This is a genomic window from Candidatus Termitispirillum reticulitermitis, from assembly GCF_054655775.1.
Map to the genome: position 1 here is coordinate 1 of NZ_BAAIHG010000005.1, position 43537 is coordinate 43537.

The window sequence follows — 43537 nt, forward strand, 5'->3', positions numbered from 1 at the left end:
CCAATAATAGGTACGCGCTTACCGCCCACCACTACTTCTACTTTCCCTGATAGCTTACGGCTCCAGCCGTCTGCATAACCTATAGACAGCGTGGCAATGCGTGTAGGTTTTGTCGTTACGTAGTTCGCCTCATAGCTGATTGAAGTGCCCTCAGGGACTTCTTTTAACATTGCTATTTGTGTCATAAGTTTCATAGCTGGTATTAAAGATGCCGTATTCCTACTATTAGGTGATGGGCTCAATCCATACATAGCAGCTCCAACCCGCACCATATCCAAGTGAGTTTGAGGCATATCAAGAGTAGCGGCACTGTTTGCAGTGTGAACTATTGGCACTTTTATGCCCGCATCTCTTATCGCTGTGAGAACATCTCCAAAAAGATGTATCTGATTCATCGTGTGTCTCTTATCAGTAGCATCAGCTAGTGCAAAGTGCGTATAAATACCTTCTATTTCAATATTTGGCAGTTTATTTATGGTTGTTACCAGCTCTGTGGCATCGCGGGGAAACATTCCGAGTCTGCCCATCCCCGTATCAACCTTTACATGTATCTTTGCTTTTTGCCGTAGCTCAGTTGCCGCATTTGATATTGAGAGTGCCTGCTCCATAGTAAAGATAGTAGGGGTTACATGGTTTGCTACCAGCACGTGAGATTGTATATATGGGGTATGCCCCAGCACCAGTATCGGTGCAATAAAACCAGCATCTCGCAGAGCTAGTGCCTCAGAGAGGACTGCTACGGCTAAATAGTCTGCTCCTGCATCAATTGCCTCTCTAGCTATTGGAACAGCACCATGTCCGTAGCCATCAGCCTTTATTACGGCGCAAAACCGTGCAGTAGGGGCAATTTTATTCTTAAATAAACGCACGTTGCTTCTGACAGCGGATAGATTTATTTCCGCTCTAGTAGGATGTCCGTATAGCATCAATTCTCCTCTATACCTTAAACTTAACGAGGCTTTTCCTGAGTGTCTCAGTCCGCGCTTGCATACGCTGGACGGTAACAACCACGTTGTCTAATATCTGAACGTTTTCTTCCACACCGACAGACATTGACTGCATGTTGTCGTTCACGCTCTTTATCATATCAAACTGATTATTGATGACATCGTTAATATCGGCAGTCGTGGCAGAAATATCATTAACAGATTCCACTACAGAAGAGAACTGAGTGCCAGCCAGCGCAACGCTTTCTATGCCCTTATCCACGCTAATATCGGCATCTTGCATCTCTTTTGACGCTATTTCAGCCTCTTTCTGTAAACTGTTGATTATGGCAGCTATCTCGTTTGTAGAACGCTGTGTGCGCTCTGCCAGTTTGCGGACTTCATCTGCTACTACGGCAAAACCTCTCCCAGCCTCACCAGCCCTAGCAGACTCTATAGCAGCATTTAGTGCCAGTAGATTGATTTGGTCGGCGATGTCGTTTATTACATTCAAAATTTCACCTATGTCGTCAGACGAATTTCTCAGGTTCTTTATTGTAGAGCCTAGTGCTGTCGTGTTGCTCCTAATACTGTCCATATTAGCAAGGATATACTTTAGCTGAGTGCTCCCCTGTTCCACATGGCTCTTTGCCGTGTCCATATCGTTTATATTTTTAGTCAAGCTGTTGGTCATGGCATGGGTGTGGTCGTTGATAGACTTCATCTTTGTAGCCACGTAGGATATATTTTCTGATTGCCCATTGAAAGCTAGGGCTATCTGCCCAATAGTTGTTGCAAGCTCGTCATTGCTACTTGCAACTTCGTCAGCAACTGATTTAACATCGCCTATAATATTGTGAACACTACTGGCAAAAACATTGAAGTGTCTTGCGAGTTTGCCTATTTCATCTGTTGAGTCAGCATTGAGTCTGCGCGTTAAATCGCTTGAATCAGCGTTATAGTTTGCCATCGTATTGACAAAGCCCACTATTTTTTTAATAACATTATCCTTTAGATAAAATATTATAATCACGCCAGCTACAACAAATACCAGCACTGCTACAACAATCACGTTACTGGCTCTATTGGCGAGCGTATATAAGTCGGTAGCTTTGAGAACTGTGTTGCTGCTAGTTAGCTCTTTAATGTCCTCAGTTAGAAGAACAATCCTATCTTCAAGCTTGCCACGCTCACTTCTTATAGCGGAGACGGTAGCCAGCTGCTCAAGTGAGCGGTCAAAAGTCTCCATGTATTTGTTATAATGGACGGTTATCTTGCTGACATAGTTACGCGTTTGTGAATTCTGCATATTATCAGCGAGTTGCTGTATACTGTTGCTGACAGCTTTAAGCTCATCATTGTAGAGCTTAGTTACATGGTCTATAGATATCGTATTTGTAGCGATTATTAGAGCGTCAGTGTTTTTTTGCAACACTACATCCATGTGGCGACAGATATTTAATGCCAATGATACCCGCCCTATAAGCGAGCGATAACCTGCAGTGCCGTCTTTGGTTAGAGTAAGTAGCGAGACCACCCATGCAGACGTGCTTTCAAGCTCTTTAGAGAAAGAGCCGTGTATTCGCACAAGCTCGTCAATATCTTTTTTGACAGAGGCGATGGCATTTTTCTCTTCGTCAATCAGTTTCTTATAGCTATCTAGTGTGTCACTTATAGTATTAACAGAAGTCGTAATGTTTGAGTCGCTGGCTGCGTCGCCGTGTAAATCATAGTTTGCCGTTATAGCCTTGACTGTGTTTGTGCTGTCTATGGTCATTGCGTAGTATTCTGATAGGAACTTGTAGTAAGAATCTTCGCTGTGAGTGAAGTATAGGGTAGTGTAGTAGCGCATACGGTTATATTTGTCGGTGAACTCATTCATAGCATCAGATAGGGGCATTGCTATTTCAGATATGTCGCTCATGCGATTTTTAGTAATAGAGAACACACCAAGCGATACCACAGCAAACACCAGCCCTACAATAAATAGTGCTACAATGCCTGTACGTATCTTAAATGATAGAGTTTTTGTCTTAAAAAATTTCATAACGCCCCATTTTATATCATTTCAAGATTAAAGCAATATCTTTACCACATGATTAGCTAACAAAGCAAATTTACCATTATTATTCTTTTTAATTTTATAACCCAATTATAAATTTAGTCTTGACAACCTGAAATAGTTAAGGTTATATTTTAATGCAAAGAGAATAAAATATAAGGAGGTGGCTATGGACTATCGTAAAGAAAGTGATTCTATTGGCGAGATTAATGTCCCTGTTGAGGCTTACTACGGAGCGCAGACAGCAAGAGCAGTTGAGAATTTCCCAATCACTGGACAAAAGCTACATCCTGCACTAGTTCGTGCAATAGTTATAGTTAAAAAGGCAGCAGCTTTGGCAAACAAGACCGCAGGGCAGCTCTCAGCAAATATAGCAGACGCTATTGTCAAGGTTTGCGATGAAATATTAAGTGGCAAGCTGACAGAGTGGTTTGTTGTTGACCCAATTCAAGGAGGGGCGGGCACATCTATAAATATGAATGCTAACGAGGTAATATCTAATCGTGCCACAGAATTGCTTGGCAAGAAACGTGGAGATTACAGCCTCATCAACCCAAACGACCACGTAAATATGGGGCAGAGCACAAATGATGCCTTCCCTACAGCTATACGCATTGCTGCGTTAGACCTATCAACAGCACTGATTGACGAGATGAATAAGCTGTCAAAAGCGTTCACTGACAAAGCAAAGGAGTTTGATGGTGTTCTAAAAATGGGACGCACGCATCTGCAAGATGCTGTGCCTATTCGATTAGGGCAGGAATTTGATGCATATCGCAGGTTAGTTGATAGAGACATTGCACGCATATCAACGGCATCAAAGAGCTTGTTGGCTGTTAATATAGGCGCAACAGCGGTAGGCACAGGCTTGAATGCTGATGTGAACTATATAAAGAATGTGGTTAAAGAGCTGGCAAAATTGACGAGCTATGACATATCTAATTCAGAAAGCCTTGTAGATGGAACGCAAAACGCCGATGCATATATAGAAATCAGCTCAGCATTAAAAGTGTGCATGGTGGGGATGTCAAAGGTTTGCAACGATATACGTCTAATGGCATCCGGTCCGCGATGCGGGTTGAACGAATTACTCTTGCCACCACGTCAGCCCGGTAGCTCTATAATGCCGGGCAAAGTCAACCCTGTAATGGCTGAAGTAGTGAACCAATCAGCATTTCAAGTAATAGGCAACGACTTGACAATCTCTATGGCATGCGAGGCGGGACAGTTTGAGTTGAACGTAATGGAGCCTGTCATCGTCTATAACCTGTTAAATTCAATGTCTATAATGACGAATTCTTTTAGAGTGTTTCGTCAATATCTGCTTGAAGGGATAGTAGCCAATAAACAGCGTATGAATGATTATGTAGATAGTTCGGTTGGTGTAGTTACCGCCCTAAACCCGCATATCGGCTACAAGGCAGCGGCGAAGATTGCTAAAGAAGCAATATCTACGGGTAAGCCTGTTCGTGAAATAATATTGCGCGATAAAATACTGACACAACAAGAGCTTGATATTATACTGGACCCGCAGGAAATGACTACCCCCGGTATATCTGGAGCTAGTTTGCTAAAGAATAATAAGTAATACAAGGCATTTGCAATCTATAAAAAATCTGCTATATTACTGATATAAATATGAAGCGGATATTAGTTACTGGCGGGACGGGGTTTCTCGGCTCAAATTTGTGTGTAAGGCTTATCAGCGAGGGGCACGCTGTTGTCTGCGTGGATAACAACTACACAGGCAGTCTTGATAATGTATCTGACATAATAAAATCACCTAATTTCAAGTTTATAGAGCACGATATCACTACACCACTCAAACTAGATGAACACATAGACCAGATTTATAACCTCGCCTGCCCCGCATCTCCCCCTGCATATCAGGGAAAAATGGCTATTCAGACCACTAAAACCTGCATTATAGGCGGGCTGAATATGCTGGAACTGGCAAAAAAGAATAGTGCGACTATTTTGCAGGCATCTACATCAGAGATTTATGGCGATGCGCTGGAACACCCGCAGAGTGAAAGCTATCGTGGCAATGTGAACCCGATAGGCATCCGCGCTTGCTATGACGAGGGCAAACGCTGTGCCGAAAGTCTATTTTTTGACTATTACAGGGAAGAAAAGATTGATATAAAGGTTGTCCGCATATTTAACACTTATGGACCTAGGATGAACCCCGATGATGGGCGTGTTGTCAGCAACTTTATCTGCCAAGCATTGCAGTCTAAAGACATCACTATCTACGGAGATGGCTCGCAGACGCGTTCATTTTGCTATGTTGATGACCTGATAGAGGTAATAGTGCGGATGATGAACAGTCCCAAGGAGTTCACAGGACCAGTCAATATCGGCAATCCATGCGAATTCACCGTGAACGAGTTGGCAGAAAAGGTAGTGGCTAAAATTGGCAGTTCGTCAAAAATAATATACAAACCCTTGCCTGCCGACGACCCGAAACAACGACGCCCCGATATAACCCTCGCAAAAGAAAAACTCTGCTGGGAGCCACAAGTAATGCTAGATGAAGGACTTGATAAAACTATTCAATATTTCAAGGCGGTTATAACCGCATTTTAATCTGCTCTAAGACTAAAGCTCACGTTGTTCGCTCTCACGCCTTGCAATTGTTTTACCTTGTGAATTCAATAGCTTCACTAAAATCGTTTGTGACCCTAGCACCTGATGCAGCCTGTAAAAAGCTCTTGCCATAACGTTGTTTCGTTATTCTATTATCAAGCACCACTAATAACCCCTTGTCGCTTTCGTGTCGTATCAACCTGCCTACTGCCTGCTTGAAGTATAGAACCGCCCTTGGTAGGTAATAATTATTAAAGCTAGAACCTGTCTCATCCTCTACTAGTTTCATCTTACGCTCGTAGTATAAATCCTTGAAATATTCAAATGGCAGTTTGTCCAATATAACCATGCGAAAGTTGCCTCGCGCTAAGTCTATCCCCTCACGCAACATTGCACAACCCACTAGCACTTTGTCATCTGCTGATGTAAAGTCCTCCCAGTCTCCATCCTCTTGGGATATTACGTGCTTTTTGTGCATCATATCTATTGAGAGTGCATCTACTAGATTATTCATCCGCTTTATGCTATTGCAGATAACCAGCGCAGAGCCATCTAAAGATTGCAATAATTTTGAAATCAGCTTATTTTTTGCTTCATCTTCCGTATGGGCTATGTCCGGTGCGTAGAGCAACGCCTGCTGATTCATCTGAAATGTGGGAGGCATCGTTTTAATGTTGTCTGCATCCACCATATTGACAAGCCCTGTTTCACGCAAAAAGTAGTCAAAACTGCCATTTGCAGCAATAGTCGCACTCACAAAGATAGATGATGTAGTTAATTCGTCTAACCCCCGTGCCAGCTCATCGCCAACGTGCAATGGCATAAAACGCAGGGTGACGTCCTTTCTGATTTTTTCCGCTACGCGCAAACCTTCGTCCTCGTGTTTGCTGTCCAGCTCGGTGAAAGCATCGTTCCACTGCGTCCATTCATCCTTTAGGTCGCTATCGTTTGCATCCCGCACCAGCTCTATACAGGTGTCTATGAATGGATAGATTAGTTCGCGCACACCGTCATACAGCACCTTGCCGTCAGCGAGCTTGATGATAAGCGTTTCATAGTGCTTTGCAAGTGCCGTAAATTTCTCAAAGTCCAGCTTGTCCTTATGCTCCTCTAGGCTATTGATTATACGCTTGAGCGATATATCTATCCCCGCAAAGACGGCAAATATGTCAGCTACGGAATGCGCCTCGTCAAAGACTACGTGCTCAACTGGATTAAACACCTGTCCCATAGAGTCTTTGCTCAGTTTCATGGCGATGTCGCTAAACACAAGGTGATGGTTCGTGATAATGACATTTGCCGCATTTGCTGCCTCACGCGCTAGGTAAAAAGGGCAGGTTTTATAATACTGGCATTTATTGTAGATACATTGCTTGCTGTCGGCACTCATCTTGTCGGTTATGCCTGCATCAAACATTCCGCGTGGCACTTCTATGATAGATTCCTGCTGCTGGCGTTCATACCATTCTATCACATCTGCGTAGAATATGGCGTTTGGATAAACCCAGCGCATAAACCTGTGTGGGCAGAGGTAATTTTTGCGCCCTTTCAGCACAGCCACGCTCCTGTCACCAAATAGGGCTTTTATAACGGGAATGTCTTTCTTGTATAGCTGTTGCATCAGCTGTTTTGTCTTGGTAGATATTATAACGCGTCTGCCCTGTGCAAAGAGTGGCACTAAGTAAGCCATTGTTTTACCACTGCCAGTTGGAGCTTCTAAAATAAGGTTTTTATAGTTACATAGGGCATCTCCTATGAGATTAGCCGCCTTCAGCTGGTTGGTGCGGGGGTAATAGTCTTCTATGAGAGCAGGTAGCTTATCCGCGTTTAAGAATATATCGTCAAGCATTGGTAATTATACCAATAAAAATAATATTTGACAACTGGACGTTTGGGTGTTAACATTAAAAATACTACCATATTAGGAGGAGAGAATCTTAATGAAAAAGTTGTTATTATTGGCTGGTATAGCTATTTTTGCTGTAGCTTGTGTTGGCAGTAGCCCGAAACCTGCAGGTGTAGCGGCTGCGGCGGCTCCCGGTTGTTTGACTGGTGCACCTGATTGGGTATTATCTGGCGGTGCTGAAGGTGAATACCTGAATGGCGTTGGTTCTGCAAAGATTGGACCTGCTGGGGTGCAATTTGCCCGCACGGCAGCTCAAGGTAGTGCGCGCGATGAAATGGCTAGGACGTTGGAAGTGAAAGTTGAAAATATGCTGAAAGACTTCACACAACAAACTGGCGTTGGCGATTCAGCTGTCGTTGACAGGGTAACTGCTAACGTGTCAAAGCAAGTATCAAGCCAAACGCTGACTGGCACTAAGCAGAAAGCAATGTGGGCTTCGCCTTGCAACGAACTGTATGTGTTAATGGCTGCTGATGCTAATACGCTTCAGAAGTCTGTAAAAGATTCTGTGAACTCTAGTCTCAAGAACGAAGCGGCTGCTTGGCAACAATTCCAAGCTAAGGGTGCTCAAGACGAGCTAGATGCTGCTGTTAACAAGTCGTTCCCGAAGCAATAGTGACCAAATAGAGAATCTCCCCCCGATAGGTGGGAGATTCTTTTCTTATAGGAGTGTTTGATGTTTGATGACTGGGCTGATTTAGACGTCGCTACATTCCGCTACAAGTTTTTCGTATCAGTCATCGCTGATGAGCGTTGGCAACTGTATCTTGCTGGACTTGGCAATACAATCATTCTTGCGCTTGTCGCTTGCCTTATGGGTTCTTTTGTAGGCACATTCGTTGCTTTTGTCCGCTATATAGACTATACCAACAAGCAGGCAAATACGCCTAGCATTATATTTACCATATTAGGCAAGCTGTGCAATGTATATACGACTAGTATACGTGGCACACCGCTGATGATACAGTTGTTAATCCTCTATACGGTTGCTTTCAAGGGTGGCTTTGAGGCATGCATATTCGGTTTCGGCATCAATTCGGGTGCGTATATATCGGAGATTATCCGTGCGGGGCTTATGTCTATCCCCAAGGGACAGTCAGAGGCGGGGTGCTCGCTAGGGATGACACGCTGGCAGACGTTGCGCATCATTATCCTGCCACAAGCAGTCAAGAATATTTTACCCGCACTATTCAATGAGTTTATCTCGCTGTTAAAGGAAACATCTATTGCGGGCTACATTGCAGTGCGTGATTTAACAAAGGCTGCGGATGGCATCAAAGGGCGGACGTTTCAAAGTATGCCACTGTTTATTACCGCATTCATTTACCTAGCACTGGTTATGGGTTTGACGCGCGTTCAAGAACGTATGGAACGCACGCTGGCTAAAGACGTGAGACACTAATTACACCTTAATATCAACTACCTTGCCCAGTGCTGTGCTATACTCGTCTAATACTGGGTTTATATGTTCCTCTATGAATTCCGCTACCTGTTCAGGTGCGCGCCCGGTGTAGTCTTGGGGGTTCAGTAGCTTACGGATGCGTTCTGCCGATAAAGGAATCTCTTTGTCGTTTGCTAATAGCTCTAACATATTATTCTTTAAGCCTAACTGTTTTACGTTATCCGCCGCCTTAATAGACGCAATCCGCACGCGTTCGTGCATAGCTTGCCTGTCAGCACCCGCTTTAACAGCTTCCATTATTATATTTTCAGTTGCCATAAAGGGCAGTTCTTCTGCCACCCTGCGAGCGATTATCTTGTCATAGACTACAAGCCCGCCTGTTATGTTTATTAGCAATTCTAGTATAGCATCAGCACTCAAAAATGCCTCTGATATGCTCATTCTGCGGTTGGCGGAGTCGTCAAGCGTTCGCTCAAACCACTGCGTAGCGTGCGTGTAGTATGGGTTAGCCGAAAGACTTATGACAAAGCGCGCCAGCGAGCAAATCCGTTCCGAGCGCATAGGGTTGCGTTTATACGCCATAGCACTAGAGCCAATCTGCCCCTTCTCAAAAGGCTCTTCAACCTCTTTTAGGTGCGCTAGCAGTCGCACATCCGTGCCGAACTTATGGGCTGATTCCGCCACACCCGCAAGTGCCGCAAGCACTTTGGAGTCTTGTTTTCTGCTATACGTCTGCCCCGTGACGGGCTGAATACGTTCAAAACCCATCTTTTCAGCTGTTAGTCTGTCAAGCCTTTTCACCTTGTCGTGGTTGCCGTCAAATAGGCTCATAAAAGATGCTTGTGTGCCAGTTGTTCCCTTTGCGCCACGAAACATTAGGCTAGATATGACAAAATTTATACTTTCTAGGTCTATCAGCAAATCTTCCATCCAGAGTGTAGCGCGTTTCCCCACTGTGGTGAGCTGTGCGGGCTGAAAGTGTGTGAAACCCAATGTTGGCAACGATTTATATTGCAAGGCAAACGTTTTTAGGTTAGATAGAACGTTGACGATTTTTGCGCGGATTAGTGTAAGTGCCTCACGCATTATTATCAGGTCGGCGTTGTCGCCTACGTAGCAACTAGTTGCCCCAAGGTGGATAATCGGCATTGCACTTGGGGCTGCCTTGCCGAATGTGTGGACATGCGCCATAACATCGTGGCGAAACTTGCGCTCCATCTCCCTAGCATAGTCGTAGTCTATGGGCAGAATGTTAGCCCGCATTTCGGCGATTTGCCCGTCCGCAATGGGTAGTCCAAGCTCTTTTTCCGCCTCAGCAAGGGCAATCCATAGTTTGCGCCAAGTGGAGAACTTCTTATCAGGCGAGAACAGAGCGAGCATCTCTTTGCTGGCATATCGCTCAGCAAGCGGCGTTTCATATCTATCGTGCGACATAGCTAAATAATAGCAACGAATGGAGGGGGGTGTCAAGAGTAAGTGTTTTATAGTCGCCTTGACGGACGTTCAGTTTAGTGCTATAAGGGGTTAATATTAACGTCTTTTGGGAGAGACAAGATGAAAAAATATGAGACTCATTATGGCAGTAATTCTCTTAAAACTTGGGTAAATATGATGTTGACGGGAGCTAACGCCCTAAAACTGCCTAAATATCAAAGAAGTTTTGTTTGGACGTTAGATAGGTCTAAAAAGTTGATTGAAAGTATCAATGAGGGGCTTTTTATTCCGCCTGTCACTTATGCTATGTTTACGGGGGCTCAAGACGTTGAAGCTGGCATATACATTATTGATGGGCAACAACGTCTAACGTCTATATTGCTATTTCATCTTGGCTTTTGGTGGGAAGATGGCAGAAATATCCTTGAAGAAGATGACGAGGACATTGTGGCTAACACGCGCGGAACAAAAGAGTGGACATTTGAAAGCATTCAGAAAATCTATAACACTCTAAAAAATCCGTCAGTGGATAATCTTAGGAAACAGCTTGAAAAGGAGGGGTATTTCAGAATTGAAAGTATGACATCTTTCAAGGATGGCAAGGTAGATAAGAAACTTATTGAGAGTGCAGCGTCTATCTCTAAACTGGTGGATGACGATTTTCTTGCTAACCACGAGCTAGGCTTCTCCTACATAGACACATTATCAGGTAATAGCGAAGACGGCAAGAAACTGTTCGCTAATATATTCCGCAATATAAACACGACAAGTGTGGGACTCTCTCACGAGGAGACACGTGCCGCATTCTACTGGATAAGACCGAAACTCGTTGAGTTTTTCAAACCTGACTTTTTGCGATATTGTATGGTTGCCAAAGAAAAACTTGATTTTGCACGATATTTAGCAATCGTATCGCCCATTTATGATGCTTATCTTAAAAAAGAAAGTATTAAGAATATTCCTTCAGCAAGCTATTCGGCAATAGCAAGGGGCTATGCAAATAAGCTCAATGTTTATGTTATGAACTACGTGTCTGATATTGTTGAGAGTGAAAAGGGCAAGCGTGGACTTGCGGCAAGCAGGTATATGGAAAATATGCCTAAGTTTGAATCTGCATTCAAGACACTTTTTGGGGAGAATTTAGGTCGGTACAGGTTTGATAATAGCGCAGTTGCCGAAACCTATCTGTGCGGGCTTATCTTTTGGGTGTTGTTTGCGGGCTGTCGCATTGACTTTACAAAGGCATTCACACTTAAAGGACAACTAGAGAAATTAACCGCACATCAAAAGTCTGACGACAAGTTAAGCGGAATAAGGGAGAGGCTGAAACAATCAATAGAACTGTTTGAGGGGTATGTGAGGGGGTAGGAGGATGAACCTGTGACAAATTCTTATTTGCTAATCATACTAAAATATGTTATTATGGAGTAGGGGTGAATTGTGGTAAAGAAAACAATATCAATCGCTGATGATGTTTATGCACAGGTCAAAGGACAGCATAACTTTAGCGGGTTAGTGTCAATGCTCTTGACTGACTACATTCAACGTGCTAATGTTGAAAAAGCTCTTGGAGTGTTCGGTGCAATTCCTAGCGACATTGATGGAGTGACTGCTGTCAATGCTATGCGTAGCGAGGGCGAACTTGCACGGAGAACCTAATCAACGTATTTTAGTTGACACTGATGTGTTGATAGAATATCTACGTGGGAATAGGGCGGTGTTCAATACCTTAAAGCCTTTGCTTGTTGACGGATATGCTTGTATAAGCCCGCTATCTGTGTATGAGCTGTTTTCGGGTGCACGTTTTCATGAAAGGGATGCTATCAACACCCTAATCAACGCAATGAATATACTGCCACTAAGTATGGCGGTTGCCACCCTCGCTGGTGATAGACGTGGCACCTATCGTGCTAAAGGCATAACACTTGGGGATATTGATTGTATGATAGCCACCACAGCTATATCAAATAATATAAAGCTGTGGACTAGAAATGTTAAACACTATCCTGATGTTGAAATATATGGTTTGATATAAGTTTGACTAACGAAGAAATGCATGATAAGCTTATTGGAGTTCTTGTTAGAGGTAATGTAATGCCCATAAATACATTAAGTGATAGTAATTATGAAAAATCATACTTATCTTCTCACCCAGAAGCTAAAAAATGGCTAGAAAATTTTTACACTGAAGACCGTTATGCCCTTTCAATCATGTTAGATTGTTTGTTGTTTGTTTCGTATGAACGATTCAGGGACGGTATTGAAACTAAGCTATGTCAAATATTTGATGAACGCAAAACTAATAAAACAATTAAATCAAGAATTGGTCTTTATACAATAAAGCACCCTAATGACAATAAAAACATTTACGGAAGTGAGGATAGTCTCGGAAATATTTTAAAAGGAATATGTAAGAAATATTCCAAAAAATTTTACTTAGAGCCAACTAAAGAGCACTTAAAGGCTTGTGGCATTAAAAATGTAATTTTTGTTGATGATATAATTGCTTCTGGGACTAGGACACACAATTTTATTAAGCAACCCAAATTAGAAATATTAAGGTCACTGAGAAGTTTAGAATCCCTTAAAAAGATTGAGATAGCTTTCTTGGCATACGTTGTCTATAATAAAGGAGAGGAATGCATTAAGCGAAACTATCCTCACAGAACGATATATAAGTGTTTAGAGCAACCATTTTTTCCAGAAGACTTAAAAGAGGAACTTAAAGAGATATTAAAAAAATATAAAGCAAATAGTGGATATAAAGAAACCTTTGCAAGTGTTATATTCTATAACTCTATTCCAAATAATGTTCCTAGTATTTTGTGGAAACCAGTAGGAAAGATTCCATCTTTATTTGGCTCTCCTAACGATAAAATAATTCGCGATATTTCAGATGATTTGCAACATAGAAGCAGATTAAATGAAATATTATGGCACAACAAGCAATATAAGAAAGCTTTGAAATTATGCGAATCTTTAAGAGAAAAAAAGGATATGAATTTAGTTTATGTTGCGACACTCTTATTGAGAGGAGTTAAGGCAGAAAGCTTGCATAAACGTATGAATCTTACAAAAGAGCAGACAAAACAATATCTTGATAAGTTGTACAAGGTTGGTTTTATTGACGATAGACATAAACTCACTGTTCAGGGTAAATTTTGGCTTGATAAATGTATATATAGAAAAACTAAAATAAACGTTGATAAAAATGATATAATGTATTATCCTGTCACGTATAGGGGTATAAAGCTTTAGTGTTTGCTTTTGTTGGGAGTGTTGGAACCAGCATTCCTTTGGCAAAGTGAGATTTTTTAGGCTACGCCACGTAGCTTATTGCTCTGCTTTATTGATGTCTGCGGTATGCTTGACAGAAACCAGAGCAATAAACTCGCTCTACTACGTTTCGCGAGTCAAAGTAAAACTTTTGCTCCTTTATTGGCTCTTGCCTAGTATAGTATTGATTAGTTGATAGATATGCTAGGCAGGAGCTGTATCTTGAAACCTTGACCAAAATCAAAGTTTATTTTATTGAGGTAAATGTGGAAGACGTAACACCAAGAAATATTTTACTGGAAGGCAGGAATGAAGCCAAAGACGAGGTGGCTTTGCAGGAAATGCATGAATACGCCAAAACACTTTATGATAAAGGATTTCCAATAATTTTTACATTAAAACATCTGTCCCTCGTCTGCAAGGTTTCTTACAATTTTTTGAGAGAGATTGTTGCTACGCATATTAAGCCATATAGAGTATTTTATATAAAAAAACAAAACGGGAGAAAACGTCAAATTACCGCTCCAGACCCACAATTGTTAAAAGTTCAAAAATGGATAAATAAATTTATTCTTATGCAGGAATCTAAAAACATTCCAACGTCTGTTACAGCCTATAAAAAAGGAACTTCTCCATTGAAAAATGCCCAACAACATCTTGCAGCTAGATTTCTGATAAAGTCAGACATACAAGATTTTTTTATAAATATTTCTGAACGGCAAGTTTATAAAGTTTTTAGGTCTTTTGGTTATAATCCTTTATTGTCTTTTGAGATGGCTCGTTTGACAACAATAGCGGGCAGAAAGCAAGTTAAATCCCCAAAAAAATATTCAATATATAGTGAATCAATCAAATCAAGACACTTGCCTCAGGGAGCACCTACTAGTCCAATGTTGGCGAATATAGTTTGCAAATCTATGGATTATGAACTTGAGAAGTTAGCTGTTGAAAAGAATTTAACGTATACAAGATATTCTGATGATATTGTATTCTCATCATATCAAAAGAATATCTCTAGGAGTGAAGCCAAAGATATAATTAAAGAAATACGTTCCGTGCTACACATGCACGGTTTCAAACAAAACCCCAAAAAAACTACATACGTTCCAATAGGCTCAAGAAAAATTGTTACGGGTATTGTTGTTGATAAGCAAGAAACTTTATTGCGCAAAGAATACCGCCATAAGATTGAGGGTTACTTAAAGTTCGCAAAAAAATACGGCGTTATCGGATTTTGTGATATGCACAAGAAGATGGGACAGCTTTATTTTTATAACTATCTAAATGGGTTGATTACATACGCAACAAGCATAGAACTTAAAAGAGGGATGGCTTATAGAGAGGAATTTAACAAACTTGATTTTGATAGAGATGTCATATCACTGACAACAACCTAGCTTCTAGCAGTGTCCGCATACCCCTGCGCCCATCAGCTATGAGAACGACATATACGCACATCTCACTGACGGTGTATATTATATAAGGCTTATAAAATACTTCCCTGTAATTCTTCATTCCAATCCCAAGCAGTTCTTTGGGGTATGTTCCACGATTAGGCAGTTCAAACAGGCTGTTGAATGAATGTTCAATACCACTTCATTACACGTTCCGCCTTTTCTGGCATATCGTTAACGGCTATATAGCTGTAAATACTGGACAAATCCCTACTGGCTTCGTCAGTAAGAAATACTTCATAGGTTGGCATTAGCTTTATATGCGTTTCTAGCTTGTCTAATGGCTTCACTAGCGGGGATATATTTGCCCTCGTCTATCTGTTTATTGCCAAGTGCCAATATTTTGAGTAGTGCAAGTGTTTCTTGTCGCTCCTCATAGCTTTTTATATCCGTCAAATCCGCTGACAACTTATCAGCACGTTCGGCACGTTTCGTATAATCCGTGATGTTCATATAGCACACCTTATCAACCCACAGCCTATGAAAATTATTACTATAAACGCCACTATTCCGTAGAGAATTAAAGTGCCTATTGCGTCAATTATCCCGTCAGACACGTCTTTATACCCTCTGTTGCTACCATAGCTGTTATACTCGTTGTTTTGCACCGCTTTGGCAACATACACCCCTCGTGCAGATGCATCCGCACGAGTGCGTTTCCACTCTTGATATTCCCTAAACTCTGCTAGTTCGTTTTTATCTACATCGTTCACTGCATGCCTCTTATGACGTTGTCTACATCTCACTTCAAGCAAAGGGCTTTCACTTGCAATTCCTCTCCATTTGCTGATACTACTTGTCTATTCTAATTTTTGCCTTTATCTGTTCTGCAACGTTTAGCCCGTCTTTGGAAGAACTTTCCGCTATCAAAAATAAGCCCTTACCTTGCATTTTCTCTTCCCATAATGCGCCAATTTGTACTTTTTCTTTAGTATTCTTTGAATCAATCAAGTGAAGTCCTTTATACTCCACAACTAAAACTCGCCCATCATCCAGCAATGCCACAAAATCAGGATAAAAGTTGCCTGTTGCAGTTGGCAAACTAAATGAATATGGGTGTTTAGCAACATTCCTTATCCAATATTTAACCTCTCCAAGACTATCAATGGCTCGGGCACACCCAAACTCTTCGCCTGTCCCATTCCCATCAATTTGTGGCACTCTGCTGGTGTAATGCTTAGCAAACTTAAACTTGCCGTGATATGAAAGTTGGTCTTCATACGTATTCTCTGTGAACTCAACTGCAATGTTAAAGTCTATTGCACCCTTGCCCTCTCGCATAAATATCGCAAAAGACTCATCTTTAGCTTTGCTCCGAGCTAAACTGATTTTAGTCGCCAGTTTGTCTTTTAGCGCATACTTGGCAATGTTGGCGGTAGTAAGGTTGACATCCTTTGCTTCGGTTAGGTGGTCAACCACTTGCTTTAACCAACTTCTCATTTTAGCTTGTGTAATATCATCTTGATGTAGTCTAATATCAAGCCAATCAACTAGACGTTGCACGGGTAAATCCCCAACATTTGCAACACTAACAGACGATTGCTCTGTATCAATAGCATATTGGAGTTTCTCATTATCAATGGTTATAATAAACCCTCTGCCCTGTGCTTCAATATTAAACTCATCAGTTTCAAGTTTAGGCGAGACGAACTTTTCAATATCCCAATCAAACTGTTCAAATATAATGTCAGGGGTAGCATGCACAAGTTTACCATCAACATCAACCATAAGGCAAGGAACACTAAACTTCTCCCCACTTTTTGCAGGGGACGGGACAGATTCACTGCTCTTGAACGCTGTAAATACTTGTTTTATCTTGAAACTATCAACTTCAGTTGCCACTTTGCATACAATCTCTATATCTTCTTCGGTAGTTTCACGAGTAAGTATAAGAAATTTGCCTGCCTGTGTCATACTTGCTGGTATATCTTTAGCGGGTAGAGGTTTCTCTAGCTCTATTTTGTTTATATCTTGACCGAACAGGCTTTTAGTTGGCAGTTGTTCTATAGTCGCCATAGCCTCGTTATCGTCAAACCCTTTCTTAACTAATTTCTCAACTAAAGCCTCTGCCGCCTCGCCAAATTTGCTTGATAAAACATAGGCATAAGCCTTGTTAAGTGCTGCTTTCTCCCTTGCCCTAGCATAGGGCATACGCATAACACGTCCAAGCAGTTGCTCCACTGATGTGCTACTCCTAACATTAGCAAGCGAACAGAGAACATAAGCAAACGAACAATCCCAGCCCTCTTTTAGAGCTTCAACGGTTATAATATACCTTATAGAGCAACTTTTATCAAAAACATTGATATTATCAAGTTCGTGTTGCTCGCCTGTGGCTATTGCAATTTCATTTTCTGGAATATTTGCCGTGTCAACTAGATGTGCTTTCAGTGCATCAACATTAAGTTCGCCGTCCTTATTTTGAGCTTGAAACAGCAAAATTGGGCGGATGTAATCTTTATCCCGTTCGGCTATTTTTTCAAGTTCGGCTCTCTTTGCTATAGCCTCATCAATCATCTGCTCCCAGCTCCAGTGTTCAACCAAAGCAATGGGAAGTTTTATCATTTCTTCCTCTTTAAGTTCTGTTGCACTTACGTTATACAGGGTATTGTTAGCTTTGCGTGGAGTAGCAGTCAGCTCAATAATAGCGGATGGGCTAATACGGCTCTGTGTTGTAGCGGTCAAATCGGTGACAGCGTTGTGTGCCTCGTCAACTATCATTATGGGCTTGTGGAAAAACAATAGGTTAGCAAATGAGTATTTAACCCGACTGCTATCCTCTTTCCTCTCCATCCCAGCTGTTGAGTACATACGGGCAAAATGTTCTTGAAAGTTTTCGTTGTCCTTATAGACGTTGTATTTAGTAGTGTTTTCCTTTACAAAGGACTGTATTGTTGACACGACTATGCAAACATTGTCCTCTACGTCTTGCGGTCTTATGTTGAACTTGTCGTCAAGGTCAAATACACGCACGTGTCCGCCGAATTGCCCATCTAACGCCTCTCTATATGGATGTCGTGGGTTTTTAAGTGCCTCTGCCGTCTGTTTCCGTATAGCATCACTTGGACAGAACCACAAAACAACTGGATAATCGCGCGAAAGCCACGTTTCACTTATAATCTTTATTGCATGGGCTGCTATGATAGTCTTTCCGCCACCAGTAGGGACTTTAATACAAATACGTGGAGTGTTGGGTATGCCATCCCAAACTTTGTAATCTTCGTCCAACGTCCCTAGTCTAGCCTTGACTTCAGGCTCGCTTATTATAGCCCTAAACGCCTTTCTATGCTCCACAACACGGCAACGTTCAAAGAACTTTTTAAGAATATCTAGTGTATTCTGCTGATATTGCTTTAGCACCATTATCTCACCTTTACATCATACGGAGTTTGCTTGAACTCTATATTTTTACTAACCCGTGAAGCTTCCCCATAAACTACCAGTTTGTCGTAGGGGAGATTGCCTATGCAAGAAGTTATTATATTGAGCGTTTTACTGGTTAATACGTTCCCGCCGTTCACACGTTTATCGTGTAAAATACCATTATAAAGCAGTGCATAAGCGACACCGTTATACACCCCTAAAAATGGAGAGGCAGTAGTTGGTTTGTTCCAAGGTGTTTTAGTCTCGCTGAACCAAATGTGGGTAGCAAGGTTGTCAAAGGTAATATTCGGCTGAATATTGCCCTCCTCGTCAAATACAGGCTCGCCCAACTCAAAGAACCTAAAACCGCCACCGCCAGTCCAACCGACAGCTTTACTTATTCCGCCCTGTTCGCCGTCAATTACCTTTTGCAGGCGCACGGCGCAATGCGTTTTTGCGTGTTCACCCATCTCAACGCCAATATATCTCCGTCCCATCTTTTGAGCTACGGCAGCAGTCGTGCCTGAGCCAAGAAACGAGTCAAGGACAAGGTCGCCTTTATCGGAATACATAGTTAGTATTCTTTCCAAAAGACTTTCAGGTTTCTTTCCATTCTTAAAGCCAATACCGCCTTCTAAATCTAATCTTCCCCAAGAAATGTCGTCCCAAGAAGTGCCAAGTTCCTCTGTTTTTGAAACTTTATCTCCTATCTTATTAGCAGAGTCCTTAAACCAAACAACCAAAGTCTCATTCCAGATATATTTCGTTGTTGCCTGTCCTTTTGACTTCCCGCTTGTTGGAATATAATCAAATGATATTAGTTTTTGCTTTTCATTTACAATACCATTTACTCTCGGCAAAATTGAGGTCTGGGCATTGGTAACCATAAATATTCTATCATAATATTTAGAATATGCTTGGCTTTGTGTTAGATTTTCTTCTTTCATTACTTTTGAGATACTAGAAAAAACAAAATCTGTATGCTCAAATACTTTAAGCCCATCTACTTCCTCTATTTGTTTTCGGTTGCCAAAATCCATAATAATTCTAGTATAGTAAAATCCTTTATCCTCATCTTTATGCTCTTGAATATGAACATCTATCGGGGTTTCTGTGTATAATTTTCTATACACAAATTTAATTCTATTTTTACAATACATAAGCACAAACTCTGTATTTTTCTTGGCTTTCTTATCTTCACCTCCGCCACTAGCCCCAGAACTAACTTTTGCTTTGATGCTGATTGTGTTTAAGAAATTGCTACGGTCAAATACTTCATCCATAATGACTTTTAAGTATGCCATTTCATCGTCATCTATTTGAATAGATATTACACCATATTCTGCTAATAACTCCCTTAATAATTCTACTCTTGGATACATCATAGCCAACCAAATAGAATGCTCTAAATTATCATCATATCCAACATCTTTACCATCTGCATCCTTTCTTGCTCCAGTATTATATGGCGGGTCTATAAAAATACACTTAACTTGCCCCGCATAGAAAGGCAACAGGGCTTTAAGTGCCTGTAGGTTATCGCCTTGAATAAGCATATTGCCAGTGTTTTTATCGCCATAAGAAAGTTCAGGTTTTTCGGTTAGCAAGCGATACGGCGTGTGTTTCGCCGCTTTCAAGTCTTCTTCACGTGTAAGCCAGTTCAGTATAGGCATTGTGCTATTTTTCCCCTTTTGTAAAACTAACCAAGATTATTTTGAGAAAGTTATGAACGGGTATTTCTCTCCCCCTAGATGAGCGTCAATGGCTGAACAAACCCCCCTCGTCTCCTGCGGAGACACTCCCCCGTTGGGGGAGAATATAAGAGGGGTGGCGGTGAAACCGCTGGGAAGGGTTAGGATAGGGACTCATAGCATTTCTTTTGACATCTAAAAATAATCGTGCTACAAAGGTAAAAAACGTGTCATTCTAACCTTGGCTAAATTTACAAACTTTTTATTGGCTTATGAGCTATTGCTGGAGTATATTTGACGTACTTTCGTCAAGCATAATTTACCTGTTTTTAATCTAGTCGGGTGTATAGTTGCCAAGGTAAAACTTGACAGGTTTTCATTCTGTCTGTTATTATATATCCATAAGGTAGTTGAGGGTAATGTCATGTTAGCAGTTAAAGGGTTTTACGATGGAAATGCTGTAAGGGTGAATGAACTGCTACCAGCAAGGCATAGTGGCAGTGTAGAAACTATTCCTAATGCATTCTTGACAGAACTTTTAGACATAACAAGAAGAATTTTCACGATATAAAGGCTTTTCCCCCTTGCTAATCTGTTTATTTTAGTATATTATTGTTCTAATGCAGAATAATGATATTCAAATATCCTGTCTTGGCGGGGCAGGCGAGATAGGGATGAACCTATATGTCTATGAAACAGCACGCAATGCAGTGGTAGTTGACTGTGGGGTGATGTTTCCGAATGCCTCTATGCCGGGTGTTGACTGCCTCTACCCGCGTATGGACTATCTAAAACAGATTAAAAAGAAAATTGACGGCATAGTATTCACACATGGTCATGAAGACCACATCGGTGGCGTGGATATGCTAGTTGATATTTTAAGAGTGCCTATATACACAGGGGCGTTCACGGCACGTCTGGTGGAACATAAACTCAGCTACGGGCAGACAAAAGCAGAGATTAAAGTTGTTGATGGGCAACGTAGCCATGAAATTGGCGGGTTTAAGATAGATTTCGTCAGATTGCCACACTCTATCCCTGATACGTATGGTTTGCGCCTTACCAGCGGCGATTTTTCGGCGTTGCACATGTCAGACTTGCGAGCTGATAATTTTAATAAACTAGCTGCAAGTCTAAAAACAGATAACCTCACCTGCCTATTGTTAGACTCTACTAACGCTAACTCAAGCAACAAGATTAATATCAGTGAGGAAGAGGTTTATGAGAATCTCGTTAAGCTATTTAAGCAGGCTAAAGGACGTATATTTTTCACAACATTTGCCTCTAATGTGACTCGTGTCAGCTCGGTAGCGCGGGCAGCTAAACGCGTCGGGCGCAAGATTGTCATAGTAGGAGCAGCTATGGAGCGCACTACGTTGATAGCTAAAGAGATGGGGCTGATAGATTTGCCCGATGATATGCTACTAACGGCTAATACGGCGTTCCACGAACCTGCTGATGATTTAGTGTATATGGCTGGGGGTTGTCAGGGCGAGTTTGCCAGTGCATTGCATTCTATAGCCTTTGATGAGCGCAGAGTCATTAAGATGTCGGACGACGATACGTTAATATTTAGTTCACGGGCTATACCCGGCAATGAGATGAACATAAGTGCTGTCATAAACGCCGCTATGCGACTTGGGGCAGATGTAGTGCAGGCGAGTGATGAGTTTGTGCATACTTCAGGACATATCACGCCGAAAGATGCGGAGATGCTCATTAAGGCACTCAAGCCCAAATATTTTATCCCTATACATGGCGAGTATATGCACATCAAGAAAAACATTGATGTTGCAGTTAAGTCTGGCGTTAGAGCTGATAACTGTTTGCTCATGGAGTCTGGGGAAAAGCTCATTTTTAGGGATAGTTCCTTTATGAATAAGAGAGAGGTGCCGTCTGGCAGGCTATATGCCGACCACAGGGGCAACTATCTATTTGACGATGACGGGTTGAATGTGCGCAGGCAACTAGCACGTGATGGGCTTGTGTTACTGGGGTTAGACGGCAAGGGCGTGCGGGTGCGCACGTATGGATTCACTATGAGCAATGCACAAAGCACACAACTGAAAGGTATGTTAAAGGATATTCATACGGGGGTTAAGGGTGGCAGAGATTTAATTATTCGCACCGTCAGACGCTACTTCCGCAAATACCAAGACAGACGACCAGTTGTGGAAATTTTGTAGTGATTAGTGCTAATTAGCGGCATGGACAGAAACATTAACCCCATCCATCTTATCTATCAACCCAAGCTCAATACACATTTGTTTGTGCATACTCACCGTAGGTGTAGTCTATCCAACAACAGGGGTGAAGCTTTCCATCTGTTGTATAGTGAATAGTTTTGAAAGGCAACCTGTTGCAAACTAACCTATTCTCGTTAAAGCGTTATCGGACAAATATTTCGCTAACAGCTCGCCCGTTTTAGTGATTACATCTAAGCAGTTGAGTCTTTGTTCACGTGTCCCAAATTCATGTTTGCGTATGACATCACATGTTGTGCCATTAAATTGTGTCTTAAAACAGTTATGAAAACCTTTGCTGAGTTTATAAATCTCTGACAAGTCGCCGTCCTGTGGCTCAATACGTCCCTTCAAAGCACCCAGCACCATTATGCTAGCTGAAAGCGCACCGCAAATGTCATTTGAATGACCTATCCCACCACCAAACCCAGTGGCTAACCTTACACCGCTACCGACGCCAAGCTTGCACAGCTCATCAAAGGCTTGAAGCACAGACTCCGAACAATTTAGCTTCTTTCTGTAGTTGTCGCCAGAAAGCTCCCCCGCATTAGCAATAAACATGCGCCCTCCAACCAAAACATGATATATAGCGTTGTAAATATACCATAAAAATAAGAAAATAGCATAAAAAGTTAAGCACTGGTAGTTGCTTGTATTTTTATGTAATTTCTGTATAATATCGCATAATGCCTGAACCTATAATATATGCTAAAGATGTTTGCAAGACATTTATTGCCACCTCTGTGGGGCATACGGACGTTCGTGCGCTGGATAACGCCCACCTCACGGTTGAGGCAGGCGAGGTTGTTGTCATAATCGGTCCCAGCGGCTCTGGCAAGTCAACGTTTTTAAGAACTTTTAATATGTTAGAGCGACCAGACAGCGGCAAGATTATCGTTGACGGGATGGATTTAATGGGCGATAGTTTCAACATAAATAACCTACGGGCTGAGATAGGGATGGTGTTTCAGAGTTTTAACCTATTCCCGCACATGACTGCGCTTAATAATGTGACACTCGCACCTAGTGTTGTCCGTAAAGTGTCAAGCGAGGAGGCTGAAGAAACGGCTAAATATTTTTTACAGAAAGTTGGGCTTGGAGACAAGTTTTATGCGTATCCCTCGCAACTGTCTGGCGGACAGCAGCAGCGGGTGGCAATTGCGCGCTCACTTGCTATGAAGCCTAAGGTAGTATTGTTTGATGAGCCGACCAGTGCCCTAGACCCAGAGATGATAGGCGAAGTGTTAGATGTTATGAAACAGCTTGCCCGCGAGGGTATGACTATGGTGGTGGTAACGCACGAGATGGGCTTTGCTAATCAAGCGGCTGATAAGGTGGTCTTTATGAACCAAGGAGCGGTTTTAGAGGTTGACACCCCGCAAAACTTTTTCAACAACCCAAAAAATGAACGACTGAAGCAATTTTTGAATCAGATATTATAGTAGCTCATCAGCCTATAAACACTGTCTTTACTTCCCCTATAATTTCCCTTGCCTTTTTTAGGTCTAGCCCGACCTTTTCAGCTACAGAATGGCGAGATAGAAAAGCCATTAGCCAGCCACTGCACATCATACTCAAAGGCGCACACAAAACCATTCATTGCTATGCGACCGACCTTCTGTCCATGATAAAAAATATTGATAACTTTATTTTGCATCTATAATCTCGTCTAACGATTGAAAGTTCTTGCGGGCAAACAACTGGTTAAAATCATCTTCATAGCCCAACACCACAGCAATTTTGAATAGAGCAGATAGCGATATTTCACCCTTATTTTCTAAACGCTTGATTGAACCAAGACTGACGCCAGTCCTGTTTGCCAATACACTCTGCGAAAGTCTCGCCTCTTTGCGGCGACTTTTTATTCGTTCAATCAACCCTAGCTTTATAGCTAATATATTATCCATTTATACTATTTTCACCTTATTATAGCTAATATAATAGCTATAATAGGACGAAAAGTCAAGAAAAATTATACAATTTACTAGAACCTTTCTATGTCCAGTGCCAATGGCATCTTATCAAACAGGAATGGGTCTTTCTCCATCATAGAGGTGATTTGCGAAAGAAATTCGCGATAGTTCTCGTCTTTCAGCTGTTTTGCGGCTGTGAGGATTAAGCTACGGTAGTCCCATGGATATTGCAATGTGTAGTTTGGCAGAGTCTCGTCTAGGCGTGGCGCATTATGGTTTATCAGATAGTATAACAGCATATAATACGTACTCTCCTTGTCTAGCTGTTTCATCTGTAGCAACGTGCCAAGAGTTGCTTCTGCATTGACAAAGTCCCTAGTCCATAGGAAAAAGTATAATGCCGCCTTATACTGCGGAACATACCCCATATCGGCACGTCCTAGCTCCTGTAAGTGGCGAATGCCCAGCGGTTTGTCGTGTAGCAGGGTTGCAAGGTTCACCATAGCTACCTTGACACGTTTCTTATCAAGGTGTGCGCTGATATACATATCAGACAATGTTCGCCTGCGCTGCGCCATAATATATTTCGCCGACATCACGGTGTATAGGTCATCTGACGGATGCTCAACAATCCCAGACGCAGGTTTAGTTGACAACTCTATCAAATATTGCAACTCTTTGCTCCTATATAGCGGGCTTTTACCGAACTCTCGCAAATGTCGCTCATCTCTATTAACCATATATTGCGCAAGCGAGCGGATACCTTTAGTGTAATTATTAGGGTTAGTGTCGTTATCAGCCTCAGCAATCACCTTATCTGGAACGTTTAACGCAATAAATGCTAGATACTTTGCCTGTTTTATCATAGTCAGCAACATATTTGTAGTCTGCCCTGCATGCTGACTGGTAAGCCCTAAATATTCATCCGCACTGGAAATAGCCGCACTATACGCCCCTTTAGCTTCTATTATATCCCCCATCCGTTCCAGTGCAAGCCCGCGCCCTAGGTGAGCAGGGGACATATAGCTATTCTGTGATATGGAATTATTAAAATACGTAAGCGCACTATTCATATCGCCGTCAAAGTAGTACATAAGCCCAATGTTATAATACACAAATGCATTTGATTTTAATAAAACTTCTGCACCCTTGAAACGATGCATAGCCTCGTCAAAGTTAAACTTGATAACATTCTCCACCCCCGTGTTGTTCTGCCTCACCCCTTCGCTGAATGCAAGCGAGCGTTCAAGCTCCCCAAGTGCAGCATCAGCATCGTTATTCTTAACCATCTTATAGCCTGTGGCTAAGAATTGATACATTTCATCAGGTTCTACGAAAAACGGATATAACAACATACCAGCCACGTCTGTCGGCGTATTATCAAACTTATAGACAAATGGCATATCGTTGCCGAGAGGCAGCAACGTAAAATTAAACTGCGGTACACGCAAAGTAATGATTTGGTCGTTCACATAATTATTCAATAACTCTGAAACGCGTTCAGAGTTATGCAAATTCCATGCTACAGCGAAGTTATACCAAAAATATTCCGCCTTAGTTTCGTTTATTTGTAACGCCATCTTTTCAGCCGCACGCATATCTCCCTGCTTAAACAGGAGGAAACTTTTATAGATAAAGTAGTCATCGCTTGTATGCACCGGCACACGTGCCAGCATTGCCTCTGCTTGCGACAGGTTCATCATCCTAGAATAGAGCGCCACCCGTGCCAAGTTCACAAATGGACTATCGGCATTGGTAGCTGTTAGCATATCCTGCGCTACCAGCGGGTTAGATTCATACAAGCAAATATGGCGCACTAGTTGGTAAAATAACTGTTCGCTATACGGATAAAGACTATTAGCACTGCGAATATAATTGCCCGCTTGACTCACACGTCCACGTGCAATCATAACACCGTAATATGCGACTATAGCATCAGAGTCGGACGGATAGTCTGATAGTAGATGAGATGCCTCGTCCTCCGCCCTATTTACATCAAGATTGTGCAAATAGCTTTCTATTAGGCGCAGGCGATATTCTTTCTTAGGATTCCATATAATCAATCGTCTTAACGTCTCCGCCTCACTGTCATAGCGTTTCATCTCAGCAAACAATGTTGCTAGTTTGTTGTTGCCCTCATCGCTAGTCTGGTCTTGGTTGAACGCTAACATAGCCCTGTCAAAGGCAGTCCCTTTGTCGCCACGTGTCCACGATATATAGGCAAGGTTATACAGGACAGCAAAATCTTTAGGCTCTAAAAGCTCTAATATTCGCTCCCCCTCGTCTAATTCGCCTATGCTTACTAGATAGTTAGCATAGTTTGACAGGACGAAGTCAGATGTGTTGTCAATGGAAAGAGCCTTTTCATAGTAATATTTCGCCTTAGCAGAATTATTATTTTTGATAGATATATTCGCCATATCAATATACACGCGAGCAGACTTCTGTTTGTTCACAAGACGTGAAAGGTAGTTCTCTGCCTCAACAGTCTTCTCTTGCTCGGCAAGCACAGCAACAAGATTCATTACCGCCTCATCAAAGCTAGGGTCTTCAACGACTGCATTTCTAAAACAGTTTTCTGCACTTACTATGTCGCTAGTCATATAGTAGCTGACACCCATATTATAGTAGGCAACCGCACGGTTCTGCTTCAAGCCTTGTTCATAGTGTGATATAGCACCATGAAAATCACCTTTTAGGAACAGTTCATTACCAGCACTGATTTCTGGTATGACGCTTTCAACAATCATAGTGACCTGTCTAGCGGATGAGTTGTCAACGGATGGCTGCGCTGGCTTCTTGTTGCAAGCAAAGGACACAATTGCCAGCAATATAATACACAAACACTTTATAATTAAGTTCTTATTAGCCATTACGTCCCTTTATATGCAATCATAATGGCATCTACCAATATTATTAACAGCAACGCTGGCAATATATTGCCTACACGTATTTTTGCCATACCTGACACATTTGCACCTATACCTAGTATCATCACCCCGCCTACCACCGTTAAACCATTTATGTAGAGCGGATTGTTCATTAAAAATACTAGCTGCGATGCACCCAGCGAGATTGCCCCCTGAATAACCAACACAGAAACAGCGGAAAATAGCACACCTATGCCCATTGTCGCAGATAATAAAATTGACGATACAAAATCCATCATACTTTTTACAAACAATACATCAGGCTCATCTTTCAATCCATCGTTCAACGAGCCTACAAAAGCCATTGCTCCTACACAAAATAGCACTGTGGACGTAAGAAATGCACTCACAAACGTAGCATTGCTAGAACCCGTCCGCTCCTTTAACCACTCCCCGAACCGCTCTATAGCCCCCTCAACATCTAACAATTCACCTATTAACGTGCCCAGCGCAATACAGAAAACCACTGACAGAACGTCGTGCTCCTCCATAATCATACGAACGCCAATCGCCATAACTACAAGCCCAAATGCTTTCATCACGCGTTCAGACAATTGTCCGTGCGTGTTTTGTGCGCTTGAAACATGGGTTGTATTCTTGCGTCCAAGGCGGGATACTCCTAGCCCTATTACACCGCCAGCAACCACCGCTACAACATTTACTAAAGTGCCTGTTATCATAGTGCTTCGTTCATACTACCCGTGCGATAGCCGAGCATATCAATAGACACATAAGTAAAGCCCAAATCTTTGAATCTATTATAAACATCTGCCCGTCTAGCCTGTTCTGTCAGCTGAACAAAACCCGCATCGTCTGTCTCTATGCGAGCAAGGCTACCATTGTGCAGACGCACACGCACTTGTTTTAGCCCTAAATCTAGCAGGTACTGCTCGGCTTTGTCTATCATACCAAGTCGGGCAGGCGTTATTTCCTCTCCATAGGGGAAACGTGACGATAGGCAGGCAAACGACTGTTTGTTCCAAGTGTTGAGATTAAGTCGTTTAGATAGTTCCCGTATCTCTGATTTATATAGTTCTGCAAAACGCAACGGGCTTTTCACCCCTTGTTCACTGATAGCAGTAAGCCCCGGTCTATAGTCGCCGTTATCGTCCATATTAGAACCTTCCGCAATATTTACAATATCATGCTCACGAGCGACAGCCCAAATCTTGTTGAATAGTTCACTCTTGCACAGATAACAGCGGTTAGTAGGGTTATGTGAAAAACCTTCAATATCAAGCTCTTCAGACTCAACTATGATATGTTTAACGCCGATAGACACCGCAAATGCTCTTGCTTCATTTAGTTCTCTCTCTGGGAATGAACACGATTTAGCGGTAATCGCTATAATTTTATCAGCTAACACATCACGGGCAACTTTCAGCAGGAATGTTGAGTCCACCCCGCCTGAGAACGCCACAGCAACGCTACCAAGCGAGCCTAGATATTCATGCAGTTTATTATACTTAGTCTGTAAATCCATAGGGGTAATCATATAGTATGATGAGCACTTCTGTCAAGCATTAGGCACTTAGCATCTTAATGCAATTTTATTCTCTATTTTTCTTGCACACAGCTAGGATTGATAGCCCCGGTAGGTGAATGTGCAGTTTGTCTAGGACTTTATTTATGAAGAAATCAACATTTAATGCTATTTTTGCCATTTTAGTTCTTATGTCATTTTTGCTATAATCCCATACTACGTATTCAGCAATATTTAAGGCATGCTCATATCGTATTTTAAGCGTTTTCAGCACTAATGTTATAGCACTCAATACAAACAAGCTCGTATAGAAGTAGTGGCTCTTTTCTACTATTAGATTGTTGTCAACGAGCAACCTCAATAATCGCCCCTTGCGATAGCGGCGAAAATGCCCAACAAAAGAATCGTGCGGAGACCATAAGAACTGCCACGCTGGCACGGTTATCACGACACTTCCATTATCTGATAGTTTATTGAGAACACCTTTCAGAAATGCTCCTTCATCCTCTACGTGCTCCAGAACATCCATTAACAAGACACAATCTATAGATTTGTCCTCTAGTTTCTCAATGTTATTTAGACAGATTACCCCTCCATCGTCCCGCTGAGCATCAGGAAAGGCTAAATCAACAGCAAAAACCTTGCCCTGCGTTTTGTCTAATAGCTTTTTTGCAAAGTAGTTATCTCCCGAGCCAATGTCTGCGTATGTATGTATGTATGTATGTATGTATGTAGTATGTATGTATGTATTAGACGGTTGCGGTATGATACCTAGTATGCATTCAGCTCGCGACAATTCCCACGGGTGTCTATACTCCCCTGCACCAATCTCTTTTACATCCATACGGCTAGTTTAGCATATCTATAAATTATAGCAACATTGATTTACGCCACCGTGACAAGGAGTTGTCGGCGATTATACATTTGACTGGACTAGAATGTTGTAAGTAATCCTTACGCTGTGAACGTATGAATGGTTTTCTAAGGGCAGTCAGAGATTATTAGGTATTTCTCTCCTCATCAGTGGAGGCTAAGAATAGCTTTTAATCTCTAACTAACCCTTAAAACCAGTAATAAAAAATGGAATATCTTTTACCAAGGTGCAATCAGGCGATACGATACCCGATAATCTAACAACTTTTTTCCGTGCAACCTCAGAACCAACAACAGAACCCAACGCTAGCATATTGGTGTTGTCATTAAATCAGTCGCAAATTGTCAGACCGCTATAGCTTTATTTCAACCAGATAGCGTATCCTTCCCCAAGCACATAATGATTATACACAGACACCAATAACGAGACAAACCCTAAAAGGTGCTTATGGGACGGTAAGGGACGATAAAATGAGGGGAGAATATAACTCCCCCCTTAGGAGAGGTGGCGACAAAATTAAACAAAACTCTCCGCCATTCGTTCCAGTTTCCAGTTTGCACCGATATGTCCTAGCTGGGATGCACGATGAAAGTAAGATTCCGCCATATACGGCGATTTTGCTACCCAGTCCCCGCTGGCATACATATTGCCGATATTATACAACGCTGCAGCATTGCCCTGCTCTGCTAGTTGCGCATATATCAGATATGCCCGTTCTAAATCTCTGCTATTGCTCTTATAATACATATCCGCCAGCGCAAGCATTGCCAGTTCATAGCCCTTGTCAGCCGCCTTAGTGTACCAATATATAGCCCTGTCATCGTTGCGAGCAATCCCCTGACCAAACCTATACATCAGCCCTAGATTATACTGCGCCGCAATATGCCCCTGAACCGCTGCTTGGTGATACCACTCAAACGCCACCTCGCGGTCAACGCCGCAACCCTGCTCGCCGAAAAAGTAATTGTTGCCTATTTCATAGCAACATTCCGATGAATGCAACGCTTCAGCCGGTTGTTCCGGTAAAACTAGCATAATGAAACCCCTAATTTTATTAGCCGCAAGCAGACATTCTTTGTCTTACAAACCGCTTATCTATACTACATGCAGGATGGTATCCTTACACTCCCGCTCGTCTAAACCTTAACTCTATCATCCAAGCAACTTAAAATACCGCCTAAAATAATTAAACCCTGAGAACAGCGATGCTACTAATGCTACATGGATTAACACCGTTCCCGTAATAAATGCTGGCACATAAAACCCACCTGAACTGCCCGCTGAATATATATCAAACATCTTAAACGGATATATAACAAGACTGTCATAAAATATTATAAAGCCAATCGCAATATTCTGTAGCAACGTCTTAAACTTGCCCCACTTATCCGCCGCTATTATCACACCTTTAGACGCCGCTAAATCTCTCAAAGCTCCCACAGCAAAATCTCTAAACAACATTAAAATAGGCACATAAACGGCTAACTTGTGCATATCCACTAGTGCTATCATAGCAGCCGCTACATAAATCTTATCAGCAACGGGGTCTATTATCTTACCGAAATTAGTAACAAGTTTATACTTACGGGCAAGCCAGCCGTCCAACAAGTCAGTTAGCGCAAACAACGTCCACAATATCGTAGCAAGCAAGTTTGAATATGGGAAACCCGCATACATCAGTGCAAGGTATATAGGTATCCCTACTAATCTGCATAGCGTTATCACATTAGGAGCGTTAAATATATTGCCCATACGCTATGCGAACTTAACCTCCATTATCTCATACTCTATCTCGCCACCCGGCGCAGGCACTACTGCATTATCACCAGTCTTCTTTGATAGTATCGCCTTAGCAAGGGGAGACATCACAGACACCTTGCCTTTGGTAATATCAGCCTCGTCAGGACCAACTATCGTATATAGCTTGCGCTCATTGGTGTCCACATTTTCAAGACTTACCGTAGCACCAAATATGACCTTGTCGCCTTTCAGGTCAGATACATCTATCACCTCAAAACGTGACATCTTGCTGTCAAGCTCCGATATGCGCGCCTCTATTATCCCCTGTTTTTCTTTGGCGGCATCATACTCGGCATTCTCGCTGAGGTCGCCCTGACTGCGTGCATCGGCAATCTCCTCTATAACTTTCTTCCTATCAACATTTTTAAGGCGTTCCAGCTCTGCTTTCAGCCTAGCATGACCCTCTCTGGTAATCGGTATGTTGTCCATATCTGCTCCTTAGATAAGTCTCTGACAAATCCTCTAAAATATTTGTGGATAGTAGCACATTTTTAACAATTTTTCAAGAGGAAAATGTAATATACTCCCCTATCGTTTTTTCTGTGTGTCTCCATTCACCAACAGTTCTGCGTCCGTCCACACCGCAATACCTGCACATCGGCACCGGCGATGCTAAAAAGTTTATAACCTCATCTATATTCGCCACTTCGTGTATATCTACATAATCATTACTGGTGAGCGGCACGTGCTCTCCAAAGTGCTTATTGAAATGATGAATATTTAAGATAACGCTACATGTAGCAAGTTTGCCATCTCGCAACATTAGGCAAGCATTCGCCATAAAACACTTTGCATAGTTGAGCTTAACATCGCCACTGCCTTGCAAATCCAGCGGATATTGCTGGGAAAACTTGACAACGATATTTTGGAAGTAGTCCAACTTGCAGTCAAAACTTGCCGCATACTCATCTACCCGTTGCCAATCTACGACAGGATATTTTGTAGGGGAAACTTTAATATTATACCGCTTTATAGCCTCCCAGAACTCCGCCTTTTGTTGCAACAACAACAAACCATTTGTCACTAGTTTAATATCAGTCTGCGGGAAGTTCTCTCGCGCCACTCTGAAAAATGGGATAATATCGGGGTGCAATAGCGGCTCGCCCCCCATTAGGTGTATGACGTCAATCCCTCGTTTATAACGGCTAGTTAACTCCCGCATACGCTCCATATCATGTATGAAACTGTCAATATTCGCAAATTCCGCCTCCGCTAACTGCGAAAAGTGCGAACAACTATAGCAGCCTAGATTGCAATGCTCGGCTAGATGTATCTCTAGCTTGTGTATAGGCAGGCGGAAACAATATGGGGGCAAGACTAGCTTTAATAGCCGCTTGAACGGCACGGACAGCTGACTATAATTCCATCCTTTCACACTAGAAACATAATAAAGTTGTTGCAATGCCTTAAAGAAACGCATCCCCATCAGCATATCTCTGCCTATATGAATACCTAGTCCGCGCACAAGGCAGAAAATGACAAGTTTCGCAGAATTAAACGCTTTGCTCCAAAAGCTAACATTTAATTGCCCTTTCAATGGGGAGCGGGCAAGATATGGATAAAAATACAAAAAGCCACTACACGCTGTAAATAGCCGCGCAACTCCGCTAAACACATTCCACGGGCGACACTGTGGAGCACCCGCATAGTGAAATATTGCAACATCTTTATCAACAATAGGCTGACAGCCAGTCAGCCTATAAAACTTGCTTGTCATAATGGTATTCCACGCTGATGATATATAGGCAATACGCCCCTTACAGCAGATATTTAGCAAGTCGTTATCAGCAAAGTGCAGTTGCTTTACATCTCGCAATATCCCTACAACTCTGTCAATAAAATTGCCCTTGCGCATACGGGCAAGGTTCATCAACAAAACACCAGAATTGACATAGTCACATTTAGACACCCCTAGTTTGCGAAAATAGCCCGACAGCGGATGGCTGTCAGGCAAAGAACTTATCCAGAGGTCGCGTGCGCCTCCAAGCTCGTTATCTCCAAGAGCTGTGTTAAACAACTCTGCAACGTCCCGCCTGACGATAATATCGCAGTCCAGATAAAGCAGTTTATCTAAATCTGGGAATATCTGTGGAGCAAAAACCCGATAAAATGCTGACAACGGGTATCTGCCAGCATAGACACTCCCCAGTCTATCCTTATATTCCGCAACAACAGCGGCATCGCTAATAAAATCAAGCGAAATATCTGTGCGACCGTCAGTAATAGCATGCAACGCTATCCTGCTAGCCTCTGTCAACCCCACGTCAATCACATAAACCCTATAGCTGTTTTGCGGAGACGCGTGCCGCACAACTGAGCCTAGCGCACAGGATAGCTGGACGGCGAAATTATTATCAGAAACAAAAAGAATGGATATATTCATAGTTAGCTAGCATTTACTCTGCTATAAGCAATATCTCAACATAGAATGATTCGTGCGGTATTTGGACTATTCTAAATTTATACCCCAATCCCCAACTTTCAAGCATCGGCTTAATATGAAAAAAATCACTCGGATTATGATATATACTGATAAAGAGAACGGGCTTGTCTCTGCAGATAAGCCCCCGTGCACCAGCTAAAAAGTTTTGCTCAAAGCCCTCAATATCAATCTTAATCAGCCCTACCTCGCCTAGCCCCTCACGTTTAGCAAAGTTATCTAGTGTGTCACACTTAATCTGCTCTGAACCTCTATTCTTATAGCTCATCACAAGGCTACTCATCCCCAAGTTCACAGACATTGCTGCCTCCCCCTCGCTGTCGCCGAGCGCAAGTTTGACAGGGACGATATTTTTAGTGCCGTTTAGTTGGATAGTCTTGAGTAGTTGGGAATAGTTGCCACTGGTAGGCTCAAAGGCATATAACTGTTTATCGGTATATTGTGCCAACACCACAGCAGAATCGCCTATGAATGCACCTACATCTAGTATATTTTTAGTGCGGATTTCAGCTAGCCTCATTAAAGTGTCTTGCGGTTTGCCATCGTGATAGCTAAGCTCTGGAACGGAAGGAAATTTGTAACGTCCGCAAACAAAATAGTCGTTCATATTAGATACGCCCTCTTTCATCTGTTGCATCTGCCTACGCCATTCCTTCTCCTCATCGGGATAGATATCCAATACAAGCTCACAGGCAGGGTCGTCTATGGCAAGACGGACACCCCGCAAAACCCTGTCAACCGTATCTACACTGCCACTATCCATACCCGCAACTAACATGTCGTAAGCATCTGACTTAGCTATACTAGCAAAAGAGGTTCTCCAGTCATCAAATACGGGGTCGTCTGCTACCGCTATATTCATAAGCGACCAGTCGCGCCGTTTTCTGCGCCTATGTGTCTTATACCACTCGCATAAACGAACAAGCCCGCTCATCAATAACTTGTTTTTGATGTCCACACTTACACCGAAAAGGTTTAGGACTTTATGGCTACCCGCATCATACAAGTATATAATTTCAGAAAGTTTCAACTATTATTCCTTTTGTTTCCCGTGAAACATTTTTATTTCAACAAATTAAACGCTAGTCCAGTGACTGGTTTCGGATAAAAATAGGTAGACTTCTGTGGCATAACAAGTCCATTCTCCGATACCTCTTTTATGGTCTCTGCGGGTAGTCCCGCCAACACAAAGCCAACCTTTGCGCCGCTGCTGCTGTCAGTTTCGCTATAAACATCCTCTAGTTCTTGATAAAAATGTAGTCCCTGTTTAGCTAGCAGTTGCGCATCGGAGAACATGAGGTGCTTTTTCAGTATGCCGTGCTCCAGCGTATAGGTGTCCACTGCACGGTATGGCTGAGGAAAAGTGTCTATTAGTGCCTTTTTAGCAGTCAATATATGCGTAATCCCATTAGCCCTTATCAATATCTGTCCCGTAGTGGGCAAATAGTCCTCCTTGTTGCACAATTTCACGTCAAAATCTGTCTTCAGCGCATTGACTAGACTGTCAGGGGTTATCCCATTTTGCAAATCTACCACCCTATGGGTCGGCAACACCAACAGACCCGGGTCATAAAAGTTCACAAAGAACATCATTATATAGTCATAGGGCATATCGGTCTGGGAACCGTCTTTGTCCCTCATCTCATCTCTATACGTAAGAGCCGTTTCATAGCGGTGGTGTCCATCGGCTATGTATATTGATTTATCTGCCATAAAGGTCTGTAGTTCTGCTAAATTCGCAGTCTCGTCTATAGCCCACAAGGAATGTTTTATATTTTCATAGTCAACCGTGCTAACATTTGGCAACCCCTGCTTATAGCGATAAATAATATTCTTTTCATCTAGGTATAGTCCAAAGATTGGGCTAAAATTAGCCTGCGTAGCCCTCATTAACTCTAGCCTATCTTGCTTAGGGGCAGACAACGTTTTTTCGTGCGGATATACAGAGCCTTTGCCGAAATTTTCTAGTTTTAATAATCCCAACAGCCCAGTGCGCACATAGCTCTTGCCATTATAGCTGAACTCTTGCTCATAGATATAGAACTTGTCAGCAGATTCCTGCATAAGCACGCTCTCAGCAAGCCACTTATTAAATGTTTCTGCTGCACGTTCATATTTATCAGTCCCGCCCACTGGTAGGTCAATACTTACTACATTGTGCGGGGAGCGTTGCAACAACGTTTCACGCTCCGCAGGAGATATTACATCGTAAGGAGGTGCAATAACCTCATTTAATAACACCTTTTCCAAATCATAGTGGATAGGTTTGAACGCTTTTATTATAGCCATTTATTCACCTCGTTCATTAGTTCATTAGTTTGAGCTTGGCAAACTTCCGCTTGCCTACCTTCAACACCGCATCAGGCTTGTTGACTTTATATGTTAAAATATCCGTTATACGTTCCCCGTCTAGCGACACACCGCCTTGCTCAGCTATTCGGCGCGCCTCGTTGCGACTAGGGGCAAAGTTCAATGCTGTGATAATATCTATCAACGCGGTGTCCGCCTTGTAGTCATAAACTTGCATATCCTCTGGATTTTCCCGTTTAGAGAATACGCGCTCAAACTCATCACGTGCCGTCTGCCCCGCACCCGCCCCGTGATAGCGCGACACTAACTCAACAGCAAGCTCCTTTTTAGCCGCCATTGGGTGTGCCACACCGCTAACCACATCAGCCTTTAGCTTAGCAATTTCCGCTACAGATTTATCGCTCAGCAGGGTATAGTAGTTCCACATCAAACCATCATTGATAGACATCAGCTTGCCGAACATGTCCCCCGCAGGTTCGTTTATCCCCACATAGTTATTCAGCGATTTGCTCATCTTATGAATGCCATCCAGCCCTACAAGTAGTGGCATAGTCAGCACATTCTGCCCACGCAATCCATAAGAGCGTTGTAGCTCACGCCCAACTAGCAAGTTAAACTTCTGGTCGCTACCGCCAAGCTCCACATCGCATTTGAGCGCAACTGAGTCATAGCCCTGCAGTAGCGGATACATAAACTCGTGAATGCTAATCGGGCGGTTCTCACGATAGCGTCTCTCAAAGTCATCTCGTTCAAGCATACGCGCCACAGTGTATTTAGCCGATAACTCTAACATGCCAACACTGCCAAGCGCAATAAGCCATTCACTATTAAAGCCAATAATCGTTTCGTCTGGGTCAAGCACCTTGAATACTTGTTGTTTATACGTTTCTGCGTTCTCCAGCACCTCTTCACGGGTAAGTGCCTTGCGCGTGTCAGACTTGCCACTAGGGTCGCCTACCATACCTGTAAAATCGCCTATAAGGAAAACTACCTTATGCCCGCACTGCTGGAACTGACGCATCTTCTGCAACAAAACCGTATGCCCCAAATGTAAATCTGGGGCAGTCGGGTCAAAACCCGCCTTTATAGTGAGCGGTTCACCAGTCTTTAACCGTTCTAAAAGCTCCTCACGACTTATAAGCTCATCTATTCCACGCTCTATAAGCTCTAACTGCTCCTGCGGATTCAAATATTCCCCCTACTTCGCGCGATTAGCAAAGAACGTGAGTGCCACATCAGGGAACACCGCATAGCTCAAAACGTCTTCAATAGGCGCATTTGGATAGCCCTTGTCCGCAAGCTCTTTCTTTAAATTTTCAAACTGCGGCTTTATATCGTTCGCTGGACGATAGTCTATAACTTTATCATCGCCGATAATCTTATGCCTTATCTCGTCTGATATAGGTCCGGGCAGTCTGCCGTATTTGCCGCGCACCATATCCTTAATCGGCTCTGGTATAGTGGTATAGCGACCAAACATTACATTAAACGTAGCCATTGTGCCAACCATTTGGCTGGTAGGAGTCACGAGCGGCGGATAGCCCAAATCTGCTCGCACACGCGGCATCTCAGCAAGCAATTCTGGGTATTTATCCTCAGCACCCTGCTGTTTCATCTGATTTAGCAGGTTAGAGAGCATCCCACCCGGTAGTTGGAATGACAATACTTTAGGGTCTATATCTATCGCCGCATTTAGCTCAAATGCTTTGATTAAATCTTTCTTCACAACGCGGAAATGGTCAGCTAGTTTGTTCAACTTATCACTATCCAGCCCAGTGTCGCGCTCATTGCCCTTTAACACCGCAACAAGCGATTCTGTGGCAGGCTGAGACGTAGACTCCGCAAATGGCGAAAGTGCAGTGTCCACAATATCAGCCCCTGCCTCAACCGCCTTTAGATACGCCATTGATGCCATGCCACTGGTGCAGTGAGAGTGCATCTGTATAGGAAGTTTCACATTTTCTTTCAATGCCTTTACTAGCTCGTAAGCCGTATATGGCGAAATCAAACCCGACATATCTTTAATGGCTATGGAGTGCGACCCCATATCGGCAAGCTTCTTCGCCAGCTGCACATAATCAGAGACTTTATGATATGGGCTAATCGTATAGACCAGTGCGCCCTGTATGTGCGCTTTAGCCTCTTGAGCCGCCTTGAATGAGCTTTCCATATTGCGCACATCGTTCAGTGCATCAAATATGCGTATGCGACTAACCCCGTTCTCCACCGAGCGTAGCACAAACTCACGCACCACGTCATCGGCGTAGTGGCTATAACCCAGTATGTTCTGCCCGCGCAAGAGCATTTGTATAGGTGTTTTCTTAAGATGCCTCTTCAGAGTCCGCAGACGCTCCCATGGGTCTTCATTCAGAAAACGCATACACGTGTCAAATGTTGCCCCGCCCCACGCCTCAATAGCATCGTAGCCGACCTCATCCATGGCTTCCAGCACAGGCAGCATATCGGACAGCCTCATACGGGTAGCCAACAGCGATTGATGCCCGTCCCTTAAAACAGTTTCCATAATCTTTACAGCTTTCGTTCCCATAAGTCACCCCCCTCCCCCATATACTCAATGACTATGTTATAACAAAAATTAGATAAAGACAAGGAACAATCAATGTATTTGAATTAATTAAAACTGCTATTTTTCAGGAACTCAGCTCCAAAATACTTTTTAGCACTCTTTGTTACGCTTGGAGCTAAAAGGAACAGTTTTAGACTGTGCCATTGCCTCTTCAAACCCGCCCTCTGCCTTAAGTTCACCACTCCTAACTATCGTCACTAGTTTCTCGTGTAGTGTCATAATATTCGCTGTTTCCATAGCACCCTCCTTGAATTTTTATATTATCGTGAAACTATAGCGCACTACTCTAAATTGAGCTAGCAAAAACAGGATATTTCTTGTAGATTATAGGCTAATATATTAAGTGATGTGTGAGGTATGAGCATTTGCTATGCTTTTACTAATAAATTCTTGACAGTGTCCGATATTATGGCTTATAATGCAATAATTCCAATGGGGATAAATATTTATGGATAAAAAAATTAGATTGGCAGAGCTTTTTTGTGGAGCTGGTGGCATCGGGCTTGGGGCTTCTTTGGCTAGTGTCGATGGTATTAGCATAGAACATATCTGGGCAACAGACTACGATAAAGACGCTTGCGCTACATACAGGGAGAATATAAAGCCCAAAGACGTGATATGTGAGGATATCCGCAAATTAGATTTTGAGAAATTACTAAAAAAATATGGGGAGGTTGATTGTTTGACCTTTGGTTTCCCCTGTAATGACTTTAGTTGTGTAGGGGAGCAGAGAGGACTTCATGGGACATTTGGTGCATTGTATGAGTATTGTGTAAAAGCGTTAAATGTTTTTAAGCCGAAATACTTTGTTGCTGAAAATGTTAGTGGTTTGAGGAATGCTAATGATGGTGAGGCTTTTAGTCGCATATTAAAAGCTTTTCGTTCTGCGGGTTATGAAATATACCCTAATTTATATTGCTTTGAGAATTATGGGGTGCCGCAAAAACGCCACAGGGTAATAATTGTTGGCATACGAAACGATGTGCCCATAAAGTTTGCTGTGCCGTCCTATAAGTCATTCTCAACAGTGGATAATTCTGTTGAAACAGCATTGAAAAATATTCCTAACGATGTGGCTAATAATGAATTGACCGCTCAATCGCCTGTCGTAGTTGAACGTTTAAAGCACATAAAGGAGGGCGAAAATGCTTTTACAGCAAAATTGCCACCACATCTGCAGCTGAATATAGGGGGCGTTAAAATAAGCCAAATATACAAACGGTTAAAGGCTAACGAACCAGCTTACACAATTACTGGAAGTGGTGGAGGTGGGACACATGTTTACCATTTTAAGGAAAACCGTGCATTGACAAATCGTGAACGTGCTCGTCTTCAAACGTTTACTGATAACTTTATTTTTCTTGGCTCAAAAGAAAGTGTTAGAAAACAAATAGGTATGGCAGTTCCACCCAGTGGGATAAAAATCGTCTTTGAAGCTCTATTGAATAGCATTGAGGGTAATGCATACGAAACTATAGAGGCTAAGATTTAATGTCCTCTATAATACTAAAGAAAGACCTTTTTAATGAAATTTTACTGCACCCAGCTGAACACTTTGATGAGCTTTGTGTGGTGTCTGGATTTGCTACCCCTGCTATGGCAGTACACCATTTATCAGCCGTAGAAGAAACTTTTGACAGAGACACCTTAAAGATAAACCTTATAATCGGAATGACCCCGTTGTCTGGCATATCAAAGCCACATCACAAAAACTTTGTGAAACTTGCAGAAAACAGACCTGATTTTGTGTGCTCATACATAGAACAGAATTCAGCACCTATACATACAAAACTATACACGTGGCTAAATAATGGTAAGCCAGAAATTGCTTTTCTTACATCAGCTAATTATACTCTTAATGCTTTTAGGCAACTACAAGATGAAGTTGCCACCGAATGCAATCCTGAAGAAGCTTTTGAATATTACAACTCCAAAATAGCACATTCTTCTTATTGCACTTGCCCTGAAGTGACAGACCTTGTGGTAGAGGCTGGCACGAAGACTTATGAAATACCTGAAGTAGAACATGAAGCAACAAAGACGAATGGCGAAATGGTAAAACTTCCTCTATTTTCAGAAAGAACTGGCAAAATACATAACCATGCAGGCTTAAACTGGGGACAACGAGATGGGCGAGAACCTAACCAAGCATATATACCAATACCAAGCAATATAGCAAGGTCAGGTTTTTTCCCGCCACGTGGTGAACATTTTTCTGTGTTGACTGATGATGGAATTCCTTTTGTATGTGCAGTGGCACAACAAAATGATAAAGCCATACACACGTCAAACAACAACAGCGAGTTCGGCGAATATTTTAGACGTAAACTGAATGTTCCACTTGGAAAACCAATAAGCCTTGCTAACCTAGATAGATATGGCAACAGATATGTTTCTTTTACCAAGATAAATGAAGAAGAATACTATATGGAATTTCAAGGTATATAGAACCATAAGGACAATTGTGCAGTATGCTAAAAACACTTTACCTTTTGGCTGGGACAAATGGTAGTAGCAAAAGCATTTTTGCAAAGGTGTTGCTGGCTATTAGGATTGAACTAATATACATATTCCTTTATGATGTTGAGGCTTGTATCTAGCGCGTAAAGAACCTTATTGCCAATAGCGGACACTACGTTTAATGCTGGTGACATCAGACGCCGTTATAAGCGCAACAGGAAAAACTTTGTTAACATAAAAGAGGGGGAACTTGCCCCCTCTTTATATTAAGCTCAACCCTATATCAAACTCAGCTCACTATCTGCGTGCACGATTTGCGCGATAATACTTGATAGCCTCAGCCTTGCGCTCACTAGACACATTTTCTGGTATGTCAAACTTTTGAGCTGGGTATATTAAATCAGGGTTCTTGATAGAATCTTGATTTGCCCAGTAGATAAGTGCCCATAAGCGCACATCAGAATATTTGTCCCTCGCTATCAGCGACAGACTTTTCCCCTCTTCAACGGTATAGCTATTGGTCTTTACAGTTGCTGGAACAGGACTCAGTGCTGGTTCAGCTACTGGAACGGGAGGCTTGGAAACTGCCGCTGATTCAGGTTGTTCAACATTAGCACAAGCCACCAATAACAATAATGTAGGTAAGATTAGCGACGCCCTCTTAAAATTAAACATCATAAAAACACCCCCTCTCTTACACTATCAATTTAGTCCCTCTTTATATATTGTCAATACCCCTACTTCCCAATACAAAACTTAGAAAATAATTTATCTAGCGTCTCTTCAGCAACGTTTGCACTGACTGTTCTATCTAACGCACCAACAGCACTGCGCAGATGAAACGCCTGCTTATCAAGCGAGATGTATTCGTTGATACCCCCTAGCTCCTCTAATGCAAGCTGACATTCCACCCGCTGGCTATCGGCAAGCAATGCAGGCAGGGTGTCATCGGGCGGCAAGAGCAGGCGAGCACGTGAAACTAACAACTCTTTTAGTTTATTAAGAGAACCCGCGTCATCAGCCGATATATCAACATCCGTTTTATATGGCGACTTCCGCTCAAGGTCGGCTTTCGTCCCAACGATAACTTTAGCTTTGGAGTTTTCTACTAACTCTAATGTTTCACGGGAAACATTTTGAACGTTTAAGTCTATTAAGATTAACGTCAGGTCTGCGGCTACGACCTCATCAGCAGCGCGGCGCACCCCCTCTCTCTCGGCGGCAGACTCACTCTGACGAAGCCCTGCGGTGTCTGATAGCGACAGGGCAAGCCCTTGAATATTTATAGCCTCTGACAACACGTCCCGTGTCGTCCCTGCCTCATCTGATACTATGGCACGTTGTTTGCCGAGCAGCTTGTTAAACAACGTGGACTTACCAGCGTTAGGTGCGCCAGCTATCACCACGCGGACACCATTCACGGCACGTTTCAATCCATCGTAGCTATCAAGCAGCCCTATCAACCGCTCTTTCACAGCTTCTACGCGGGCGAGCAACTCAATGTGTTTAGGGGTGTCTAGTTCTTCAGAAAAATCTATCACAGCCTCAACCTCAGCAAGGCTATCAATTAAACTGGTGCGAATATCGTGAAAGATAGTGTCCAGCTCTCCATATAGCACACGCCCTGCCGCCTTTACCCCCACATCAGTTGTCGCACGGATTATTGAATTAACTCCCTCAGCCTGTGTGAGTGTCAACTTGCCGTTCAGGTATGCCCGTCTTGTGAATTCTCCCGCCTCTGCCACCCTAACGCCAGCGTTCGTGAAGTCCATCATCGCGGTGTTCACTATTAGCGGGTTGCCATGAAATGAAACTTCAAGCACGTCTTCTCCAGTGTAAGAGTTAGGGGCTTTGTAATAGACAACAAGCACATCATCTGTAATTAGTGGGTTATAGCTGGACACGAAAGTTGCACGTGTTGCCTTTCTAGGGGTGAGCCTGCTCGCAGACAGGGAAAGGTATTTTAGCAATGGCAACACATCACCTGACAGGCGCAGAACTATGACAGCTGCGGGTTGCGCAGGCGTAAGCGGTGCCATAATGGTATCCATTACGCAATTATTACGCAGGACGGCGAAAAAGTCAATCTAACTCACGAGGATAAGCAAATAGTGATGTTTCACCAGCAGCACCATTTGGCGAAAAATGATGTTTTTCTATGGTTATCTTATAGTTTAGGTCTTTCACAAACTCCGCTAACAGTGGCACCATTTCAAAGAACTCCTCGGGGTTATGGTAGATAGACAGAGACAACACGGGGCGGAACTTGCGAATTGTCCGCTCCATACCGCGCAGGGCAGCTAAACCAAAACCCTCTATATCTGCCTTAATAAAGCCGACATTTAGGTTGCCACGTTCCTCTACGAATGAATCTAGGTCTGTGACACTAGCTTC

The 43537-nt window shown here is 42.6% G+C and carries 43 protein-coding genes; 14 read left to right on the plus strand and 29 right to left on the minus strand.

Annotation, left to right across the window (positions count from 1 at the left end):
- The coding region (gene alr, locus AC1MDJ_RS01235; RefSeq protein ID WP_479689136.1) for an alanine racemase at nucleotides 1-926 on the minus strand (926 nt) is incomplete at its 3' end.
- Nucleotides 927-936: 10 nt separating this feature from the next.
- Nucleotides 937-2973: a methyl-accepting chemotaxis protein gene (locus AC1MDJ_RS01240; protein WP_479689137.1), complete on the minus strand. Its 2037-nt coding sequence runs from the start codon at nucleotides 2971-2973 to the stop codon at nucleotides 937-939.
- A gap of 184 nt (nucleotides 2974-3157) precedes the next feature.
- Between AC1MDJ_RS01240 and aspA the strand changes: the two genes are divergently transcribed.
- Together aspA and AC1MDJ_RS01250 are read left to right on the plus strand one after the other, a co-directional pair.
- A complete protein-coding gene (gene aspA / locus AC1MDJ_RS01245; protein WP_479689138.1) occupies nucleotides 3158-4576 on the plus strand; it encodes an aspartate ammonia-lyase in 1419 nt (472 codons plus the stop codon).
- Nucleotides 4577-4626: 50 nt separating this feature from the next.
- On the plus strand, nucleotides 4627-5577 hold the full coding sequence (locus AC1MDJ_RS01250; RefSeq protein ID WP_479689139.1) for a UDP-glucuronic acid decarboxylase family protein: 951 nt from the start codon (nucleotides 4627-4629) through the stop codon (nucleotides 5575-5577).
- A gap of 52 nt (nucleotides 5578-5629) precedes the next feature.
- Here AC1MDJ_RS01250 and AC1MDJ_RS01255 read toward each other — a convergent pair whose 3' ends face one another.
- A complete protein-coding gene (locus AC1MDJ_RS01255) occupies nucleotides 5630-7426 on the minus strand; it encodes an ATP-dependent DNA helicase (RefSeq protein ID WP_479689140.1) in 1797 nt (598 codons plus the stop codon).
- A 91-nt stretch (nucleotides 7427-7517) separates the two neighbouring features.
- Here AC1MDJ_RS01255 and AC1MDJ_RS01260 point away from each other — a divergent pair, with 91 nt between their 5' ends.
- Both AC1MDJ_RS01260 and AC1MDJ_RS01265 read left to right on the plus strand, forming a co-directional pair.
- Nucleotides 7518-8099 (plus strand): LPP20 family lipoprotein, encoded by a 582-nt coding sequence (locus tag AC1MDJ_RS01260; protein ID WP_479689141.1) that lies wholly within the window; start codon nucleotides 7518-7520, stop codon nucleotides 8097-8099.
- A 60-nt stretch (nucleotides 8100-8159) separates the two neighbouring features.
- Nucleotides 8160-8885, plus strand: coding sequence for an amino acid ABC transporter permease (locus tag AC1MDJ_RS01265; RefSeq protein ID WP_479689142.1), 726 nt, complete (start codon nucleotides 8160-8162; stop codon nucleotides 8883-8885).
- On the opposite strand, the gene purB is transcribed toward AC1MDJ_RS01265, so the two are convergent.
- A complete protein-coding gene (gene purB, locus AC1MDJ_RS01270; protein WP_479689143.1) occupies nucleotides 8886-10319 on the minus strand; it encodes an adenylosuccinate lyase in 1434 nt (477 codons plus the stop codon). It abuts the gene before it with no gap.
- Nucleotides 10320-10439: 120 nt separating this feature from the next.
- On the opposite strand from purB, the gene AC1MDJ_RS01275 reads away from it, so the two are divergent.
- From AC1MDJ_RS01275 to AC1MDJ_RS01295, 5 genes are all read left to right on the plus strand, one after another.
- Nucleotides 10440-11687: a GmrSD restriction endonuclease domain-containing protein gene (locus tag AC1MDJ_RS01275; RefSeq protein ID WP_479689144.1), complete on the plus strand. Its 1248-nt coding sequence runs from the start codon at nucleotides 10440-10442 to the stop codon at nucleotides 11685-11687.
- A 72-nt stretch (nucleotides 11688-11759) separates the two neighbouring features.
- Entirely contained in the window at nucleotides 11760-11978 is a 219-nt protein-coding gene (locus AC1MDJ_RS01280; protein ID WP_479689145.1) for a hypothetical protein, read from the plus strand.
- Nucleotides 11938-12354, plus strand: a complete 417-nt coding sequence (locus tag AC1MDJ_RS01285) for a PIN domain-containing protein (RefSeq protein ID WP_479689146.1) — start codon at nucleotides 11938-11940, stop codon at nucleotides 12352-12354. The genes AC1MDJ_RS01280 and AC1MDJ_RS01285 overlap by 41 nt, the downstream gene beginning before the upstream one ends.
- 2 nt (nucleotides 12355-12356) lie before the next feature.
- Nucleotides 12357-13577, plus strand: a complete 1221-nt coding sequence (locus AC1MDJ_RS01290) for a phosphoribosyltransferase-like protein (RefSeq protein ID WP_479689147.1) — start codon at nucleotides 12357-12359, stop codon at nucleotides 13575-13577.
- Nucleotides 13578-13861: 284 nt separating this feature from the next.
- Nucleotides 13862-14992 carry a reverse transcriptase family protein gene (locus tag AC1MDJ_RS01295; protein ID WP_479689148.1) on the plus strand — a complete coding sequence of 377 codons (1131 nt, stop codon included), beginning with the start codon at nucleotides 13862-13864 and terminating at the stop codon, nucleotides 14990-14992.
- Here the strand turns inward: AC1MDJ_RS01295 and AC1MDJ_RS01300 are convergent.
- The 5 genes from AC1MDJ_RS01300 to AC1MDJ_RS01320 all read right to left on the minus strand — a co-directional run bounded on the left by AC1MDJ_RS01300 (nucleotide 14970) and on the right by AC1MDJ_RS01320 (nucleotide 20085).
- Complete coding sequence (locus AC1MDJ_RS01300; protein WP_479689149.1) at nucleotides 14970-15110, minus strand: hypothetical protein; 141 nt, start codon at nucleotides 15108-15110, stop codon at nucleotides 14970-14972. The genes AC1MDJ_RS01295 and AC1MDJ_RS01300 overlap by 23 nt on opposite strands.
- 176 nt (nucleotides 15111-15286) lie before the next feature.
- The gene (locus AC1MDJ_RS01305; RefSeq protein WP_479689150.1) at nucleotides 15287-15502 is read right to left on the minus strand and encodes a hypothetical protein; all 216 of its coding nucleotides are present in this window, start codon (nucleotides 15500-15502) and stop codon (nucleotides 15287-15289) included.
- Entirely contained in the window at nucleotides 15499-15762 is a 264-nt protein-coding gene (locus tag AC1MDJ_RS01310; RefSeq protein WP_479689151.1) for a hypothetical protein, read from the minus strand. The genes AC1MDJ_RS01305 and AC1MDJ_RS01310 overlap by 4 nt, the downstream gene beginning before the upstream one ends.
- Before the next feature lie 79 nt (nucleotides 15763-15841).
- A complete protein-coding gene (locus AC1MDJ_RS01315) occupies nucleotides 15842-18412 on the minus strand; it encodes a DEAD/DEAH box helicase (RefSeq protein ID WP_479689152.1) in 2571 nt (856 codons plus the stop codon).
- Nucleotides 18412-20085 carry a site-specific DNA-methyltransferase gene (locus AC1MDJ_RS01320; RefSeq protein WP_479689153.1) on the minus strand — a complete coding sequence of 558 codons (1674 nt, stop codon included), beginning with the start codon at nucleotides 20083-20085 and terminating at the stop codon, nucleotides 18412-18414. The genes AC1MDJ_RS01315 and AC1MDJ_RS01320 overlap by 1 nt, the downstream gene beginning before the upstream one ends.
- A gap of 442 nt (nucleotides 20086-20527) precedes the next feature.
- On the opposite strand from AC1MDJ_RS01320, the gene AC1MDJ_RS01325 reads away from it, so the two are divergent.
- Both AC1MDJ_RS01325 and AC1MDJ_RS01330 read left to right on the plus strand, forming a co-directional pair.
- On the plus strand, nucleotides 20528-20674 hold the full coding sequence (locus tag AC1MDJ_RS01325; protein ID WP_479689154.1) for a hypothetical protein: 147 nt from the start codon (nucleotides 20528-20530) through the stop codon (nucleotides 20672-20674).
- A gap of 49 nt (nucleotides 20675-20723) precedes the next feature.
- Nucleotides 20724-22289 (plus strand): ribonuclease J, encoded by a 1566-nt coding sequence (locus tag AC1MDJ_RS01330; RefSeq protein ID WP_479689155.1) that lies wholly within the window; start codon nucleotides 20724-20726, stop codon nucleotides 22287-22289.
- Between the two features lie 180 nt (nucleotides 22290-22469).
- Here the strand turns inward: AC1MDJ_RS01330 and AC1MDJ_RS01335 are convergent, their stop codons facing one another.
- Nucleotides 22470-22907, minus strand: a complete 438-nt coding sequence (locus AC1MDJ_RS01335; RefSeq protein WP_479689156.1) for a C-GCAxxG-C-C family protein — start codon at nucleotides 22905-22907, stop codon at nucleotides 22470-22472.
- A gap of 125 nt (nucleotides 22908-23032) precedes the next feature.
- Here AC1MDJ_RS01335 and AC1MDJ_RS01340 point away from each other — a divergent pair, with 125 nt between their 5' ends.
- A complete protein-coding gene (locus AC1MDJ_RS01340) occupies nucleotides 23033-23788 on the plus strand; it encodes an amino acid ABC transporter ATP-binding protein (protein ID WP_479689157.1) in 756 nt (251 codons plus the stop codon).
- 77 nt (nucleotides 23789-23865) lie between these two features.
- Here the strand turns inward: AC1MDJ_RS01340 and AC1MDJ_RS01345 are convergent, their stop codons facing one another.
- The 16 genes from AC1MDJ_RS01345 to AC1MDJ_RS01420 form a co-directional block, all read right to left on the minus strand.
- Nucleotides 23866-24003 (minus strand): hypothetical protein, encoded by a 138-nt coding sequence (locus tag AC1MDJ_RS01345; RefSeq protein ID WP_479689158.1) that lies wholly within the window; start codon nucleotides 24001-24003, stop codon nucleotides 23866-23868.
- On the minus strand, nucleotides 23993-24253 hold the full coding sequence (locus tag AC1MDJ_RS01350; protein WP_479689159.1) for a helix-turn-helix domain-containing protein: 261 nt from the start codon (nucleotides 24251-24253) through the stop codon (nucleotides 23993-23995). Before AC1MDJ_RS01350 ends, AC1MDJ_RS01345 begins: the two co-directional genes overlap by 11 nt.
- Nucleotides 24254-24330: 77 nt before the next feature.
- On the minus strand, nucleotides 24331-27132 hold the full coding sequence (locus AC1MDJ_RS01355) for a tetratricopeptide repeat protein (protein ID WP_479689160.1): 2802 nt from the start codon (nucleotides 27130-27132) through the stop codon (nucleotides 24331-24333).
- Nucleotides 27132-27869, minus strand: a complete 738-nt coding sequence (locus tag AC1MDJ_RS01360) for a DUF554 domain-containing protein (protein ID WP_479689161.1) — start codon at nucleotides 27867-27869, stop codon at nucleotides 27132-27134. Before AC1MDJ_RS01360 ends, AC1MDJ_RS01355 begins: the two co-directional genes overlap by 1 nt.
- A complete protein-coding gene (gene larE / locus AC1MDJ_RS01365) occupies nucleotides 27866-28672 on the minus strand; it encodes an ATP-dependent sacrificial sulfur transferase LarE (protein WP_479689162.1) in 807 nt (268 codons plus the stop codon). The genes AC1MDJ_RS01360 and larE overlap by 4 nt, the downstream gene beginning before the upstream one ends.
- A gap of 67 nt (nucleotides 28673-28739) precedes the next feature.
- Nucleotides 28740-29516 (minus strand): class I SAM-dependent methyltransferase, encoded by a 777-nt coding sequence (locus tag AC1MDJ_RS01370; RefSeq protein ID WP_479689163.1) that lies wholly within the window; start codon nucleotides 29514-29516, stop codon nucleotides 28740-28742.
- 210 nt (nucleotides 29517-29726) lie between these two features.
- Nucleotides 29727-29858 carry a hypothetical protein gene (locus AC1MDJ_RS01375; protein WP_479689164.1) on the minus strand — a complete coding sequence of 44 codons (132 nt, stop codon included), beginning with the start codon at nucleotides 29856-29858 and terminating at the stop codon, nucleotides 29727-29729.
- Nucleotides 29859-30062: 204 nt separating this feature from the next.
- Entirely contained in the window at nucleotides 30063-30581 is a 519-nt protein-coding gene (locus AC1MDJ_RS01380) for a tetratricopeptide repeat protein (RefSeq protein WP_479689165.1), read from the minus strand.
- Between the two features lie 117 nt (nucleotides 30582-30698).
- Nucleotides 30699-31298 (minus strand): CDP-diacylglycerol--glycerol-3-phosphate 3-phosphatidyltransferase, encoded by a 600-nt coding sequence (gene pgsA / locus AC1MDJ_RS01385; RefSeq protein ID WP_479689166.1) that lies wholly within the window; start codon nucleotides 31296-31298, stop codon nucleotides 30699-30701.
- Nucleotides 31299-31301: 3 nt separating this feature from the next.
- Nucleotides 31302-31775: a transcription elongation factor GreA gene (greA, locus tag AC1MDJ_RS01390; protein WP_479689167.1), complete on the minus strand. Its 474-nt coding sequence runs from the start codon at nucleotides 31773-31775 to the stop codon at nucleotides 31302-31304.
- Nucleotides 31776-31848: 73 nt separating this feature from the next.
- Nucleotides 31849-33729 (minus strand): glycosyltransferase, encoded by a 1881-nt coding sequence (locus tag AC1MDJ_RS01395; RefSeq protein ID WP_479689168.1) that lies wholly within the window; start codon nucleotides 33727-33729, stop codon nucleotides 31849-31851.
- Nucleotides 33730-33742: 13 nt separating this feature from the next.
- Nucleotides 33743-34816 (minus strand): FkbM family methyltransferase, encoded by a 1074-nt coding sequence (locus AC1MDJ_RS01400; RefSeq protein ID WP_479689169.1) that lies wholly within the window; start codon nucleotides 34814-34816, stop codon nucleotides 33743-33745.
- Between the two features lie 32 nt (nucleotides 34817-34848).
- A complete protein-coding gene (locus AC1MDJ_RS01405) occupies nucleotides 34849-36075 on the minus strand; it encodes a DUF1015 domain-containing protein (protein WP_479689170.1) in 1227 nt (408 codons plus the stop codon).
- Between the two features lie 16 nt (nucleotides 36076-36091).
- Nucleotides 36092-37285, minus strand: coding sequence for a tyrosine--tRNA ligase (gene tyrS, locus AC1MDJ_RS01410; protein WP_479689171.1), 1194 nt, complete (start codon nucleotides 37283-37285; stop codon nucleotides 36092-36094).
- A 9-nt stretch (nucleotides 37286-37294) separates the two neighbouring features.
- Nucleotides 37295-38644, minus strand: a complete 1350-nt coding sequence (locus tag AC1MDJ_RS01415) for a pyruvate carboxylase subunit B (RefSeq protein ID WP_479689172.1) — start codon at nucleotides 38642-38644, stop codon at nucleotides 37295-37297.
- Nucleotides 38645-38773: 129 nt separating this feature from the next.
- Nucleotides 38774-38920: a hypothetical protein gene (locus tag AC1MDJ_RS01420; protein ID WP_479689173.1), complete on the minus strand. Its 147-nt coding sequence runs from the start codon at nucleotides 38918-38920 to the stop codon at nucleotides 38774-38776.
- A gap of 211 nt (nucleotides 38921-39131) precedes the next feature.
- On the opposite strand from AC1MDJ_RS01420, the gene AC1MDJ_RS01425 reads away from it, so the two are divergent.
- Together AC1MDJ_RS01425 and AC1MDJ_RS01430 are read left to right on the plus strand one after the other, a co-directional pair.
- Entirely contained in the window at nucleotides 39132-40175 is a 1044-nt protein-coding gene (locus AC1MDJ_RS01425) for a DNA cytosine methyltransferase (protein ID WP_479689174.1), read from the plus strand.
- A complete protein-coding gene (locus AC1MDJ_RS01430) occupies nucleotides 40175-41131 on the plus strand; it encodes a restriction endonuclease PLD domain-containing protein (RefSeq protein ID WP_479689175.1) in 957 nt (318 codons plus the stop codon). Before AC1MDJ_RS01425 ends, AC1MDJ_RS01430 begins: the two co-directional genes overlap by 1 nt.
- Nucleotides 41132-41440: 309 nt before the next feature.
- Here AC1MDJ_RS01430 and AC1MDJ_RS01435 read toward each other — a convergent pair whose 3' ends face one another.
- The 3 genes from AC1MDJ_RS01435 to AC1MDJ_RS01445 all read right to left on the minus strand — a co-directional run.
- A complete protein-coding gene (locus AC1MDJ_RS01435; RefSeq protein ID WP_479689176.1) occupies nucleotides 41441-41821 on the minus strand; it encodes a LysM peptidoglycan-binding domain-containing protein in 381 nt (126 codons plus the stop codon).
- Between the two features lie 59 nt (nucleotides 41822-41880).
- Nucleotides 41881-43194, minus strand: coding sequence for a tRNA uridine-5-carboxymethylaminomethyl(34) synthesis GTPase MnmE (mnmE, locus tag AC1MDJ_RS01440; RefSeq protein WP_479689177.1), 1314 nt, complete (start codon nucleotides 43192-43194; stop codon nucleotides 41881-41883).
- Between the two features lie 31 nt (nucleotides 43195-43225).
- On the minus strand, nucleotides 43226-43537 hold a 312-nt coding region (locus AC1MDJ_RS01445), incomplete at its 5' end, for an FkbM family methyltransferase (RefSeq protein ID WP_479689178.1).

What these genes read in the sequence shown, in the direction of transcription:
- AC1MDJ_RS01240 (WP_479689137.1), bottom strand. Translation starts at nt 2,973, where the DNA reads ATGAAATTTTTTAAGACAAAAACTCTATCATTTAAGATACGTACAGGC.
- aspA (WP_479689138.1), top strand. Translation starts at nt 3,158, where the DNA reads ATGGACTATCGTAAAGAAAGTGATTCTATTGGCGAGATTAATGTCCCT.
- AC1MDJ_RS01250 (WP_479689139.1), top strand. Translation starts at nt 4,627, where the DNA reads ATGAAGCGGATATTAGTTACTGGCGGGACGGGGTTTCTCGGCTCAAAT.
- AC1MDJ_RS01255 (WP_479689140.1), bottom strand. Translation starts at nt 7,426, where the DNA reads ATGCTTGACGATATATTCTTAAACGCGGATAAGCTACCTGCTCTCATA.
- AC1MDJ_RS01260 (WP_479689141.1), top strand. Translation starts at nt 7,518, where the DNA reads ATGAAAAAGTTGTTATTATTGGCTGGTATAGCTATTTTTGCTGTAGCT.
- AC1MDJ_RS01265 (WP_479689142.1), top strand. Translation starts at nt 8,160, where the DNA reads ATGTTTGATGACTGGGCTGATTTAGACGTCGCTACATTCCGCTACAAG.
- purB (WP_479689143.1), bottom strand. Translation starts at nt 10,319, where the DNA reads ATGTCGCACGATAGATATGAAACGCCGCTTGCTGAGCGATATGCCAGC.
- AC1MDJ_RS01275 (WP_479689144.1), top strand. Translation starts at nt 10,440, where the DNA reads ATGAAAAAATATGAGACTCATTATGGCAGTAATTCTCTTAAAACTTGG.
- AC1MDJ_RS01285 (WP_479689146.1), top strand. Translation starts at nt 11,938, where the DNA reads ATGCTATGCGTAGCGAGGGCGAACTTGCACGGAGAACCTAATCAACGT.
- AC1MDJ_RS01300 (WP_479689149.1), bottom strand. Translation starts at nt 15,110, where the DNA reads ATGAAGAATTACAGGGAAGTATTTTATAAGCCTTATATAATATACACC.
- AC1MDJ_RS01305 (WP_479689150.1), bottom strand. Translation starts at nt 15,502, where the DNA reads ATGAACATCACGGATTATACGAAACGTGCCGAACGTGCTGATAAGTTG.
- AC1MDJ_RS01315 (WP_479689152.1), bottom strand. Translation starts at nt 18,412, where the DNA reads ATGGTGCTAAAGCAATATCAGCAGAATACACTAGATATTCTTAAAAAG.
- AC1MDJ_RS01320 (WP_479689153.1), bottom strand. Translation starts at nt 20,085, where the DNA reads ATGCCTATACTGAACTGGCTTACACGTGAAGAAGACTTGAAAGCGGCG.
- AC1MDJ_RS01325 (WP_479689154.1), top strand. Translation starts at nt 20,528, where the DNA reads ATGTTAGCAGTTAAAGGGTTTTACGATGGAAATGCTGTAAGGGTGAAT.
- AC1MDJ_RS01330 (WP_479689155.1), top strand. Translation starts at nt 20,724, where the DNA reads ATGCAGAATAATGATATTCAAATATCCTGTCTTGGCGGGGCAGGCGAG.
- AC1MDJ_RS01335 (WP_479689156.1), bottom strand. Translation starts at nt 22,907, where the DNA reads ATGTTTATTGCTAATGCGGGGGAGCTTTCTGGCGACAACTACAGAAAG.
- AC1MDJ_RS01340 (WP_479689157.1), top strand. Translation starts at nt 23,033, where the DNA reads ATGCCTGAACCTATAATATATGCTAAAGATGTTTGCAAGACATTTATT.
- AC1MDJ_RS01345 (WP_479689158.1), bottom strand. Translation starts at nt 24,003, where the DNA reads ATGCAAAATAAAGTTATCAATATTTTTTATCATGGACAGAAGGTCGGT.
- AC1MDJ_RS01350 (WP_479689159.1), bottom strand. Translation starts at nt 24,253, where the DNA reads ATGGATAATATATTAGCTATAAAGCTAGGGTTGATTGAACGAATAAAA.
- AC1MDJ_RS01355 (WP_479689160.1), bottom strand. Translation starts at nt 27,132, where the DNA reads ATGGCTAATAAGAACTTAATTATAAAGTGTTTGTGTATTATATTGCTG.
- AC1MDJ_RS01360 (WP_479689161.1), bottom strand. Translation starts at nt 27,869, where the DNA reads ATGATAACAGGCACTTTAGTAAATGTTGTAGCGGTGGTTGCTGGCGGT.
- larE (WP_479689162.1), bottom strand. Translation starts at nt 28,672, where the DNA reads ATGGATTTACAGACTAAGTATAATAAACTGCATGAATATCTAGGCTCG.
- AC1MDJ_RS01370 (WP_479689163.1), bottom strand. Translation starts at nt 29,516, where the DNA reads ATGGATGTAAAAGAGATTGGTGCAGGGGAGTATAGACACCCGTGGGAA.
- AC1MDJ_RS01375 (WP_479689164.1), bottom strand. Translation starts at nt 29,858, where the DNA reads ATGCTAGCGTTGGGTTCTGTTGTTGGTTCTGAGGTTGCACGGAAAAAA.
- AC1MDJ_RS01380 (WP_479689165.1), bottom strand. Translation starts at nt 30,581, where the DNA reads ATGCTAGTTTTACCGGAACAACCGGCTGAAGCGTTGCATTCATCGGAA.
- pgsA (WP_479689166.1), bottom strand. Translation starts at nt 31,298, where the DNA reads ATGGGCAATATATTTAACGCTCCTAATGTGATAACGCTATGCAGATTA.
- greA (WP_479689167.1), bottom strand. Translation starts at nt 31,775, where the DNA reads ATGGACAACATACCGATTACCAGAGAGGGTCATGCTAGGCTGAAAGCA.
- AC1MDJ_RS01395 (WP_479689168.1), bottom strand. Translation starts at nt 33,729, where the DNA reads ATGAATATATCCATTCTTTTTGTTTCTGATAATAATTTCGCCGTCCAG.
- AC1MDJ_RS01405 (WP_479689170.1), bottom strand. Translation starts at nt 36,075, where the DNA reads ATGGCTATAATAAAAGCGTTCAAACCTATCCACTATGATTTGGAAAAG.
- AC1MDJ_RS01415 (WP_479689172.1), bottom strand. Translation starts at nt 38,644, where the DNA reads ATGGGAACGAAAGCTGTAAAGATTATGGAAACTGTTTTAAGGGACGGG.
- AC1MDJ_RS01420 (WP_479689173.1), bottom strand. Translation starts at nt 38,920, where the DNA reads ATGGAAACAGCGAATATTATGACACTACACGAGAAACTAGTGACGATA.
- AC1MDJ_RS01425 (WP_479689174.1), top strand. Translation starts at nt 39,132, where the DNA reads ATGGATAAAAAAATTAGATTGGCAGAGCTTTTTTGTGGAGCTGGTGGC.
- AC1MDJ_RS01430 (WP_479689175.1), top strand. Translation starts at nt 40,175, where the DNA reads ATGTCCTCTATAATACTAAAGAAAGACCTTTTTAATGAAATTTTACTG.
- AC1MDJ_RS01435 (WP_479689176.1), bottom strand. Translation starts at nt 41,821, where the DNA reads ATGATGTTTAATTTTAAGAGGGCGTCGCTAATCTTACCTACATTATTG.
- mnmE (WP_479689177.1), bottom strand. Translation starts at nt 43,194, where the DNA reads ATGGATACCATTATGGCACCGCTTACGCCTGCGCAACCCGCAGCTGTC.